A 57,397-nucleotide genomic window follows, 5' to 3' on the forward strand; every position below is an offset into this window, starting at 1 on the left:
GCGGCATTACCACGCAGAGCGTGGGAACGATCATCTAAGCCGAACTCGGTCAAACTGTGGGAGGGGGCTTGCTCCCGATGGCGGTGGGTCAGTCAATTGATGTATCAACTGTAAAACTGCTATCGGGAGCAAGCCCCCTCCCACAAAAAGCAAAAAAAGCAAATCTGCTGTGTATGCAAAGCCGCCCTTGATCTGCTTCAACCAATCAGGCCGCAGAGCGTCCGGAGCGGCATTACCACGCAGAGCGTGGGAACGATCATCTAAGCCGAATGAGGTCAAACTGTGGGAGGGGGCTTGCTCCCGATGGCGGTGGGTCAGTCAATTCATGTATCAACTGTAAAACTGCTATCGGGAGCAAGCCCCCTCCCACAAAAAGCAAAAAAAGCAGATCTGCTGTGTATGCAAAACCCGCCCTTGATCCGCTTCTGATCTGCTTCAACCACTCAGGTCGGCTTTCAGGCCGCCGTGCTCTTGCTCTTGATCTGAGAAGCGCCCCGTTAAACCACGATGGCCGCACGCAGGCTTGAATCCGTGGGTAACCCGGCAGGACGCCGGGTTAGCCGCGCTGGGCCAAGGATGGCCCATCGCGGCGGCCCACGGATTCAAGCCTGCGGGCGGGCACACCGAGCCTAAGCGAGGTGCCGAGTGGTGGGGCGAGAGCGTTTTGGTTACTTTTGCGCTCTATCAAAAGTGACTCGCTGTAAGAGCGAAACCGATATAAGCCATAACCCCAATACCGGATATGTACGCAACCTGAAGAACACCCCGAACCAGCCCGATGCGCGACAGCGCTACATCAAAGATCCAGTGGGGCCTCCCACAAAAGACCCACCACCCACGCCTTATTCGGCGTAAATCGGGTAATCGGTATAGCCACGTTCCGAGCCGCCGTACAAACCTTCCGCGTTCAGGGGATTCAACGGCCAGCCGTTAAAAATCCGCTGCGGCAAATCCGGGTTGGCAATAAACGGGCGGCCGAACGCTATCAAATCCGCCAGCCCCGCCGCGACCAGTATCGCGCCGCGCTCAGCGGTGTAACGGCCAGCGTAGATAATCCGCCCGCTGAAGGTGCTGCGCACGGCTTCACGGAAGGTATCGGGCAGCACCGGCGCGTTGTCCCAGTCGGCTTCGGCGATAGACACGTAGGCGATGCCCGACGCTTCCAGCACTTTGATCGCTTCGATATACGTGTGGTGCGGGTCTTCTTCCACCAGGCCGATATACACCCGGTCTTCGTCAGTGCCGCTGAACAGCGGTGAAAAACGCACGCCGAGGCGTTCAGGGCCGACCACGGCGGTGACCGCTTCGACGATCTCGCGCAGAAAACGCAGGCGGTTGTGCAACGACCCACCGTATTCATCGTCACGCTGGTTGGCATGGGCCGAGATAAACTGGTTAACCAGGTAGCCGTTGGCCGCGTGAATTTCGACGCCATCAAAGCCTGCGTCCAACGCATTGCGTGCCGCTTGGGCGTAAAGCCCCACCAGTTCTTCGATCTCCAGCGCACTCAATGCGCGGGGTACGGGCGGCTGCTTGAGTTCACCCACGCCAGGCCCGGTTTCGATAAACGCTTTGGCTTGCTCAGCGGCAATCGCAGACGGCGCGACGGGTGCGGCGCCGTCAGGCTGCAACGCGTTATGCGACACACGCCCGACATGCCACAGTTGGGCAAAAATCACCCCGCCCTCGGCATGCACTGCGTCGGTGACTTTGCGCCAGCCGTCAATTTGCGCCGGAGTGTAAATACCTGGCGTCCATGCGTAACCCTGGCCACGCGGCTCGATCTGCGTGCCTTCGCTGACCATGAAACCCGCGGTGGCACGCTGGCGGTAATACTCGGCCATCACGTCGGTGGCAATATCACCCGGTTGCGCGCTGCGTTGACGCGTAAGCGGCGGCAGCACCACGCGGTTATTCAAGGTGTGATGGCCCAGTTTGACCGGGGTATTTAAACTGCTGTTATTCATGTGAAACATTCCATCTTCAGGGCGCACTAAAGCATTGGCGGCTCTTGCGAGCCGCCAATCAATACAGCGATTAATTAACGTTAAGCGGTGAGTTTCAGCAGCGCCTTGGCGACATCGCTGGAACTGGCAGGGTTTTGCCCGGTGATCAGCAAACCATCTTCAAGTACAAAGGACTGCCAATCAGCGCCCTTTTCATAATGGCCGCCGAGTGCCTTGAAATCATCTTCAATCAAAAACGGCACCACATCAGTCAGGCCCACGGCCGCTTCTTCGCTGTTCGAAAAACCGGTGACGCGACGGCCCTTGACCAGCGGCTCGCCATTCACAGCCTTGACGTGACGCAGTGCGCCGGGGGCATGGCAGACAAAACCGATGGGCTTGCCGGCGCGCTCGAAAGACTCGATCAGCGAGATCGACGTGCTCGACTCCGCCAGGTCCCACAGCGGCCCATGACCGCCTGGGTAAAATACAGTGTCAAAATCGTCGGCGTTGACCGTGTCCAGCTTGACGGTGCTGGCCAGGGCTTGCTGCGCCGCCGGGTCAGCGGCGAAACGCCGGGTTTGCTCGGTTTGCGCGTCTGGCGCATCACTCACCGGGTCCAGCGGAGGCTGGCCGCCTGCCGGGGATGCCAGCACCAGTTCAGCGCCGGCGTCCTTGAACACATAATAGGGTGCAGCAAATTCTTCAAGCCAGAAGCCGGTTTTTTTGCCGGTATCGCCAAGCTGGTCGTGAGAGGTCAGTACCATTAATACTTTCATTTTCCAGTGCCTCGATCGATGTGAATGTCAGTGTTTTCAGGGCAACCCAACAAGTGTCGGGTCAGCTGTAACGCCTCTTCAAAAGGCGCGGGTGTTCGGGTGATCTTGCTCATGACGCTGGTCCCCAACCATAACGCATACAGGCGTTCGGCCAGGTGTTGCGGGTCTTGCTCAATCGTCAGCGAGCCGTCTTCGAGCCCGTGCTGCAGGGCCTCGGCGAGTAACGCAATGGTGCGTGCGGTGCCGCGCTGCAGGGCCAAACGCATGGGCTCTGAGAGGTCTGACACCTCGGCACCCAATTTGACGGCAAGGCATTTGCCCGCGTCGGTGCAGCCGGTCTGGTTATCGATCCAGGAGCGCCAATAGCGCAGTAACTTGGCGGACCCGGACAGTTCGGGCTGCTTGAACAGTTGCTCCATGCCCTGCACATAGTTGTCGAAATAGGTATCGAGCAATACAACACCGAATGCATCTTTGGAGTTGAAGTAGTGATAAAACGAACCTTTTGGCACGTCGGCGGCTTGAAGTATTTCGTTCAACCCCACCGCCGAAAACCCCTTACGGCTAACAATTAATTGCGCCGTGTCCAGGATCGTCTGGCGTGCACTTTTGGATTCGTTGTTCATGCTTCCTCCCCACCGATTAGACCAGTCGTCTAGCTCGTTGAGGGAATCTTAGGCGTCGAGAAAAACTTCAACAATGTCATATCCGCAAGGATTTCGGACATCACGCAAAGTCAGTTGCCGTTTACGCGGCAGCCGCCGACAATCTGCGCTCCCGTGCCCCTGGAGAATAACGATGCACAGCGTTGCGCTGATGGTTTACCCGAACTTCCAATCGTTGAGCCTCAGCCTTGGCTCGGTGTTCGAGTGCGCAAACCTGCTGCGCGGCGAGCCGGCCTATGAATTTCACCTGGTGTCGGAGAGCGGCGGCGCCGTCATGACCTCGCAGGGCTTTTCCGTGAATACCTCGCCGATCCGCGCGCAGGGTTATGACACGCTGATCGTCAGCGGCTACCTGGAATTTCGCTTGCCGGAAGCCAACCTGCTCGAACTGGTCAAGGCCGCCTCCGCGCAATCGCGACGTGTGGCCTCGCTGTGCATGGGCATCTTCGTGTTGGCCGAAGCCGGTTTGCTTGAGGGCAAACGCACCACCACTCACTGGATTCACGCCCCGGCGTTCCGCAAGCGCTACCCGCGTATCCAGTTGGAAGAAGACAAGCTGTTCGTGGTCGACGGGCAAGTGTGGACGGGGGCCGGCATGAGCGCCGGGGTCGACCTGGCATTGGCGATGGTCGAGGCCGACTTGGGCAGCGACCTGGCGCGGCGTATCGCGCGCAAGCTGGTGATCGCGCAACGCCGAGGCAGTGAACAGTCGCAATTATCGGCGTTGTTGGAGCTGGACCCCAAATCCGACCGCGTGCAACTGGCGCTGGCCTATGCCCGCGAGAACCTGACCCACGACTTGTCTGTAGAAGCCCTGGCGGAAGTGGCCCGGCTCAGCCCGCGCCAATTCAGCCGGGTGTTTCGTGAAGAAACCGGGCAGACCCCGGCCAAGGCCATCGAAGCGCTGCGCGTCGAAGCGGCGCGGGCGCTGATGGAAACCAGCCGGCACCCGGTTGAAGTGGTGGCCCGCGAAAGCGGGTTTGGTGATCGCGAGCGCATGCGCCAGGCGTTTTTGCGCGCATTCGGGCAGCCACCCCAAGCGATGCAGCAGGCGTTTAATGCAGCGCCGCCCGCGTAATCAAGTAATTCACCAATTGCGGGTCATCCTCCAGCTCGATGGACTGCACCGAGCATGGCAAGTCGTCCAGCACTGCGCTCCAGAACGCCTGCGACACTTCATCCTGGTCAAAAAAACGCACCAGCCAATGGCTCTGGCCACTGCTCAACACCTGCGTGGCGATGGCACGGCCAATGCCCTTGCGGCGATAGCGCTTGAGGATGAACAGGTCGGCCAGCTCCAGCGCATCGATGCCGGGTAATTCACTGCCTTCAATCAGCAGGAAGCCGGCGATAGAGCCATCTACCAGCAGCAGGTTGGCGCTCCATTGCGGGTCCTGCCAGTAGCGCGTCAGGTGCTCGTCATGGATATAAAAGCGGCCATCGGCCTCTACGTCTTCCTGTTCCCAGTCCGACGATTCATAGGCGTAGTACTGGTAAAGATTACGGATCAGCTCAGACGCTTCGGGGCCGGTCTGGATCAATTCGACGGTGGTTTCAGGCATTGGGCTCTCGGTCAAAACAGGCAAGGCGCCATTGTTCACAAAATGCCCGCGCAGGCCAATACATTGCATAACCTTTCTGTTTGCTGAACCGATTGCGGATTTGTCCGGCCATGTCCAAAATATTGAAACATTTAGAATAAACTTCGCCCATTGCGTTTTTCAAAGACTCTTTATTTCAAGGACATGCACTGTGACAAACGTCTGTTCCGCCGGCCTGGATGTGGGCTTTGCTTCCCTGGACTACCTGCAGATCTTCATCCTGGGCGTGATCCAGGGCATTACCGAACTATTACCGGTGTCGTCCACCGCGCACATGCGTGTGGTGCCTGCCCTGCTCGGCTGGCAAGACCCGGGTTCGGCGTTTTCGGCTGCCATGCAGTTGGCGGCACTCGCGGCGGTGGTCAGTTACTTCTGGCGTGATGTGCGCCAAGTGGTCAGCGGCAGCATCGGCGCCGTGCGCCAAGGTGATTACGACAACCAATGGTTCAAGCTGGCGGTGGCGATTGTGCTGGCGACTATCCCGATTTGTATCGCGGGCCTGGCGCTGTCGTCGACCTTGAACAGCTGTAATTCGCCGTTGCGCGGCCTGATGGTGATCGGCATTTCATGCGTGGTCATGGCGGTGCTGCTGGCCGCCGCCGAGCTGCGCGCGCGGCACACCCGTGACGTGAGCCAAATGCGCCTGCGCGATGCGCTGATAGTGGGTATTGCACAGATCGGCGCGCTGATTCCCGGTGTCTCGCGGTCCGGCTCCACACTGACCGCAGCACTGTTTTTGAACTTCAAGCGTGAAGAAGCGGCGCGCTTCTCGTTCCTGCTCGGCCTGCCGGCGATTGCCCTCGCCGGCTTGAAAGAGCTGTGGGTGCTGCTGCACGCCGACCTGCCCGCCCATGCCTGGCCGCACTTGCTCTTCGGCCTGGTGGTCGCCAGCGTGTCGGCGTTCTTCGCGATTTGGGGGCTGATGCGGTTTTTGGAGCGGTTCTCTACCTGGCCGTTTGTGATCTATCGCGCGTTGCTCGGGGTGTTTTTGATTGTGGCGGTCAGCACCGGCTTTTTATAGGCAGCTAGCGTGCTGCACAACAATCGTCCCAGACCTTGCGAATCAAGCTTTTCATCTTCAACGCCTGCGCCCAGCGATCACTGATCTCATGCCCCTGCGCATCAGTGATCGCATACGGCGGCGGGCCTAATTCGCAGGTGAAGGACAGGCTGTGCGAGGCGTCAGGGCGGCGCAGCCAGTCTTCGATAGCGTAGCGCCACCAGTCGGTGAAACGCTGCACCCAAGCCTGGTGCTGAGGGAAGTCCAGCGAGACCTGCACCTGCTCGCTGCTGGCCACGCGACCGTGCAAACCCCAGCTATGCCGCAGGATCGTGCGGATCTGCTCGTCGTCTTCCGAGGCGCCGGGCTCGGGCAACTCGCGGCCGACCACGTAGTGGGACAAGTCGGCCAGCAGTTTGAGGTCGGGCATCTGCGCCAGCAGGTCGAGGGTGAACAGCAAGTCGCTGGTGAGGCGATAGCGGTGGGTTTCCAGCAGAATCGGGAAATCCACCTGCTCGGCCAGGCGCTGCCAGCCTTCGATCAGCCGCACCGCCTCGGCCTGCGTGCGCGGGCGCACATCAGCTTGCAGGGTAAGGTGATGGCAGCCATAGCGGCTGATCACCTCCAGCGCGGCGGCGAGGTCGTCCACCGACTGCGGGAACACCTGGCCTTCGATCTGCAAACCCCTGGCGCTGGCGGCGGCGTGCAGGCGCTGCACGTCGGCGGTTTTCCAGTAATGATCGGTGACGCCGTCAAAGCCTGCGGCGACAATTCGGTCAAGCTGCGCCTCAAGCGGGCCGGGCTCGGTTTGCATGGCCCAGAGGGATTGGAATACCACAAATTGGCGCATATCAGCCTCGCAGCAACTGTTTAAGGGACAGGTCGGGGTCGGCCAGGTTGGCCTCGTTGAGCACGGTGCCTGCGCTGATCAGGCGTTCGCAGAGTTTGATCTCCTTGGCCACGCTGTTGCCCGGCGCCCAGCCGCAGGCGCCTTGCAAGCGGCTGTCGGGGGCGAGGTAGAACAGCAGCAGGCCAGCGCCAGGCAATGGCCGGCTGACGCTCAGCGCGGTGATCGCGCCCACCGTCTGCAAGCCCCAGTCGTACTGATCGGACCAGAACCCCGGAACCGCCTCGAACGCCAGTTCACGCCCGAGCAAATTCAGCGCGGCATGCCGACCCTGAGCTTCAGCGTTGCGCCAGGTTTCCTGACGCTGATAAACCCCGCCCACGCTGAACTCGCAGACGTCGCCCGCCGCGTACACATCCGGCGCGCTGGTGCGCAACTGCGCGTCGACACGAATGCCCTGCCCAGTTTCGAGCCCAGCCGCCACGGCCAATTCGATATTCGGTTGCATGCCGATGCCGACCACCACCCAGTCGCACGGCACGTGCTCGCCGCCGGTTAACTGCACGGCGTCGGTGTGAATGGCCTCTACCACCACGTTCAAACGCACGTCCACGGCGTGCTGGCGATGCAGGTCGAGCAGCGCCTGCGAAATCACCGGCGGCAGCACTCTGCCCGCCAACCTCGGCCCGGCTTCTAGCACCGTCACTGCGCAGCCCAAGGCTCGGGCGCTGGCTGCGACTTCCAGGCCGATAAACCCGCCACCGATAATCACCAGCCGTGCGCCGGGGCGTAATGCGCTGCGCAAGGCCACCGCGTCATCATGGGTGCGCAGGTACAGCACGTGCGCCAGGTTGGCGGGCAAACGCCGCGCCCTGCCACCGGTGGCCAGCAACAAGCCGGCATACGGCAGCCACTGGCCATCAGCCAATTGCAGGCGATGCTCGTGCGGCTGCAACCGGGTCATCGGGTTACCCGCTATATGCTCGATGCCCAACTCGGCAAGCCGAACGCTGTCGAGCAGGCTGCAGCCTGCCAGGTCCATGTTGCCCTGCAACACGCCCTTGGACAGCGGCGGTCGCTCGTAGGGCAAGTGCGGCTCATCGCCGATCAGGATCACGCGCCCGGTGTAGCCCTCTTCGCGCAGGGTCAGTGCTGCGCGGCCACCGGCATGGCCGGCGCCGACGATAATCAGCGGGTTGTTCATCATCACGCCGTGACAGCGAGCAGCACCCGCCCCGCTTCGACCCGAACCGGGTAAGTCTTGAGGTTGATGCACACCGGCGCGCCCATCGCCTGGCCGGTGCGGTAGTCGAAGCGCCCGTTGTGCTTGGGGCACTCGATGATGTGGTCCATCACCAGGCCGTCGGCGAGGTGAATTTTCTCGTGGCTGCACAGGCCATCGGTGGCAAAAAACTGATTATCGGCGGAACGGTAAACCGCGTAGGTGTGCGGCCCGTGGTCGAAGCGCAACACATCTTCTTCGTCTATTTCGCCCACGGCGCAGACATCGATCCATTGATCGTTCATGGCGTTTTCTCTTGTAATTGGGAGGTATCAGCGCGCGCAGGCGTCTGCCTGCACAACGGCGTCTGCGGCCGGTTCAGGGCGCGGGCGTAACGGGCGCTGCACGAAATACGCAGGGTCGCTGCGCTGCTTCCAGAGCGTCGGGATGATTTCCTTAAAGGCCTCAACGATATTCGCGTAAGGCGGCGGGCAGTCGTCGCGGATCTCCTGGTGCAGTTGCGCGAGGGCGTGGTACGGCACCATCGGGTACATGTGGTGCTCAAGGTGGTAGTTCATGTTCATGTAGATAAAGCGCAGCACGCGATTCATGTAGATCGTGCGGCAATTGCTGCGGTGGTCGAGCACATCCTCGGCCAAACCGACGTGCTGGGTGAGGCCGAACAGGTAGCCGAGCCAGGCACCGTAAAGACTCGGCAGGCCCACCAGCATCAGCGGCAACCCACTGTGCAGGTACAACGCCGTGCCGATGACAACGGCGTAAATCGCGACCCAGATACGCGCTGCGCGAAACACCTTGGGCCACTCCGACTCAGGGATAAAGTCCTGCTCCTGAGCACTCATCTTGCCGATCGAATGGCGCGCCACGCCACTGAAGGTCTTCCACGCCAGCGGCAAATTGAACAGGCTCAGGCCCATCATCAGCAGGCTCGGCGGGCGCGGCTCGACGATCTCCGGGTCACGCCCGACCACGATGGTGTCGGTATGGTGTCGGGCGTGGCTCCAGCGCCACACATGCGGCTCGAAGAGGCACATAAAACTCGCCACTTGATACAGCGCGTCATTCATCCAGCGGGTCTTGAACGCGGTGCCATGGCCGGTTTCATGCCAGCGCGGGTTAGAGGCGGTGCCATACAGCACGCCATAGGCGACAAAAAACGGCACACAGGCCCATGTGCCCCAGAACAAGTAGCCGCCGAAGCCGCTCGCCAGCAACGCCAGCACCCAGAGCGCGGTGTCGAGCAGCGCCGGGGCGTCACGGCGCTGCATCAGTTCTTTCATGCGTTTACGCGAGATCGGCGACTGGTACCAACTGGCCGAGACCAGGCCTTTTTGAGCCGCGCGAGCGGCTTCCGGGCCGGTGAGGCTGTAGTCGCGACGGGTGGGATGAGCGGTGTGTTCAGGCATTCTTATTGTTCTCCGCAAGCGTGTGGTTTCAGAGGCTGTGCGAAGCAAAAGATAGAGCGCGGCTAAATCGGCCTCAAGGCCTTGAATCCATTCCCTATCAAGCTATCATCCAGGCCAAGAGCAGCTTGATGGTTTTCTATCAAGACGCATAAGGGGCCTGTCATGCACAACCATAAACGCCCAACCATCGCCACCGTCGCCGCCCACGCGGGCCTCAGTGTGGCCACCGTCGACCGGGTGCTCAACGCGCGCGCACCGGTCAACCCAGGCACCGCTGAACAGGTGTTCCAGGCCGCCGAAGCCGTGGGCTACTTTGCTGCGCGGCTGATCGGCCAGCGCATTCGCGAACGCCGCCCGACTTACCGCTTCGGCATTCTGCTGCTGGGCACCGCCCAGGCGTTCTACGCCAACCTTGCGCAGTCGATCAGCGAGGCGGCGCACCACCACGCCACGGCCAACCTGACCTGCCAGTTCGAGTACATCGTTGACCGCAGCCCCAGCGCCATCGTCGCTCAGATAGAACAACTGGCGGTGCAGTGCGATGCGCTCGCCGTGGTCAGCTTTGCCCACCCGCTGATCAACGCCACCCTCGCGCAAATCCGCGAAGCCGGTGTGCCGGTGGTCGCCCTGCTCTCGGCTATCCATGAGCAAGCCGCCGAGCCCTACGTGGGCCAGGACAATCATGTGGTCGGGCGCACCATGGGCTGGCTGCTGGCACGCACCTGTGGCGCCCGCAAAGGCAGCGTCGGAATCTTGCTCGGCGGTCATCGGTTTCTTGGCCATCAGGCGCGTGTCGAAGGCCTGCACAGCTACCTCGCGGAACACGCGCCGGGGCTAAAACCGCTGGACCCGCTGATCAACCTGGACAACTGCGACATTACCGAAGAAGCCACCCTCGACCTGCTCACCCGCCACCCCGACCTGCGCGGCGTATGCGTGGTGGGCGGCGGCGGCGACGGCGTGATCAGTGCCCTCGCGCAATTGCCCAAGCGCCCGGCGCTGTGCTGCATTTTGCAGGAGTCCACCGAGCTGTCACGTCAGGCGCTGCGCCAGGGCCTGATCGATGTGGTGATGGACTCACAGCCACGCCCGACGGCGACCGCGCTGGTGGAATTACTGGTGCAATTGCAAAGCGCAGAAGGCTTCGACCCGGTACGGCATCGGGTGCATATCCCGCCGCTGATCGTGACGTCAGAGAACATGCCTGACTGATGGCGGCCAATCAAACTGTGGGAGCGGGCTTGCTCCCGATGGCGGCGGGTCAGTCAACTCATGTATCAATTGTAAAACTGCTATCGGGAGCAAGCCCCCTCCCACAGAGAGCAAAAAAAGCAGATCTGCTGTGTATGCAAATCCGCCTTTGATCTGCTTCAACCACTCAGGACGCAGAGCGTCCGGAGCGGCATTACCACGCAGAGCGTGGGAACGATCATCTAAGCCGAATGAGGTCAAACTGTGGGAGGGGACTTGCTCGCGATGGCGGTGGGTCAGTCAATTCATGTATCAACTGTGAAACTGCTATCGGGAGCAAGCCCCCTCCCACAGAGAGCAAAAAAAGCAGATCTGCTGTGTATGCAAATCCGCCTTTGATCTGCTTCAACCACTCAGGACGCAGAGCGTCCGGAGCGGCCTTACCACGCAGAGCGTGGGAACGATCATCTAAGCCGAATGAGGTCAAACTGTGGGAGGGGGCTTGCTCCCGATGGCGGCGGGTCAGTCAACTCATGTATCAACTGTAAAACTGCTATCGGGAGCAAGCCCCCTCCCACAAAACTGTGGGAGGGGGCTTGCTCCCGATGGCGGCGGGTCAGTCAACTCATGTATCAACTGTAAAACTGCTATCGGGAGCAAGCTGAACTGGTCAAGTAATCCCGGACACCGATTACGGTGTTTATGCCGCTTTTTGCTCCATGGCTATTGGCGACAGATAGTTGTTGTAGCTGTGGAGCCTGATTCGGTTGTATCGCATGATGCCGCTTTTTGCTCCATGGCTATTGGCGACAGATAGTTGTTGTAGCTGTGGAGCCTGATTCGGTTGTATCGCATGAAGAAGTTGGTCATATCCTGCCTCGCATCTTCAACTGTCGTGTAGCCCTTGGTGGGCACCCACTCTGATTTGAGCGTCCCGAAGAAACGTTCTGTTGGCGCGTTGTCCCAGCACTGCCCTCTGCGGCTCATGCTTTGCGTTATCCCATGCTCCAGCAGTTCGGACTGAAAGAGCTGGCTGGTGTATTGGCAGCCTTGATCCGAATGAAACATCAAGCCTGCATGTTTGCCTCGAACCTCCACCGCCATTCTCAGCGCCCTGCTAACCAGGGTGGCGTCATTGATCAGAGAAAACGCCCAGCCAACGATTCGGCGGGCGAACAGATCAATGACCGCTGCCAAGTGATACCAGCGTTTACCAACCATCAGGCTGGAATCAGAGAAAACGCCCAGCCAACGATTCGGCGGGCGAACAGATCAATGACCGCTGCCAAGTGATACCAGCGTTTACCAACCATCAGGCTGGTAACGTCGCCGCACCAGACCTGATTGATTGCGGTTGGCTCGAAATTACGCTCGAGCAGGTTCTTGGCCACAAATGCTTCGACGCCTCTAGAGCGATATTGATGGCGGCGGCGCTGCCTGCTGGCCAGATTTGCCTCCGCCATGAGTTTTCCGGCCAGATGCCGTCCCACTTTGATCTGCTGGGCCTTCAAGTGCTGAGAGATCATCCGCGCGCCTGCACTTCCCCGGCTTTCGTCATGCAGTTGCACGACTTTTACTCTGAGCGCGTCACGCTTGGTATTCGGCGCTGAGCGACGCTTAAGCCACTCATAAAACGCGCTGCGGGAAACACCAAGCGCACTACAAAGCAGGCGGGTCGGATATGAGCTCGACTCTCTCAGCTCCTCGATCAGGAAAAACGATCGGGATCCGACATCAAGAGAGCCGTAGCCTTTTTTAAGATTTCAGCCTCGGTCTCCAGGCGCTTGACCTTGGCTCGCAGCTGTTGAATCTCTCGCTGTTCATCGCTGATGGCCTTGGTACCTGCCATTGGCTGCCCTTTCTGACGCTCTTTGCGAACCTGATCAATCCAGCGGCGCAGAGCCGTAGGGCCAACGTCCATCGATGCACAGACGTCAGTAACTGAGCAGTTATCATCAAGAACCATGCTTGCAGCACGTTGCTTGAACTCGCGGGTGTAGGTCTTTCGTTCTTGCATGGAACCTCCTGATTGGGCGAATCATATCGCCCTTAAGAGGTGTCCGGGATCATTAGGCCAGTTCAAGTAGGTCTTTCGTTCTTGCATGGAACCTCCTGATTGGGCGAATCATATCGCCCTTAAGAGGTGTCCGGGATCATTAGGCCAGTTCAAGCCCCCTCCCACATTTGCCCTGCAGTGTTAAAAGCCAGCACTCAATCTACCTGCACACCGCACAACCCCTGTGGGAGCGGGACAAGCCCCCTCCCACATTTGCCCTGCAGTGTTAAAAGCCAGCACTCAATCTACCTGCACACCGCACAACCCCTGTGGGAGCGGGCTTGCTCGCGATAGCGGTGGTTCAGTCAATACAAGTGTCAACTGGCGCACCGCCATCGGGAGCAAGCCCCCTCCCACATTTGACCTGCAGCGTTCAAGGCCAGCACTCAATCTACCTGCACACCGCACAACCCCTGTGGGAGCGGGCTTGCTCGCGATAGCGGTGGTTCAGTCAATACAAGTGTCAACTGGCGCACCGCCATCGGGAGCAAGCCCCCTCTAACAGGTTTACAGGTAAACTCCCCTTCTTTTCATCTTCTCCACGGAGTTCGCCTTGCGTCTGTTTCACACCTCCGACTGGCACCTTGGCCAAAACCTGCATGGCCAGGAACGCGACTTCGAACACGCCTGTTTCCTCGAATGGCTGCTCGGCCAGCTGAAAGCCCAGCGCCCGGATGTATTGCTGATCGCCGGCGATATTTTCGACACGGTCAACCCGCCGCTCAAGGCCCAGGAGCGCCTGTACGATTTCATCATCAGCGCCCACGAACAAAACCCGAAACTCACGATTGTGATGATCGCCGGCAACCACGATTCCGGCTCGCGCATCGAATTGCCCGCGCCGTTGATGCGCCGCCTGCGCACCCATGCGCTGGGCCGGGTACTGTGGCTGGATGACGGCCAACTGGATGCCGAACGCTTGCTGATCCCGCTGCCCGACGCCAAAGGCAAGGTCGCCGCGTGGTGCCTGGCGCTGCCGTTTTTGCGCCCGGCAGAAGTCACCGGCGCGCACTTGGGCGATGATTACCTGCGCGGCATTGGCCAGGTGCATGAATGGCTGATCGCCGCTGCGAATGCCAAACGCAAAAAAGGCCAGCCGTTGATTGCCATCAGCCACGCGCACATGGCGGGCGGTTCGGTGTCGGAAGATTCCGAGCGCAGCCTGATCATCGGCAATGCCGAGGCGCTGCCAGCCAAGCTGTTCGATGCGAGTATCGGCTATGTCGCCCTCGGCCATTTGCACAAGCCGCAACGGGTGAATGGCGAGGAACGCATTCGCTACAGCGGCTCCCCCCCTCCCCCCTCNGCTGTCGTTTTCCGAAATCGGCTACAAACACCAGATTCTCGATGTGACGTTCGAGGGCGAAAAACTGCTCAGCGTCGAGCCGCGCCTGATCCCGCGCTCGGTCAACCTGCAACGCCTTGAGGCCGCACCGCTGGCGGATATTCTTAAACAACTGGGCGACTTGCCCGACATCGACTTGCTCGCCGACACCCAGCGCCAGCCGTGGCTGGAAGTGCGCGTGCGCCTTGACGAGCCGCAGCCAGACCTGCGCCAGCAAGTCGAAACCGCCCTGCAAGGCAAAGCCGTGCGCCTGGTGCGCATCGCCGCCGAATATGCCGGCAAACGCGGCAGCGACGCCACGGATGAGGAGCGCCTGATCGAACTCGACCAGCTCACGCCGCAGGAGCTGTTCAGCCGCGCCTGGCAAGACAGCTACGGCAGTGAAGTTGATGAACAGACCTTGAAGGATTTCGCCGTGCTGCTCCAGGAAGTGCAACAGGGAGCTGAACAGCCATGAAAATTCTCGCCATCCGCCTGAAAAACCTCGCCTCGCTGGCGGGGCCGTTTGACATCGACTTTACCGCCGAACCCTTGGCCAGCGCCGGGTTGTTCGCGATTACCGGGCCGACCGGCGCGGGTAAAAGTACCCTGCTAGATGCGCTGTGCTTGGCGCTGTTTGGCGCGGTGCCGCGCTTGGGTGATACCGGCCAGGCGAAAATGCCGGATGCCGACAGCGATATTTCCATCGGCGACCCACGCACCTTGATACGGCGCGGCACGGGCGGCGGTTACGCCGAGGTCGATTTTGTCGGTGTCAGCGGCCGCCGCTACCGTGCGCGCTGGGAAGCCAACCGCGCGCGCGACAAGGCCAGCGGCAAATTACAGAACAGCCGGCAAAGCCTGATCGACCTCGACAGCGACCAACTGCTGGCCAGCCAGAAAACCGAATACAAAACCCAGTTGGAACTGGCGCTGGGCCTGAATTTCGAGCAGTTCACGCGTGCGGTGTTGTTGGCGCAAAGCGAGTTCAGCGCGTTCCTCAAGGCCAACGACAACGAGCGCAGCGAGCTGCTCGAAAAGCTCACTGACACCGCGCTTTACACCCAGCTGGGGCGCCGCGCCTTCGACAAGGCCAAAGACGCCAAAGACGCGCACAAACACCTGCAAGACCAGGCCACCGGCGTGGTGCCGTTGGCGCCCGAAGCGCGCGCCGAACTTGATCAACAGCTGGCCGAAGCCCAGCAACAGCTCAAGACCCAGCAGGCGCAGCTCAAGCAGTTGGAGCTTCAGCACACCTGGCTCAAGGAACTGCGCGAATGGCAGGAACGCCAGCAGAACGCGATGGAGCAACTGCAACAGGCCCAACAGCATTGGGACGGCCAGGGCGCGCAACGTCAGGACTTGAGCCTTCTGGAGCAACTGGCGCCGCAACGCCATCAGTTTGCACGGCAGGCTGAACTCGGCACGTTACTGACGCCGCTCGCCGCACACATTCAGCAACACATCGAGCAGCAAACCGCCCTGCATGCCCGTCAGGAGCAGGCGCAACAACAGCAAGCCGAAGCCCAGGCGGCACTCGCCGACGCGCTGAAAAACCAGGCCGACGCCCTGCCATTGCTGCGTCAAGCGTTTGAAGAACAAAGCACCCTCGCCCACCTGACCAAAGACCTGGCCAAACGCAGCGACGACCAACAGCAGCAACACACCGCTTGCAGCGAAGGCCAGGTGTTGCTGCAAGCCTTGCAGGAAAAACACCGCCAGGTCGCCGAGCGCTTGCAACGCCTGGCCGCCGAACTGGAACGCAGCGCCGCCCTCGCGCCGCTGAGTGATGCCTGGAGCGCCTACCGCGACCGCCTGCAACAGCTGATGCTGATCGGCAACCGCTTGAACAAGGGCCAGGCTGAACTGCCGCAGCTTGAACAGCGCGCGACCACCGCCGCCGAAAAATTTGCTGAGCAACGCGATGCGTTGGACCTGTTGTATCAGGAAGCCGGTGCCGAACCGCACGCTGTCGCCGAGCAGATCCAGTTACTTGCGAGCCTGTTGCAAGACAATCGCAAACAACAGCGCGCTTTCGAAGACTTGACGCGTTTGTGGGACAGCCAGCAGCAGCTTGATCAGCAGGCCGCCAGCCTCACGCAAAAACTTGCGGAGGCGCAACAGCAACGCGAGCAACTGAACCAAACCGGCCTGCAAACCAAGGCCGAACTCAGCGTGGCCGAACACACCCTGACGGTGACCCGGCAATTGCTCGAACGCCAGCGCCTGGCCCGCAGCGCCAGCGTCGAGGAATTGCGCGAACAGTTGCAGGATGAACAGCCATGCCCGGTGTGCGGCAGCCATGAGCATCCGTATCACCAGCCCGAAGCCTTGCTGCAAAGCCTCGGTCGCCATGACGAAAATGAAGCGGCCAGCGCACAGAAAGCCGTGGACACGCTCAAGGAAAAACTCACCGAGCTGCGCGGCGAAGTGGGTGGGCTGATTGCCCAGCAAAAGGAATTTTTGCAGCAGCAAGAGCAACTGGCGACGCAACAACAAGGCCTGACGCCGAGCCTGGAGGCACACCCGCTGTCGGCCTCGCTGTTCAATCAGGACGCCGCCAAGCGCAGCGCCTGGCTGGCCCAGCAACTGGCCCAACTGACACAAAGCATCACTGCGGACGAACAACGCCAGGGCGCCCTGCTCAACCTGCAACAAAATGCCGGGCGTTTGCAGCAACAACTGCAAGCCGCGCAGGACGCCAGCCAAAAAGCCCGGCAATTGCTGGTGGACCAACAGCGCGAGCTGTCCAACGACCGCGAGCGGCTTGACGAAGAACTCACTGCGTTTGCCAGCCTGTTACCCGCTGAAACCCTGGAAGGCTTACGCCGCGAACCGGCGGCAACCTTCATGCAGTTGGACCAGCAGGTGAGCCAGCGCCTGGAACAACTGGGCCATCAGCGCGACGAAGTGGCCGAACAGCAAGAGCGCCAGCAGGCCATCGAGAAACAACAGACCCATCAGCAACATCGCCAGCAGCAGTTGGACGCGCTGCAGCAACAGGTCAGCGAATTGGCCAGCCAACAACACGCCGCCGAGGAAAAACTCGGCGCCTTGTTGGGTGATCACGCGAGTGCCGAGCAGTGGCAACAGCAACTCGAAAACGCGGTGCTGCAGTCACGCCAAAGCGAGGCCGACGCCAACCAACAGTTGCAAGACCTGCGCAACACCCTGACCCAATTGGCTGCCGACCTCAAAGCACAGCAAGAGCGCCAGCACGCACTGGCCGCCGAGCAGCAAAGCCTCGACGCGCGCCTGGCCGAGTGGCGCGCGCAGCACGGCGAACTCGATGACAACGGGCTGACGCGCTTGTTGGCCGTTAGCGACAGCGGCGTCAGCGAATTGCGTCAACAGCTGCAACACAGCGAAAAAGCCGTTGAACAAGCCAAGGTGTTGCTGCAAGAACGCGAGCAACGCCTCGCCGAGCATCAGGCATTGCACAACGGCAACCTGGAAGCCGAAGCGCTCGACAGCACACTGGCCGCACTCAACCAGCAACTCACCGACGGCGAGAAACACTGCGCCGAATTGCGCGCGCGCCAGGCCGAAGACCAACGCCGGCAGGACGCCAACCACGCGTTGGCCGAACAGATCAGCAAGGCGTATGAAGAGTGGCAGCGCTGGGCACGCCTGAATGCGCTGATCGGCTCGGCCACCGGCGACACCTTCCGCAAGATCGCCCAGGCCTACAACCTCGACCTGCTGGTGCACCACGCCAACGTGCAGTTGCGCCAACTGGTGCGTCGCTACCGCCTCAAACGCGGCGGCAGCATGCTCGGGTTGTTGGTGATGGACACGGAAATGGGCGATGAATTGCGCTCGGTGCACTCGTTGTCGGGTGGCGAAACGTTCCTGGTGTCGCTGGCACTCGCCTTGGGCCTCGCGTCGATGGCGTCGAGCACGTTGAAGATCGAGTCGCTGTTTATCGATGAGGGCTTTGGCAGCCTCGACCCCGAATCGCTGCAACTGGCGATGGACGCGCTGGATGGTTTGCAGGCGCAGGGCCGCAAAGTCGCGGTGATCTCTCACGTGCAGGAAATGCACGAGCGCATCCCGGTGCAGATCCAGGTTAAACGCCAGGGCAACGGGCTGAGTACTGTGGAGGTCAAGTGAGCGAAACGCTGCTGTATTCGTTTCGCCGCTGCCCTTACGCGATGCGAGCGCGGCTAGCGTTGCGCTACAGCGGCGTGCCGGTGCGCATCATTGAGGTGAGCCTCAAGGCCAAGCCGGCCGACATGCTTGCGCTGTCGCCCAAAGGCACGGTGCCGGTGTTGAGCGTGGGCGGCTTGGTGATTGATGAGAGTTTGCAGATCATGCAATGGGCGCTGGCGCAGCACGACCCTGAGGATTGGTGGCTGCAAGGCGACCCGGCAGTGCTGGCGCTGATTGCCGAGAACGACCAGGCGTTCAAACATCATTTGGATCGATACAAGTACGCCGAGCGCTACCCCGAGCAGCCGATGGAAAATTATCGGGCCGGGGGCGAGGTGTTTTTGCACAAGCTGGAGGGGTTATTGGCCGGACGGGAATACTTGCTGGCCGAGCATTTGAGTTTGGCCGATGTGGCCCTGGCGCCGTTTGTGCGGCAGTTCGCGCATGTTGATCGGGCGTGGTTTGCAGCCACGCCGTATCACCGTCTGCACGCGTGGCTACAGCGCTTTCTGGAGTCGCCGCTGTTCATCGCCATCATGGCAAAACCCTGAATCAATCGTCCCCACGCTCTGCGTGGTAACGCCGCCCTGGACGCTCTGGGTCACGCAATGCTCAATGCCTTAGCAAGGTGACGCGGAGCGTCACGGGATGCATTACCACCCAGAGCGTGGGAACGATCAAGCCACACACAGTTGAACTGTCGACCGGCTTACGCTCAGTGCTGGGTTTTGTGGTCGAGGGCGGCGTAGAAATTCGCGCTTTGTTGCAGGTATTTCTGGGTGTAGGCGCTGGTGCTGGATTTTTTACCGATAACGTCAACGCTGGCGGCGGCCGGCAAGGCCACGGTGGCGGACACTGCGGAAGCGGCGATGATCGAGAAGAGATTGAAGTTCATGGCGGTGACCCTTGTGTTCGTTTGGTTGGGTGGCCGGGGAAGGCCTTGGAACCCAACTTACGCCCGAGGGCTGCACCTTAGAAATGCATTGAAACATTAGCCGCTATTAATAGAATTAATACAACGAGTCAGGCCCCGCAATGCGGGGCCTGTGGCTTATTGACGGAGCAGAAACTTGAGGTCGCTGGGCGCATCGATCGGCAATTTCTGCACGGTTTTACCCAGCAGGCCGGTGTTCGGGTCACGTTCGACCACCACAATTTCGTTGCTTTTCTGGTTGGCGATCAGCAAAAACTTGCCGCTCGGGTCCAGGCTGAACTCGCGTGGGTGGTCGCCTTCTACGGTGCGGCGCTGCAGTTCCGTGAGGTGCGCGGTGGCCGGGTCGATGCTGAACACCAGCATCTGATTGGCGGTGCCACGGTTGCTCACGTAAAGGAACTTACCGTCGCTTGAAGCGTGCAACGCGGCGCCAGCCTTGTCGGACACGGGTTGCCCGGCAGCAAAGTCGACCAGTTGGGTTTGCGTCAGCTTGCCGTCGTTGTAATCAAACACCGCGACCTGCGCGCTCATCTCGGTGGTCAGCCAGGCGTGCTTGCCGTCAGCGCTGAACAGCAAGTGACGCGGGCCGCTGCCACCCGGCAACTGCACCGAAGCCGGGTCGGCCGGGGTGAGTGGCTGCTCGTGATGGGCGTTGGGGTTGTAACGGTAGGCGAACAGCTTGTCTGCGCCCAGGTCCTGCACAAATACATACTTGCCGTCCGGCGACGACACCACCGAATGCACATGGTTGGAGGCTTGGCGTTCCGGGTTCACGCGGCTGGCCGGGTGCGCGCTCATTTGCACCGGCGCCGACAATTTGCCCGTGGCGGCGACCGGCAGAATCGCCAGGCTGCCGCCCGGATCTTCGAGTACCGAATAGTTGGCGACGAACAGGTAACGCCCGTCAGCGGCGAGGCTGGAGTGCGTCGGCTCGTTGCCCAGGCTTTGCACCTGGTTGATCAGGGTCAGTTGATGATTGTTCGGGCTGATGCTGTAACTGCTGATACGCCCAACCGGGTCGTGCTGGCCGGGGCCGTTTTCGTTGACCACAAACAGGTGTTTCTGGTCTTTGGAGAGCGTCAGCCAAGACGGGTTTTCAGCTTTGGCGGCGAGCACCGGTTTACCGTTGAACTGGCCGGTGCGGCTGTCGAATTGCAGGCGGTAGATGCCTTCGCTGGTGCCGGCGGTGTAGCTGCCCACTAACAGCTCAAAGGTCTGTGCCGGTGCGGCGTGCACCGACATCGCACCCACACTGCCCGCCATCAGCAGGGGCCAGAATTTACGCATCATCATCTGCTTCTTCCTCATCGTTATTATTGCCGGTGACGCCGTTCATGCACACCAGGCGATGCTCGCCCGAGTCACCCGTCAGGGTCCAGCTTTGCAAAGTTTGATCAAAGATCGCCGCGCGAACCTGCTCCAGGCTGAAACTCCAGCGTTTCTCGGCGCGACCGTCCATGCAAATGATCAGCAGTGTGTGTTCATCCAGGCTGAAATCGAAGGTGTGCAGCCCGTCGATTTCGACCATCTGGCAGTCTTTAAAAGCGTCGAGCAAGGTAGCAGTGTCGGCAGTCATAACCATCAATCATCAAGAGGAAAGACCGCATGATAGGGCAAATTGTTGCATCGACCCAAGGCCGCGCCATGCAAAACGCCGTGGCACAGGCCACGGCGTTTCGGCAACCCCTTTGGATCAGTGGGCGAACAGCGAATTGCCCTTCTGCCCCGCCAGCTTCTCGGGCTTGATCAGGAACCGCGCCAGCGCCGGCAGCAGCCACAGCGCGCCGAACATGTTCCACAGCAGCATAAAGGTCAGCATCAGGCCCATGTCGGCCTGAAACTTGATGGCCGAGAATATCCACGTGCACACGCCAATGGCCAGGCACAGGCCGGTGAACAGCACCGCTTTACCGGTGGACTTGAGCGTCTGGTAGTACGCCTCTTGCAGCGGCAAACCGGCGCGCAGGAAGCTTTCCAGGCGGCTGTAGATATAGATGCCGTAGTCCACGCCAATGCCCACGCCCAGCGCCACCACCGGCAAGGTCGCCACCTTGACGCCAATGCCCATGAACGCCATCAGCGCGTTGCCCAGCACCGAGGTCAGCACCAGCGGCAGCACGATGCACAGGGTCGCCGCCCAGGAACGGAAGGTGATCATGCACATGGTCGCCACACACAGGTACACCAGAATCAGGATGATCAGCTCCGACTCTTTGATCACCTCGTTGGTGGCCGCTTCGATCCCGGCATTACCGGCGGCGAGGATAAATTCCAGGCCGTCCTTGTTGTTGTCCTTGGCGAATTCCTGCACCGCATGCACCGCACGGTCGAGGGTTTCGGCCTTGTGGTCGTTGAGGAACACCAGCACCGGCGCCAGTGAGCAATTGTTGTTGTACAGGCCATCGGCTCGCGCGATGGAGTTGTTCAAAACGTCGGGGTTGCGCGACAGGGTTTCCCATTTCAGGTTGCCTTCGTTCATGCCCTTGATCATCTGCTTGGACACCGTCACCAACGAGATTGCCGATTGCACGCCCTCGGTGTTCTGCATCTTCCACATCAACTGGTCGATGGGCGCCATGGCTTCATAACGCGAGCAGCCTTCGGCCTTGGTTTTGACCATCACCACCAGCACGTCAGAGCTGGTGGAGTAGTTGCTGATGATGAAGTTGTTGTCTTTGTTGTAGCGCGAGTCCGGGCGCAGCTCCGGTGCGCCTTGGTCGAGGTCGCCGATTTTGAGGTTTTGGCTGTACCAGAGGCCACCGCCGAAGGCGACCAGCGCCAGCGCGATGGAGACAGGCGCGACTTTGCGGCTGGCAAAATTCGACAGCAGGCGCCAGAACGCGTGTTCACGGTTTGCGTCTTTTTTGCTCCTGGCGATGGCGCGCTTGCTGATGCCGACATAGGAAATCGCCACCGGCAGCAAGATCAGGTTGGTAAACACGATGACCGCCACGCCGATGGACGCGCCGATGGCCAGCTCGCGGATCACGCCGATGTCGATGATCAGCAGCGTGATAAACCCAACGGCGTCAGCCAGAATCGCGATCATGCCGGGCAGGAACAGTTGCCGGAAGGTACGCCGCGCAGCGGTCAGTGCGTTGTCTGCCTCGCTGGATTGCAGGGCGATACCGTTGATCTTCTGCACGCCGTGGGAAATACCAATGGCGAAAATCAGGAACGGCACCAGCATCGAATAGGGGTCGAGCCCGAAACCGAAGAAGTGCATCAAGCCGAGTTGCCAGACCACCGCCACCAGCGTCGTGCTCAACACCGCGATGGTGCTGCGCAGGCAGTTGGTGAACCACAGCAACAGCACCAGCGTGATGACGAAGGCTACGCCGAAGAACAGCACCACCATCACCAGGCCGTCGATCAGGTCGCCGACCTTCTTGGCAAAACCGACGATGTGAATCTTGACGTTGGGGTTCTGCGCTTCGAACTTGTCGCGGATCTTGTCTTCGAGTTCATGCGAGAACTTGCGATAGTCCAGGGCCAGCAATTTGCCCTGATCCTGCGGGTCCGGGTAAGACTCCAGCAGCGGAATGTCGACGATGCTCGACTTGAAGTCGTTGGCCACCAGGCGCCCGACCTGGCCGGACTTGAGCACGTTGTTGCGCAGTTGGTCGAGGCTTTGCGGCGAGCCGTTGTAGCTTTGCGGGATCACCTCACCGCCGGCAAACCCTTCTTCGGTGACTTCGGTCCAGCGCACGCTGGGACTCCACAGCGACTTGAGGCCCGAACGGTCGACGCCGGAAATGTAGAACACCTCGTCGTTGATCTGGCGCAGGGTCTCCATGTACGCCTGGCTGAAAATGTCACCGTCCTTGGCCTCCACCGAGATACGCACCGTGTTGCCCAAATTCGCCAGGTCGTTACGGTGCTCCATCATCTTTTCGATGAAGGGGTGCTTGAGCGGGATCATTTTTTCAAAGCTGGTGGACGGGCGAATCAAGGTCGCCTGCCAGAACAGAAAAACGCTCACCAGCAGGCAGATGACGATCACGGCCGGGCGATTGTTGAAAATCAGGCGCTCAAGAAAGGTCGCTTTATCGTTGTGATGACTGCTCATGCTTGCTCCGCCTTCTTATTGTTTTGTCGGTTCGGCGCCGGTCGGCATGGCGACACGAACACCGCCCTGCCCGACCAGAATCAAGTTGCCATTGCCTGCCGCCGTCACAGCCGAAAGCGAAATACGGTCAGGGCGATTGAACACGCTGAAGGTTTGGCCATCGTCGTGGCTGACCACCACGCTGCCGCCGTTACCCACCACCACAATCGAACCGTCATCGAGCAAGGTCGCCCCCGACAAACCGAATTCCAGGGCGCCACGCGTCGCGGCCAATTCAACTCGCTCCCAGGTGTTGCCGAAATCCGTGGAGCGGTAAAGGTTGCCGCGCAAGCCATAGGCCAACAGGGTCTGCGGTTGCGCGGTGCTGATCACGCCGAACAGCGAGCCCTCGTACGGCCCTTCGAGTTTTTCCCAGGTCTGGCCGTCGTCGCTGGAGCGAAACATGCTGCCCTGCTCACCGACGATAAACAGGCCGGCGTCTTTGATCTGGGCGATGGCGTTGAGATGGAACTGGTCTTCGTTGTCGAGGCGGTCGCTGACGTCCGTCCAGGTTCTGCCGCCATCGGTGGTTTCGATCAGCGCACCGTAGGCGCCTACCGCCAAGCCGTGGCTGGCGTTGTTGAACCAGATGTCGAGCAACGGCGCTTCGCGCTTGAGGTCTTGGTATTGCTGGGCCCAGGTGGCGCCGCCATCGGTGCTGGCAAGGATTTGCGCATCGTGACCGACCGCCCAGCCCTGCTTGTCGTCGACGAAAAATACCGCCGTGAGCAGTTGGCGGGTGGGGACTTTGGCTTGCGACCAGCGACTGCCCTGGTCATCGGAATAGAGGATGTGCCCGCGATCACCAACGGCCACCAGGCGCTTGCCGGCGTGGGTCACGTCGATCATCAGGCCTTTGGCGGCCTTGGTGGATTCAATCGCAAACGCCGGCTGTGCGGCAGTATCGCTGGCCGCGTGGGCCACGCTCGGCAACGCAATTGCCGCAAACAGCGAGAGCGCTGCGGCCAGCAACGCAACCTTGCGTGCGGCGCGTGGGGGGCGAATAACCCAACCCATGGCGGGCTCACTCATAGACCTTTCTCCCGATTTATTATTGTTAGGTGGTCTTGCCTTCCCGCGCCCTGAAACCTGCAATCTAGAGCGCCTGACGGAAGCAAGGGCCATCCTATCGGGCTTTCGAATCGTCTGACAATCGGCGCTACGTTATCTTTTGTTAACTGGCGGCTTTTGGCCACGTGCTGAATATAGCGCCATCAACCGCATTGATCTTTGCAGCGCTGCACGTGAGGAGGCATCCGGTGACGCTACGGGTCACCATGGGGCAAGACTTCAGCTTTGCCTAGACAGCGGAACGCGGAGCGTTCTTGGCGGCGTTACCACGCAGAGCGTGGGAACGATCACCGATCGGCAAAAATGAATTTTTATTCCATCTATTGAATTATGAGAATTTTTATTCCATTAATAGCCTTCCTGAAAACAATAATTCAAAGGACGACGGCTATGCGTGAACTCGGAATCGGCCTGATCGGCACAGGCTTCATGGGGCGCGCCCACGCGTTGGCGTTCAACAATGCGCGGGCGGTATTCGACCTGCCGGTGCAGCTGAAACTGGCGGCATTGGCCGATGCCGACACCGAGCGCGCGCAACGCTGTGCCAAGGCGTGGGGCTTTGCGCACGCGCATGGCGACTGGCAGGCGTTGATCAACGACAGCACGGTGGATGTCGTCGCCATCACCACGCCCAACCATCTGCACTACCCCATGGCCATGGCGGCGATTGCGGCGGGCAAGGCGGTGTATTGCGAGAAACCGCTGGCCGTGAGCCTGCAACAGGCCGACGCCATGCGCCGCGCCGCCAGTGCGGTCGGGGTGGTCACGCGGGTCGGCTACAACTATCAGCACAACCCGATGATCAGCTTGGCGCGGCAGATAATTGCGAATGGCGAGCTGGGCGACCTCATCAGCTTTCAGGGTGAGTTCAGCGAAGACTTTATGGCCGACCCGGCGTCGCCGTGGTCGTGGCGCTGCGAAGTGGAACATGCCGGTGGCGCGTTGGCGGATTTGGGCAGCCACTTGCTGTCGATGGCGCGCTATTTGGTCGGCGATGTGCACAGCGTGTGCGCCGACACCCAGACCGTGCACGCCCAACGCCCTGCCACGGCGGGCAGCCAAACAACCCGCGCGATTGCCGTGGATGATCAGGTGCATGCTCTACTGCGATTTGCCAATGGCGCGCGCGGTACGGTGAGCAGCAGTTGGCTCAAGCATGGCTACAAGAACCACCTGAGTTTTGAGATCAGCGGCACTAAAGGCACGCTGGCGTTCGATCAGGAACGCTTGAATGAGCTGCGTGTTTGCCGCTCTGGCCAGGACGGTTTCCAGCGTGTGTTGGCAGGCCCCGCCCTGCCCGGCTATGCAGCATTCAGCCCGGCGGCCGGGCACCAACTGGGTTACAACGAGCTGAAGACCCTGGAAGTCCACGAGTTGATCATGGCGCTGGCCGGGCAAGGTGCGCAGGGCACCGACTTTGAGGGTGCGTGGGCGGTCGAGCAACTGGCAACCGCGATTCGCCTGGCCGCGCGTGAAGCGCGTTGGGTCACGGTTGGCGAGGTGTAACGGGGCGCAGCGCCGCCGTGAGCGTTGAGCACCCCTGTCGACGGCCGGCAGTTTCTGGCATCCTGCGCGCCCCTTTCCCTACCGGGCCTGTATTTTGTCTGACGCTCAAACCCCTCGCCCCCGTTATACATCCGACCTGATCTACGGCCTGGAAGACCGCCCGCACTTCACTGCGGCGATTTTTGCGGCCCTGCAACACGTACTCGCCAGCTTCGTCGGCATCATCACGCCCACCTTGATCGTGGGCGGTGTGCTCGGCCTGGAAAGCGAAGTGCCGTACCTGGTGAGCATGGCGCTGTTTGTGTCGGGCCTCGGCACGTTTGTGCAGGCACGCACCTTCGGCCCGGTCGGTTCGGGGCTGCTGTGCCTGCAGGGCACCAGCTTTTCGTTTATCAGCGTGATCCTCAGTGCCGGTTTTATGGTCAAGGCGCGTGGCGGTGGCACGGATGAAATCCTTTCGACGATCTTCGGCGTGTGCTTTTTTGCAGCGTTTGTCGAGGTGCTGCTCAGCCAGTTCATCGGCAAGCTGCGCAAGCTGATCACCCCGGTGGTCACCGGCACGATTATCACCTTGATGGGCTTGTCGCTGATCAAAGTGGCGGTCACTGACATGGCCGGTGGCTTTGGTGCCAGCGACTTGGGTGCGGCGAGCAATATGGGGCTGGCGGCACTGGTGCTGCTGACCATCGTGGTACTCAACCGCTTCAGCAATCCGTTCCTGCGCCTGGGTTCGATCGTGATCGGCCTGAGCGTGGGTTTTGCCGTGGCCTGGTGGATGGGCCGCGTCGACATGGCGGCGCTGCCTCACGTGCCGTTGATCAGCGTGCCGGTGCCGTTCAAATATGGTTTTTCGTTCGACTGGGTGGCGTTTATCCCGGTGGCGGTGATCTTTCTGGTTTCGCCGCTGGAGGCTGCGGGTGACTTGACCGCCAACTCGATGATTTCGCAACAGCCGGTCAAAGGCCCGCTGTATATCAAGCGCATCAAGTCGGGCTTGCTCGCCGACGGCCTCAATTCGGTGATGGCGGCGACCTTCAACAGCCTGCCGATGGTGACCTTCGCCCAGAACAATGGCGTGATCCAGTTGACCGGCGTGGCCAGCCGTTACGTGGCGTACTTTATCGCCGGCCTGCTGGTGCTGCTGGGGCTGTTCCCGATGATCGGCGCGGTGCTGCAATTGATGCCCAAGCCGGTGCTCGGCGGCGCCACCCTGATCATGTTCGGCACCGTGGCGGTGGCGGGCATCAAGATCCTCGCCGAAGCCGGGCTGCACCGGCGCAACGTGCTGATCGTGGCGATCTCGCTGGGCATGGGCCTCGGCGTTGCCGCCGTGCCGGAAGTGCTGCGCGATCTGCCCAAGGCGCTGCATAACATCTTTGAGTCGCCGATCACCGTGGGTGCGTTCTGTGCAATCCTGTTGAACATTTTCCTGCCGGAGGAGTTCATAGCGCTGCAGGAAGATGAATTTGATCCGGAGTCTTCGACCCTTAAGGTCATGCAGGACCCGGACGTCACACACTAGGAGCGCCTTTTTATGCGCAAGCTCATGGTTCTATCGTTACTGCTGCTGACCTTGAGCGCCTGCGCGCTGTTCCCCAGCCGCGACCCGGTGAACATTACGGTAGTGGGCATCGAGCCGCTGCAAAGCCAGGACATGGAAGTGCGTTTCGCCGTGAAGTTGCGGGTGCAAAACCCCAATGAAACGGCGATCGACTACAGCGGCGTGGCGCTGGACCTGGACGTCAATGGCCGGCCGCTGGCGTCGGGGGTAAGTGATCAAACGGGTTCTATCCCACGCTTTTCCGAGACCGTGCTGACGGTGCCGGTGAGTGTTTCGGCGTTTTCGGTGTTGCGTCAGACGCTGGGCATTAGCCAGACGCAAAGCTTGAACAACCTGCCGTATGTGCTGCGCGGCAAGCTCGCCGGTGGGCTGTTCGGCACGATGCGTTTTGTCGAGCGTGGCACGCTTGATCTGCCAAACACCGCCACTTGGTGACCAAGGAAAGTACAACATGGGTGTGCTGCCTACCCTTTACACACCTCGTCTGATTTTGCGCCCGCTGGTGTTGGATGATGCCGACGCCATCCAGCAGCAGTTTGCGCATTGGGCGGTGGTACGTTACCTCAACGTTCAGGTGCCTTGGCCCTACCCGGCTGACGGCGCGCGTACCTATCTTGAGCACAGCGCCTTGCCGGCGATGGATCGAGGCGAAGAATGGCACTGGTCGATCCGCCTCAACAGCGCGCCTGAGCAATTGATCGGCAGTGTTAGCCTGATAGACCAGCCGGACAACAATCGTGGCTTCTGGCTAGGCCCGCAGTGGCAAGGCCACGGGTTGATGACCGAAGCCAGCGCAGCGGTGACTGAATACTGGTTTGAGGTGCTTAAGCGCCCGTTGATGCGCGTGCCCAAGGCCGCGCCTAACTTGGGGTCGCGGCGAATTTCCGAGCGCGCGGGGATGCGGCTGATCAGGACCGATGAAGACCGGTTTGTCGAAGGCATCTTGCCGCGGGAGATTTGGGAGATGACTCGTGAGGAGTGGTTGCGCTTTAGATCCTTCGAGCGCTGAAGAGGGCTTGCTGGCGATGCAGGCGTACCGGTACATCAGGCATGCCCTCACTCCCTAATATCTGCGTTCGGCCATCGTGGCTTAACGGGGCGCTTCCAGATCAAAATCACGATCAAAAGCCAGATCAACATCACAAGCCGAACTCGGTCAACTGTGGGAGCGGGCTTGCTCGCGATTGCGGTGTATCAGTTGAAAAATATTTATATGACACACCGTAATCGCGAGCAAGCCCGCTCCCACAGAAGGCAAATCTGCTGTGTATGTAAAACCCGCTGACGCGCAGCGGCGTGCTTTATTTAGCCGCGGCCATCAGCTTGTTGACTTCGCTGCGCACCATGTTAGAGAACTCCGGCGGTGACATTCCGTCAAGCTCGGCACGCACCCATTCAGCCCACTTGCCCTTGCGCTTGGCACGCTCGCCGAACAAGCGCGCGGCTTCGCCCTTGGCCTTGCCCAGGTTGCTTTGCCACAGGTCATAGAGGCGCGACTTTTCATCTTCCAGCTCGGCACGTTCGGCGAGGGTCTTGTTGGCCAGATTGAAGCTCATGTTGAATTACCTGCTGCACAAATAGGTGCCATCTTACACTGTAGGTCGAAATTTCCTGATTCGGATTTTACCCGGTAGCGCGCCTGAGCAAAAAAACTGCAACTTTTGACGCAGCCCGATACTCCATTGTTCACTGTCACTTTCACTCGCAAGGAGTCACACAATGGCCCGCAAAACTGCCGCCCAAGCTGTCGAAGAGCAAATCAAGGATCAAGCGTTCAGTGAGCTGACGGCATTGATCGAAGAATCGGACAAGCTGCTCAAAAGCAGCGCTTCGCTGGTAGGCGAAGAAGGCGAAACCTTGCGCGAGCAGGTCGCCATCAAGCTCAAGCAAGCCCTGGACTCGGTGTCCAGCGTGCGTGAGCGCAGCAAGCCAGTGGTTGATGCCACTGAAACCTATATCGGTGGCCACCCGTGGCAGACCGTGGCCATCTCCGCAGGCTTTGGCCTGGTGGTTGGGCTGTTGCTGGGTCGCCGCAACTGAGCCATTGGGCCGCGCCCCGCGCGCGGCCCAATTTAGCTGATGGCCAGTGCCTGCAATTGCTGAAGATCGTTCGCGTCCACCTCAATGCCTGTTTGCAGCGACTTCGCCCGCGTGCGATGCCGCCGATCCCCCGGTAACCTTCTCAACCCCACCGCATGCATCTGCCGCACCAGCTCCTGGCTGCGCTCGGCAAAGTGTTGCCCGGCGGTTTTGCTCGGGTCGATCACGATGATTAACTGCCCGGTCCACGGCGTGCGCGCGCCCGGATGGTCGGCCCAATTGAACTCAAACGAGAAGTTGCCACCGGTCAATGCTGCGGCCAGCAACTCGACCATCATCGACAGCGCCGAGCCCTTGTGCCCGCCAAATGGCAACAGCGCACCGCCTTCAAGAATCGCTTTGGGGTCTTGGGTCGGCTGGCCCAGGCTATCGACGCCCATGCCGGGCGGCAGGCGCTCACCCTTGCGCGCGGCGATCTGCACGTCGCCATGCGCGATGGCGCTGGTGGCCAAGTCAAACACAATCGGCGGCCCGTCTGCGCGGGGTGCGGCAAACGCGATGGGGTTGGTGCCAAACAGCGGGCGATCGGCGCCATGCGGCACCACGCAGGTCATGCTGTTGACCACACTCAGCGCCACCAACCCTTGTTCGGCGAAGGGTTCGACATCCGGCCACAGCGCGGCAAAATGATGTGAATTGTGAATCGCCAACAGCGCGATGCCGGCACTGCGCGCCTTTTCCACCAGCAGTGAGCGCGCGGCTGCCAGCGCCGGTTGAGCGAAACCATTGCAAGCGTCCACGCGTACGAAACCGCTCGCCACGTCAGTCACCACCGGCGTGGCTTTGCCGTCGACCCAGCCGCTGGCCAGGGTGCTGAGGTAGCCAGGGATTCGGAAGATACCGTGGCTATGCGCACCATCGCGTTCGGCGCTGGCACAGTTATGCGCCAGGATGGCCGCCACGTCTGGCGAGGTGCCGTGCGCGACGAAAACCTGTTGAAGCAATTGCACAAGCTGGTTGAAGCCGATTGACGTGCAAACTGCGTTAGCTGTCGGAGACTGCGCAGACATTTGAAGCTCCGTTTTTATGATTGGCAGGGGCAACGAATGAACATTCAGGCAGTTGATTAAACACCACGCAACGCACCTGCTGTCAACGTGTGCCGGGGCTGATTATCTACCGCCGCCTGCGCCTGACGCGTACTTAACCTGTGGTTTCCTACGCACGATGGAAACACACCATGCTACGCGCCACCCCGCCGTATTTTTTTGACGAATTCCTGCTGCCCATCAGCCGCAAAACCCCGAGCGCGCGCGAACGTGCGCTGGGGCTCACCGTCAAGGATCTTGATTGGCTGCATAACTTGTATTACGCCAGTGACGCTGCGCGCCAGGACACCCAACTGCTGGGCTATCCGATGCGTGTCGAAAAGCTGCTGATCAACGTCGCGGGGCACGCACCCATCCCCATCGCCGGCGCCTTTTTGATCAGCCCGACCCCGGACGCCGGCAAGGCGCTTTTCTACACGCCCTACGGCGGCATTCAGGTCAGCGATAATCATGCCGCGCTGCTGGTGGCGGTCCGCGAGCAACTGGCGGATGCGGTGCAGCGCCAGGACTTGCTGAAATTCGTGTCGATTGCCCAGCGCAACGCCTTGCCGCTGGGCACCTCGATAGCGTTGACCACCGCCACCGTCGAAGGCGCCGTCATGGAAGACCAGGAGCAGACACTTCGGGTGTGCCAGCAAGCCAACGTACAGGCGACGCTTGAGCAATTGCAACACACCCCCACGCTGCCCGGCATGCTCGACACGCTGCTCGGCATCATGGCGCGCGTTAACTTCCCGGGCCTGGACCAACGCCACACGAAGGTGAACTGTTTTATCCGAAATACGGAGGATGGCAGTCGACGCTGGGTCGATTCACTGCCATTAAGCGAGGCGCTCTTACAGTTCTATGTGAACCATGCCTGGCCGAAAGAACAAACCCGCGAGTTTGCCAACCCAAAGCATGTCACCACCGCCTTCACCCCGGCGCAGCGCGAACACGACCATCAGCAGTGGCAAACGCTGGTCGAAAAGAGTGCCAACATTCTCTCAAAACTGCTGGAGAGTCTGCTGCAGACTTACTGGAACGAGGACATCGACAACGGCACCTCACGCCTGGAACTGTTCGCGCAGGTGATGGCTGAAAAGTTTCGCGTTGATGTGCTGCTCAAGCGCCAGGGGCAAATCATCAGTGCCGACGAAAGCCATATGCTGCAGGCACTGTTCCTGCCTGACCAGACCGCACGCAGCGCCTACGCGAAAAAACTGAGCGTGGAAAAAGTGCGCATCCACGCCCCGTATCAACATTACGTGGAACTGGCCAGCACGCTGATGATCAGCGAGCGCCGCGCGTACCTTTACACGCAATCTCGGGGGTTGCAGGTGCTCAAAGACCTGGATGATCTGAAAGATTGTCTGCTGAGCCTGCTCAAGGCCGCAGGGCACGAGGATGAGCTGCTCAACTTTCTGTCACTGGATGAGCGCAATGTGTTTATTGGCCTGGACCAGATAAACATCGCTGCGCGACCGATCACCCACAGCGTTTTTACCGGCGTAGTGGAAGACATAGCGCGCAAGCAGATCGACAACATGCACCATGCGCTGGCGCTATACCGGCGCAGCGATGGTCAGGTAGACCTGGCGCCTCTGCTCGATTACGCGCTGGACATACGCACAATGCTCGATGACCGCCTGGCGCCGTTGGAGACTGCCGGGCGCTGGACGGTGCACCCTGTCACCCGTGGCAATGGCCGCCCTTCAACGGTCAAGGCCGAACGCGCCAAGCTGCAGCTTCAGCGCCTGGAGGCAGCGCAGGCGGCACTGGCGGTTGACCGTGAAAACCACCCGACATTGCGCAGCATGGTCACCCTTGTGCTGAACACGCAATTGCAACTGCAGCAACAGGACCTCAACGCCGATGAGGTGTACATCAACACCTATGCCACGACTGCCGAAGAGCGTGAAGAGCGCCCGCCGGTGGCGTCCCTGAGCATGGTTGAGCACTTTATCGAGCGCCTGAGCCTTGAAACCCCTGCGCTGAACGACTCATCCCGAACCTGGCTTTATCGCCCGCGCAGCCAGGGCGTCGCTCAGAAACTGCACAGCATGACGCTGAAAACCTTCAACACGGTGATCAATCAAGTATTGCTGGTGTTCGCCAAGCACTCGATGCGCGACCTTACGCGCTTGTTCCTTGGCAACACTCGCGAAAAACATACCCACGCGATGCTCCTTGGGTTACGCAGCGAGGCACAACTGAGGTTGCTGAATAAAACCATGACGCCGCGCAGCGAGGAAACCGTCGACACCGTGCTCAGGCCCGACAGCCTGCTGCGCTTGACCCGGCACGGCCTCAACGGGTTTCTTCCGGACGCCTACGCATTGACCCTGAACACCGGCACGCCGCCTGTGGCTCAGAGCCTTGCCAACCTGTTTGTGCTGACTGAACGCGGCGGTATCGACCCTCAGCGTTCCGGCCTGGCCATACTCTGGACACCCCGGCGCGGGCATGAGGTGTTCAGCTCGATTCAAACCTTGCACGAGGAAGTCACACAGCGCCTTGAACATCCGGTCAAACGCTTGAGCCTGCTGGAAAACCTGCCCAACGCGATGCCTGCGCCGCATCAGGTCTATCAATTGGGCCAACTGCAACGCATTGACGACAACGTGCTGGATAATCGTCTGCAGACCTACAACGACTATGTGATGAGCGGTGTTGACCACTTGCTGGCCATGGGTTTAGGCGCTCGCGCGCTGCAAGACCGCCTCGACCGCGTGATCGAGCAACCGGCGCCGACCAACCTTGCCAGGGCTATTCCGCTGGCCAGCACCCTGATCAACCAGCAGGCCCTGCCAGTGTGGTTGGGCATGGCGCCTGCCGCAGACCAACTGCATCAGGCAGAACTTCTGGAGCAATACCATAACAACGCGCCTGAGCAAGAAGATTACCTGAAGGGCATCACGCCCCTGCGCACGCACACGTTCAGCGCACTGCAGGCGCTGTTGGAGGCACGCTTTCCCGGCCTGGCACTGGACCCGGATAACATTCTGATCCCCGTTCACCAAGCCCTCGACATCCATGACTACAGCCTGACCGATTTTGCCTTGCGGCACTGGCCTAACCTGGACGCCGAAAATATCCGGCCTCGCTCACGCAGCGCCACGCCCCTGCCGAACACATTGAACGCAAGTGCGGTGATTCAAATAGTCCGGCAGTTGGACCTGAAAGCCGCCTACCAGAAACGCTTGAACAGCCTGCTGGATGTGAGTACGCCGGCAGGGCGTGAACGGCGCCGGCTGTTTTGCCGACAATTGCCCTGGCAAACCTTGCAGTACGCCCACGAGTTGGCGCTGCAGGAACAGTTGTCCGCGCAGGCGCTGAGCTGGGTCCAACAGGTTTTCGATATGCCCGACGCCTTGGCGCGCGCGACGCTGGCCGGAGCAACGGCACTGATTCGCCCGCTGGAGTTGGTGGCGACCGAAGGCGCCACACCCGTCAAGGTGGCGGGCATGTTTTTGATCGGGGCTGAAACTGCAGCCTCGGCACCTTTGGTGCTGTACGCGCCCTACAGCGATAACCATGTACTTAAGGAATACGCGGACGCGCACGCACTGCTGGATGAAATAGATCGCCCGGGGCACCTTCAGGACTGGGTCATCATGCACCTGGCAAACCCTCAACAGGCGGTGTATCGGGACTTGCTGAAAAGCGACCATTATCGCCCCTCCGAGATCAGCCTGGCCTCGACGCCGGTCAACGGCCACCTGCTTCACTACCTGTTCGAGGACACCCGGCAAATCCTGCTCAAGATGCTTGCCTGCCAATTCGAAAAAGGCGCCAAGCTGCTGTGGGACCGGGCCGTCAGCCTGTTGGGTGACGGCATTCCCACGGCGGTGCATTTTATGGCCGGAAAACTCGCGTACCCACTGGTGGTATGGCGCAGCTACACGCTGTTCAAGCGCTCGGCCGAAGCGCTGCAAGTGCACCACTGGAAGGCTGCATTACGCGATTTTATTTTGGGCATGGCTGAAATGGCCTCGCTGCGCAGTGAACTTGAGGGTACGGCGCAGTCGCCACCCACGGAAAAAGAGATTCCGCTGGGCGAACTGTCAGACGACACGCTGCCGACGGCGACAACGCTGGCGACCCTGAACATCACCGCCTCTTCACGTACTCGGCTACAGCCATTCGAGGCGCACGGTATCGCGCTCGAAGACCTTGAGCAGCGTACCGCAGTCTCTGTGTATAAAGACCAGGCGACCTTGAAATACTACGTGCCGTTGGCAGGCAAGGTGTATTCGGTTGAGAAAACCGCAGACACCTGGCGCCTGGCCAACGACGAATATGCGGGGCCTTGTGTGGGCTGTAATGCACACGGCAAATGGGTGTTGGACCTTAACCTGCACAACCCGCGCTTCGGCAAAGTGCTGTCACGCATCAGGACGCGAACCGGCGAACGCGAGGCGATTAACATCCAGGCCACGGGCATCCGGGCAATCGCCGCCCTGTCCAGCTGGAAAGCTCAGGTCATCACGGAAGCCTTGAACGTGGCTACTTATTACACCGTCAACTGCAAACGCAACATCGCTCACTTTTCAACGCTGCGCGATCCCAACAGCCGCTTGGGCATTTTTTTAGGCGAAATGTTTGGGGTGACCAGCCTGACCCCTGATCAGCTCAGCAGAATCGAACGGATCGTCGATGGCATACTTGACGCGTTAAGCGACCCCACCTTGACCGGCCCGAATTCCAAACGTTTTGTCAGTGGCACCAGCCGGCTGAATACACAATTGAGCTACGCCTTCACGCTGCCGGATGACAGAGGGAAAACTCTGTACTTGCTGGATCGATTCTTTGATCCATGCCTGGATGAGTACCAGAATCGCTTGAACTCACCCTTCGACGTCTCCGCGCATGCGAGAGCTGCGGTGCTTATACATGAATTGACGCATCTAAAGTTCAACACCGAAGACATCGCCTACCTGGACAGCATGCGACCTTTCTCTGACCTGGTTAACACCACCCGGCCCGGCGCGTTGGCGCTCAAAACAGACATGGACGACCTGAGCACGACGGCGCTGTCCACGCTCACACCGGCGACGATGCTGTTCAAGACGTGGAACACTGTTTCTGCGGCATGGGAAGACTACGGGCTCGCCACTTCAACCCAAGAGATTGGCCGCTCGGTGCTGCACGCCACCGGCGCCCTGGACCTTAACGATGCTCGAAAGATTTTCATGAGCAACGCCGACAAACGCATTGACACCATCTTGACCAATGCCGACTCGGTGACGTTTCTGATTACTCACTTGGGCCGTCAGTTGGATTCGGGGGCCTGAACAGCCCCCGGAGCCGCGGTCAGTCTTTCTGATCACGCAGGACGTTGCCGGAGGCGCCGTCGATACGTGCTTCATAGACGGTGCCATCGGACTTGCGGCCTTTGACTTCCCAATAGCCATCGTTGTCTGCTTCGGCCGCGTAGACCTCGATGTACCCAGCCTTGGTCTTGGCGACTTCAATGGCCTTCTCGATGGTGATCCAGCCAGCGCCAGGCTTATCGGCCAGGGCTGCGCCGGCACTCAGCAGAGCAGTGGTTGCACACAGGGCAGCTAAGGTTTTCTTCAACATGTTCGTTCTCCATTGTGGGAATGACGGACGCGTGTCCTCGATTTTCTGAGGTTTTCAAACGAGAATAAGTTCCAATTGATGTGCAATCGCCATGATGGTTGTTCTCGCCGTCCGCCTTGGGAGGTTAGAATGAGCGAAATCAGGATGAGCCAATGAGCGATAAGCCCCTTTCAGAAGCCGAATATGACGCCATCACCGACGCCGCCGCGCATTGGTGCATGCGCCTGCATGCCAGCGATTGCACGGCAGGCGAGCGTCAGGCGTTTGCGCAATGGCACGATGCGCATCCGCTGCACGCTTTTGAATACGCGGCCATGCTCGAAGTCTGGGACGTGGCCGACCACCTGCCGCGCAGGGCGCCTGTAACGCCGGTGGTGCAGTTGACGCCGCGCAGGCGCGTGCATCGCTACGCGGTGGCCGCCGCTATTTGCCTCGCCGCGTTGCCACTCGCTGCCTTTACCGGTTGGCAAGCCGGCTGGCTGCCCAGTTCGTATGAGCACTTTGAAGCCAATGATGGCCTGCGCAAGGTCACCCTTGGCGATGGCAGCCAGGTCGAATTGAACCTGGGCACTGAACTTGTTTACCGCCATTACAAGGACCAGCGCCGGGTCACGCTGAACAAGGGCGAAGCTTTTTTCAAGGTCACCCATGACAGCAATCACCCGTTTATCGTACGGGCGGGCGAAGGGCAGGTTCGGGTCACGGGTACACAATTCAACGTCTGGAAGTACGAAGACCAGGTGCGGGTGATGTTGCTTGAAGGCTCGGTGCAGGTCTCAAGTGACACGCTGCACGCCAGTGTGCCGCTCAGCCCTGGCATGCAAGCCAGTTATCACCCCGGTGATGTGGCCCCACACGTTGCTGCGATCAACCCCAATGACGCAGCCCTTGCGTGGCGTCAGGGAAAGCTGGTGCTCGACAACCTGGCGCTGGCCGATGCGTTGCCGCTGATCAACCGCTACCTGAGCAAACCGGTGCTGCTGGCAGACGCGAGTACCGGGACGATTCGCATCGGCGGCATCTACAACATCAACGAGGTCAACAACCTCATCCCCTCCCTGCCCAAGGTTTTGCCGGTCTACCTGACCCAGAACCAGGACGGCAACCCCGTACTCAATTCAATCCCGCGTAAAGCACCCAAAGGCTGACCGAGCTGTTTGCCGCCTCCGTTTCAGGAGGCCGGGGACAGTTCGGCCGCTATTTTGCAGCGCAGTGTCCACTTCTGTTACACCGCGCTGCCCTGCATCGCCCGTGCCGCACAGGGTCAAGGGTTTCTGAGGTTGAGTGTTACAGCGTTGATACAGCTGAACCAAATCCGCGCAGCATGGTCGGGGTTGACGGCCAGCAGATTGGCCAGGCGGGTGAGTGTCTCGCTGACGTTACAACAGTGCCACTACTTTGCCTTCTATTAAATTCAACCAATTGAATAATAAAGATAAATAAAAAGCGGCACGGCTTCTGCTCTAGTCCTTACAGCGCTGCTCAGGTCAGCGCGCCCCATAAGGAACGTTGCCGTGGACACACACAATCCAAGCTTGCCAAGCCTCTTGCTGATCAGCGCTTTACTGAGTGCAAGCGCGAGCCTTCCCGTGCTCGCCGGCGACGGGGTGATTGTGATTGAACGCCAGGTCCAGCCTTACGCGATGGGCCGTTCACGCGGCATTGACCCCTACCCCACTACCGTCAATGCCAACCCGTCGGCACAGATCATGCGCGCCGCCAACGGCGAACTCAGCGACAACGACATCGCGGGCATCAGCAGCGGCGCAAGTATCACCCGCAGTATTTTGCCGGGCGGCAACCTGCCAGGCCTGGGCAATACCGGCAGCGGCGCAGGCCTTGGCGTCGGCAGTGCGGCCGGGCACGGCAGCGGCAGCGGCAGTGGCAGCGGTATTTCCGGCACGATTAACGGCGCGCTCTCCAGCGGCCTTGCACCCCTCAATAACCTTGGCGGCATGGCCGGGGGGCGATGAGATGAAGCATTCCTGGATGCTGATTGCTGCGCTCGCTTGCACAACCGCAATGGCCGACAGCAATAACAACGCGACGATTGATAACAGCGGCACGCAGTACAACGGCGTTGCCTTGATCAACCAGGCCGCCGGGGACCAGCAACAACTGAGTAACAACCTCGCCATTACGGTGGGCCACAACGCCGCGTCGAGCCTCACCGTCACGCAAACAATCAGCGGCGCAGCGGCCGACCGCTCGCTCAACGCCAAGGCCGCGATCCAGGGCAACGCGTTCAGTCATGGCAACGGTGCACTGAGCGTCAACCAGTCCGCCGGCGCCCAAAACCAGATGATCAATGCCGTGCGAATCAGCGTCAGCGCTGGCCCGCAAAGCATCGACGACAGCGTCATGTCGCAGCAGAACGTTGCGCTTGCAACCGACTCAGGGTTGACCTCTACCACTGGCAGCCGCCAGGTCGCGACCAGCGACCAGGCCTTCACCGGCAGCCGTGGAGTGGTGCAGGTCAACCAGAGCGCAGGGGTGGGGAACCAGGTGGCTAACACCCTGAACTTAAGACTCAACTGATCGAGCTGAGTCTTCGCTACACCGTATCAACACACTTAACCTACTCATTAGAAGCAAGGGGATACACCATGAAAACTACAATGGCTCTGAAACCACTGGCTTTCGCTCTGGCTGCACTGATGGCTGTTGCTGCTCAAGCGAGCGGCCCTACCACCACGTCTAACGCGACCGCGAATGACGGCCAAAACAACCACGGCAACGTGGTGCTCAATGACAAAACCGAAAACAGCGCGTCGGTTAACAACTCGCTCAACAACTACAGCGGTGTGGTCGGCAACAACACCCTGAGCGGCGATAACAACCAAGGCAAAAACGACGTTGCAATCACCTCTGGCGATGCCGATTTCGTGTTTGCCACGGTTAACTCCAAGCAATCGTCCGGCGGCAACCTGGTGATCAACAGCGCCAGCAAAAACAGCGCCTCGGTCAACGACAGTGGCAACAACGGCTCGGGCATCATTCAGTCGACCGTCGCCTCGGGTACGTCCAACCAAGGCAGCAACAGCACTGTCATCAACTCGGGCAACGGCAAAGCCGGCAGCGCCACCGTCAATGCCGTGCAAGACGTGTCGGGTAACCTCAGCGTCAACCTCAGCAGCGGCAACGGCTATTACGGCCAAAGCAAAGCCGTGGCAAACAGCGCCAGCGTGAACAACTCGTTCAACCACGCTTCGGGTGTAGTGGGTACCAACACCCTGTCGGGTGGCAACAACCAAGCGCAAAACAACGTAGCAATCACGCGCTTCTGATGCAGATCGGGCCTTGGCAACAAGGCCCTTTTTATTTCCAGTGTCCAACAGGCGATTCGATCATGCGGCGCGTTACCTGCCTCCTTCTGCTAGCACTCACCGGCCCGACCTGGGCGGCGCAAATGGCCGTGGTCATGCCCAACGGTGCGGTGATCTACAAGAAAGTCGAGAGCCTGCGCGAGCGCAAGTTTGCCAACCTGGTGGAACAGAAAACCGATTTCAGCTGCGGCGCCGCCGCGCTGGCGACCATCCTGCGCCAAGCCTACTGGATGGATGTGGATGAAGACCACGTCATCAAGGGCATGCTGGTCAACGCTGACCAAGACCTGGTGCGCACGCAGGGTTTTTCGATGCTCGACATGAAGCGCTACCTGGAAAGCATCCAGATGCGCGCCAAGGGCTACCGCGTTGAGCCGCACGTGCTGGTGACCCTGAAAGTGCCGGTTGTGGTGCTGCTGGACATTCGCGGCTACAAGCATTTTGTGGTGTTGCAGCGTGCCGACAACGACTGGGTGTATATCGGCGACCCCGTGCTGGGCAACAAGCGTTATACCAGGGACGATTTCGTCAAGGGTTGGAACGGCATCGTGTTTGCCGTCATCGGCGAGGGCTATGACAAGGCCAACGCCCTGCTCACACCGGCTGCACCGCTGACCGCCAAGGGCCAGTTGAACGCCTTCAGCCCGGTGCGTGACAGCGAATTGATGGACTTCGGGTTTATCCAGAGCGACTTCTTCTAGCAGCGCAACAAGGGGCAGGACGCTCCAGGAGCAGACGATGAACACCCTACGCTGGCTGACGCTGATGTGCCTGGCCACCTGCGCACCGGCTTATGCCGCCTCGGCATTCAAGCCGATCGAACTCAGGGACGCCGAAATGGCCGAGCTGCGCGGACGTTATGTGATGCCCGGGCGCATTATCAGCTTTGGCATTGTGATGAGCAGCACCTGGACCAACGCCGCCGGCGCCAGCGTGACCGGCACCGCCAACATGCAGATCAACGCAACTACCGTGGCGCCGCAGTTTTATGTGCAAGTCAGCGGGCACGATGGCGCAGGCTCAGCCAAGCAAGCCGATGGCACCGGCACGGTGGTGGGTGGCGCAGGCCTCGGCACGGGCCAAGGCGTGGTGCAAAGCGTGCGCGCGGCCGGTGACGGCAACAGCGCCACCAATGGCGTCGACATCAACGTGACGCGCAATGGCCTGGCACCCGCCAACTATGTGCAGTCCGGGCAAGCGCTGGTGGCTGGCCAGCCGATTACCGGCAGCACGGCTGCCGGCCAAGTGACGGTAACCGCGCAAAATGGCGGGCTGCAACTCGCGCTCCAAGCCAATAACAATCAGGGCAGCGTATTGCAGCAGATCGGCGGTGGCGCCGTCAGCCAAGGCACGATTATCAAAGGCGATTTCAACGCCATTGCGAACTCGACCCAACTCAATGTGGTGCTGGGCAGCAACGGTTTGAACAGCCTCACGCAGAACCTCAACCTTGAGCAACTCAAGGGCCTACGCCCTTCCGGTTACTGAACTACGCTGAGCCACGACACTTACGCATTAAAAAATGGGACGGCTTATTTCATGCATCGATCTTTATCGTTACATGCCGCTATATGTTTAAGCACGCTCCTGCCCGCATCCGCTCTCTACGCCGCACCGGATGCCGATATAGAAACCTTGAAACGCGAGCTGCTTGAGCTCAGACAACGCTATGACATGCAGCAAAAAGCACTGGCGGTACTGGAGCAACGTGTACGCCAGGTAGAAGACCAACCCGCCGCACCCTCCCCTAAACGCTTGGTCAAGTCACCCGCAGACTTTCAGAAAGGCGGCAGCGCCGTGGCCGGCCAAACGCCGGGGGTGGGCGCCGCAGCGGCGTCGGGCGGTGCAGGCAGCAGCAGCTCCTACGGGCAAAGCCTGAAAGACGATTCGGCACCGGCACAAAGCGTGAGCAACCTGTATAACGAGGCCAGTGGCTTTTTCGGCAATGGCCGGTTCAGCCTGGAAACCGGCGTCACCTATTCCCGCTACGATGCGCGCCAGTTGTCGCTCAACGGCTTTTTGGCGCTGGACTCGATCTTCCTCGGCAATATCAACCTGGACCGGATCAAGTCCGATAGCTGGACGCTGGACCTGACCGGGCGTTACAACCTCGACAACCGCTGGCAATTCGACGTGAACGTGCCGGTGATCTACCGCGAATCGACTTACCAGTCCGGTGGCGCCAACGGTGACTCCACCGCAACATCCGAAGCCTCGGTCACGCGAGACCCGACCATTGGCGACGTGAACTTCGGTGTCGCTTACAAATTTCTCGATGAAAGCGCCAACCTGCCGGACGCCGTGCTGTCGGTGCGGGTCAAGGCGCCGACCGGCAAAGAGCCGTATGGCATCAAGCTGATCGAACAAGCGCAGAACAACAACCTCGCGGTGCCGGCCAGTTTGCCGACCGGTAACGGTGTGTGGTCGGTAACGCCAGGTATCTCGCTGGTGAAAACCGTCGACCCGGCGGTGCTGTTCGGTTCGCTGTCGTATACGCATAACTTCGAGGAGTCATTCGGCGATATCAGCCCCAACGTCAACCAGAAAGTCCCCGGCAAAATCAGCCTGGGTGACAGCTTCCAGTTGGGCCTTGGGGTCGCTTTTGCACTCAACGAGAAGATGAGTATGTCGTTTTCCGTGTCGGACCTGGTGCAGCGCAAAAGCAAGATCAAACAGGGCGGGCAAGACTGGCAATCGGTGGTTTCCAGCGACGCCAACGCCGGTTATTTCAACGTCGGCATGACGATTGCGGCCACGGACAACCTGACGATAGTGCCGAACTTGTCGATAGGCATGACCGATGACGCGCCGGACTTTACCTTCAGCTTGAAATTCCCGTACTACTTCTAACCAGCCACACGCAAAAGCCGCGCAACGACCCGTGTCGTTGCGCGGCTTTTGGTTTACCGCTGCTAGCGAATCTGGTGCTTGTGCAGCAACCGGTAGAACGTCGGCCGCGAAACCCCCAGCACACGGGCCGCGACACTCATGTTGTCGCTGTGCCGGTTGAGCACATCGCACAGCGCCTGACGCTCGGCGCGGTGCTTGTAATGCTCCAGCGTCGCCATGGGCAAGGCGATTGCGCGCGCGCCTTGCAAGCCCAGATCCGCCGCCTCGATCTGCCGCCCTTCCGCCAGCACCAGGCCACGGCGCACACGGTTGGCCAGTTCGCGCACATTGCCCGGCCAGGGGTGCTGCCCCATGGCGACCAGCGCATCCTCGCTGAAACTGCGCGGGCGCCGGCCGGTTTCCTGACTGTAGAAACGCGAAAAGTGGTTGGCCAACATCGCCACGTCGCCATGCCGCTCACGCAGCGGCGCGGTCATCACTTGCAGCACATTCAGCCGGTAGTACAAGTCTTCGCGGAAGGTGCCCTTTTCGACCGCGGCTTCGAGGTCGACGTGAGTGGCCGCCAGCACCCGCACATCCACCGGGATCGGCTGGCTGCCGCCAACCCGCTCAATGTGTTTTTCCTGCAGAAAACGCAGCAGATTGGCTTGTAATTCCATCGGCAAATCGCCAATTTCATCCAGGAACAGCGTGCCGCCGTTCGCCGCCTCGATGCGCCCGACCTTGCGCTGATGGGCGCCGGTAAACGCGCCTTTCTCGTGGCCAAACAGCTCGGACTGAATCAGGTGTTCGGGAATTGCGCCACAGTTGATCGCAACGAACGGCTTGGCGTGCCGCTGGGATTTGCGATGCAAGGTCTTGGCGACCAGCTCTTTGCCGGTGCCGCTGTCGCCGCGAATCAGTACCGGGGATTGCGTGGGCGCCAGTTTGGCGAGCAATTTGCGCAAGTCGCGGATAGAGCGGCTGTCGCCGAGCAATTCATGTTCGGGCTCGTCCACCAGCGTGTGGCCTTTGCCGCGCAGGCGCGCCATGCCGAAGGCACGCCCCAGCGTGACCTGCACACGAGACACATCAAACGGCAGCGTGTGGAAGTCAAAGAACCATTCGCAAACGAAATCGCCGACGTTTTGCAGGCGTAAAACATCCTGGCTGAGCACGGCGATCCATTCGGTGCCACTGCGGCTGATGAGCTCTTTGACCGCCTCCGGGCGTTCAAAATGAAACGGCTGCAAACGCAACAGGCCCACATCACATGAGCGGTCACCGACCGCACTGAGCGCACAACTGTCCACTTGCCACCCGGCGGTGCGCAGGCCGGGCAACAGCGCGTGACAATCATCACAGGGGTCAACCACAAGCAGGCGGCGCTGGACAGGTGTAGTAACCATGACTATTCCTTGGCGCCAATATCGTTAAAATTATTTATAAACAAGGATTTGTAGTGACTGGGGCTCACACTATCAAGATATTGACGCGGCCTTTGTACCGTTTCGCTATAAGTGCGGGCAAAAAGCCACCTCTGTCGATTTCAGGGAAAAAAGTCGAGGTTGATCGACACCTGAATTGCGCCTCTAAAACAGCCGCTTAGATGACTTCAATCACGCGAGCTTAAAATTTCTTGCTCTAACATGTGACCCGTACCCCGCCATCGTGCATCAGTACAAGTAACTCGCCGTGCGGCCCGCCCAACCGACGGCACTCACTTGATTGGGCAATTAGAGAGAAGAACCACATGAACGCCCCGCTCCGCATCAACGAAGCTCTTTTGATCGCAGACCGTGCTTTCCAACCCTTTCAGTGCGTGGCCTGGCACGATGGCAATGGCGCACTCAGCCTGAGCGTCATCGACCGCACCAATACCCGTATCGGCAGCAAACAGCTGTCTTCGAGCACCTATACCGATGCAACCCAGCTAGAAGATTTGTTGCTGCAGGCGCGTGCCGAACTCGACAAAGATGGCTATCAGTTGCAGTCGTGGGCAATGCCCAAGTAAATCGATGCAGCCACTTCCGATCATTGCCGTTGTGCAACAACAATGATCGGAAGAATGACCGGAAGTTAGCGCTTAGTGCGCGGCCAGCATAAACCGCTCGATGGCTTGCGCAGCGCCATCCTCGACATTACTGCCGGTAACGACGCTGGCTTGACGCTTCACGGCTTCTTCAGCCTGGCCCATGGCAATCGAGAACCCGGCGACATTAAACATCGCCGGGTCATTGCCACCGTCACCTATCGCCGCCGTGTGTTCCAGCGCGACACCGAGGTGCGCAGCCAGGGTTTTCAAGGCGTCGCCCTTGTTCGCTTGCATCGCGGTCACGTCCAGGTAAATCGGTTGCGAACGCGATACATGCGCCAGCCCCTGCACCTTGGGTTGCAACTGCGCCTCCAACTCGACCAGCAACGGCGCGTTACGACTGGCCGCAACGATCTTGTCGACCCGATCCAGGTACGGCTCGAAACTTTCCACTACCTTCGGCCCGTAGCCGAGGCCAGCCGCCTCGACGGCAACCATCGGCCCCGGCGGGTCACGGCGCAGCCAATCACCGTCGGCAAACAACCAGACTTCAACGTCCGGTTGCCCTGAAAACAGCGCCAGCGTCACCAGCGCCGCCTCGGCCGGCAGATGGTGCGCCAACAGCACGCTGCCATCCGGGTTGATCAACGTACCGCCGTTAAACCCCGCCACGGGCACATCGATGCCGAACGCCTCGACCATCTGCAACATGGCCTTGGGCGGGCGCCCGCTGGCCAGGCTGAAAAACACCCCGGCGGCGCGCAAGGCACGCACCGCGTCGAGGGTGCGCTGGCTTGGCAGGTGATCGGGACCTAACAGCGTGCCGTCCATGTCACTTAATACAAACTGGATGGGATGCACCGGAACGTCACTCATCCGAGGCTATGCCACGTGCGACCATCGCGGGCGAGCAAGGCATCGGCAGCGGCCGGGCCATCTTCACCGGCTTTGTAGGCTTGAATGCCGTCATCCTGCTGCCAGGCATCAAGGAACGGCTGCACCGCACGCCAGCCATTTTCGATGTTGTCGGCACGTTGAAACAGGGTCTGATCGCCGGTCATGCAATCGTAGATCAGGGTTTCGTAACCCGTCGACGGCTGCATCTCGAAGAAATCCTTGTAGTCGAAACCCAGCTCGATATTCGCCATTTCCAGGGTTGGCCCAGGCTTTTTCGCCAACAGGTCGAACCACATGCCTTCATTCGGCTGGATCTGGATTTTCAGATAGGTCGGCTTGAGTTCATCCACGTCGGTATCGCGGAACTGCGCGTACGGTGCGTGCTTGAAGCAGATCACGATTTCAGTGTCGCGAATGCTCATGCGTTTGCCGGTGCGCAAATAGAACGGCACGCCGACCCAGCGCCAGTTGTCGATCATCACCTTGAGGGCGACGAAGGTTTCGGTGCTGCTGTCAGGCGCTACATTCGCCTCTTCACGGTAACCGGGAAGCTGCTTGCCGCCAATTTCGCCAGAGGTGTATTGGCCACGTACCGAGTTGGCGCGCGCATCTTCCAGCGACCAGGGGCGGATTGCGCCGACCACCTTGGCCTTTTCACCACGCACCGCATCGGCGCCAAACGCCGCCGGCGGCTCCATGGCCACCATCGCGAGCAACTGGAACAAGTGATTGGGCACCATGTCGCGCAGCGTGCCGGTTTTTTCGAAGAAATTACCGCGGGTCTCGACGCCGACGGTTTCTGCCGCCGTGATTTGCACGTGATCGATGTAATGGTTGTTCCAGAATGCTTCGAACAGCACGTTGGAGAAACGGCTGATCAGGATGTTCTGTACCGTTTCCTTGCCCAGGTAATGGTCGATGCGATAGATCTGTTTCTCGCTCATGACGTTGAGCAAACTGGCGTTCAACGCCTCGGCGGTGGCGAGGTCCGAACCAAACGGCTTTTCGATCACCACGCGGCGGAACGCTTCATCGGTTTCATTCAGCAAACCTGCGCTGCCGAGGCGCTGCACCACTTCACTGAAGAAGCGCGGTGCAGTGGCCAGGTAGAACACCGCGTTGCCGGTGCCGCTGTCGGCGATCTTCTTGCCGATGTCGGCGTAGGTGCTGTCGTCGAGAAAGTCGCCCTCGACGTAACTGATACCTTTGGCCAACTGCGCCCACAGCGCCGGGTCGAGTGCGTCTTCGCCATTGCCCTTGACCTTGCTAGCGGCTTCGGTGCGAATAAAGTCTTCGAGCTTCTTGGCGAAATCGGCGTCACTGATGGCGTTGTGATCCACGCCGACAATGCGTAGGCCGTCGCCCAGCAGCCCGTCGCGACGCAGGTTGTAAAGCGCCGGCATCAGCAGGCGCTTGACCAGGTCGCCATGCGCGCCAAACAGGAACAACGTGGTCGGCGGTGCGGTTTCGGCCTTGGGTTTCTTGCCGTTAGCGGTCATTTTTTGGAAGTCTCCACGTGGCCGCCAAAGCCGAAGCGCATGGCAGACAGCATTTTGTCACCGTAGGTGCTTTGCTGACGGGAACGGAAGCGTGCAAACAACGACGTCGACAGCACCGGAACCGGCACTGCCTGCTCCATGGCGGCTTCGATGGTCCAGCGGCCTTCGCCACTGTCAGCCACGGAGCCGGAGTAACCGTCGAGTTTCGGGTCGGTGGCCAGGGCGTCGGCGGTCAGGTCGAGCAACCACGACGAGACCACGCTGCCACGGCGCCAGACTTCGGCGATGTCGGCGACGTTCAGGTCGAAGCGCTCGTGCTCCGGCAGGTTTTCCGAGTTTTTGGTCTTGAGAATGTCGAAGCCTTCAGCGAAGGCCTGCATCATGCCGTACTCGATGCCGTTGTGGATCATCTTCACGAAGTGCCCGGAACCCGCTGGGCCGGCGTGAATATAGCCGTGCTCGGCGCGGGTATCAGCGCTGGCAGAACGGTCCTTGGTGCGCGGGATGTTGCCCAGGCCAGGGGCCAGGCTGGCGAAGATCGGGTCGAGGCGCTGCACGGTTTCGACGTCACCACCGATCATCATGCAATAGCCACGTTCCAGGCCCCAGACGCCGCCGGACGTGCCGACGTCGACGTAGTGCAGGCCTTTTTCCGACAGGGCTTTGGCGCGGCGTATGTCATCTTTATACATGCTGTTGCCGCCGTCGATGATCACGTCACCGTCTTCAAGCAGCTCACTCAAGGTATTGATGGTGTCTTCGGTGGGTGCGCCGGCCGGCAGCATCACCCATACCGCGCGCGGCTTTTGCAGCCCGGCTACCAGAGCCTCAAGGTCGGCGACGCCGGTGGCGCCCTCTTCGCTCAAGCCTTTGACGAATGCTTCGTTACGGTCATATACAACGGTGGTATGCCCATTGAGCATCAGGCGCCGTGCGATGTTACCGCCCATGCGGCCTAGTCCGATAATCCCCAGTTGCATGTGCTGATGCTCCTAACTACGTAATAAATGTGTGACATAGTTTATAGCGCAATGAGGCTAATGAGGGTTAGTCCAGAGCGGATCCGTGGAGTTTCATGACAAAAAAGTCGAACGTTTCAGCAACACCCTGCAAAAAGTCACAGCGACAATCAAAAATAAAAAAGTTCCATTGGCTCAAAAAAGAATTCAGAATTGCCTCGACTGTTGCCGAAAACCTCGACTAAAGCGTTTCGGCACCGCGATTTACCGGCTATTTGCGAGGTAAGCAATGAGCACAGCACCCATGACACGCCCGCCACAGACGCTTTACGTTACCGTCCGTCGCGATGAATTGCGCCAGTTGAAAGACCAGCGCGATCAGCTTCAGCAAGAGGTCCTGCGCCTGCGCTCACACCTCCAGGCCCAGCTGGATCAGCCTTCAGGCGCACACCCTGCGCTGTGCTGAAACCGGCGTTTGAGCACTGTGTAAGATAACCCACACGAAAATCTCACAAAGTTTTCACATCTACCTCCCGATACTCCCGCCCTCAAAGGCTACCCCATGCATGGGTGGCCTCTGTTGCGTGCGCTGTTGCGCGTCAACTGCAAAATGATCGGGTTGGAGCACTGGATGGCGATGTTCAAACGCAGCACCAAGTCTGCGAAAGGTTTTGACTGGGCAGGCCTTGGCTGGCTGTTCATGTTTTTCTGGTATTTCTCGGGTATTACCCAATTACTCATCCAACTGACCGGCACGTCCGGCTTCAGTGGCTTTCGCCAAGCCTTCTTCCTGAGTGCGCTGTGGTTGGCGCCGATGCTGCTGTTCCCGCGCCGTACACGCTTGCTCGCCGCCTTGATCGGCGTGGTACTGTGGGCCTGCTCGATGGCCAGCCTGGGCTATTTTTTCATCTACCAGCAGGAGTTTTCGCAGAGCGTCATCTTCATCATGTTCGAGTCGAACATCTCTGAAGCCGGCGAATACGCGACCCAATACTTCGCGTGGTGGATTGTGCTGGCGTTCATCGCCCATACCGCTTTGGCTGTTTGGCTGTGGAGCCGCCTGCGCCCGGTGTACCTGCCGCGCGGCCAGTCGATTTTGGCCGCCACCGCGATCGTTTTGGCGGTGGTCGGTTACCCGTTGGTGAAACAGATTGCGACCAACCCGACCATGGCACTCGCGATCGACGGTTTTGAATCACGTGTAGAGCCCGCAGTGCCCTGGCAGATGATCGTCGCCTATCGCCGCTACACCGAGCAGCTCAACAGCATGCAAGGCATGCTCACCAGCGCCAGCCAGATTGCGCCCTTGAAGAACCTCAAGGACAGCATGGCCGGCCAGCCGTCGACCCTGGTGCTGGTGATCGGCGAATCCACCAACCGCCAGCGCATGAGCCTTTACGGTTACCCGCGCGACACCACGCCGGAACTGGACAAGCTGCGCGACCAACTGGCGGTGTTCAATAATGTCATTACCCCGCGCCCCTACACCATTGAAGCGCTGCAACAGGTACTGACCTTCGCCGACGAAGAAAACCCGGACCTTTACCTGAAAACGCCGTCGATTGTCAGCGTGATGAAGCAGGCCGGCTATAAAACCTACTGGATCACCAACCAGCAGACCATGACCAAGCGCAACACCATGCTCACGACCTTTTCCGAACAGGCCGACGAGCAGGTGTACCTCAATAACAACCGCAACCAGAACGCTCGCCAATACGACGGTGACGTGCTGGCGCCTTTCGCCAAGGCACTGGCCGACCCCACCGAGCGCAAGTTCATCGTGGTGCACCTGCTCGGCACCCACATGAGCTACCAGTACCGCTACCCGCCGACCTTTGACACGTTCACCGATCGCCAGGGCGTACCGGCTGGCGTGAGTGACGAGCAACTGGCCACCTACAACAGCTACGACAACGCGGTGCGGTACAACGACTTCGTGGTCTCCAGCCTGATCAAGGACTACGCCAAAACCGACCCGAATGGCTTTTTGCTCTACCTCTCGGACCACGGCGAAGACGTGTTCGACTCGCCAGGCCACAACACCCTTGGGCGCAACGAGGGCAAGCCAACGGCGCCGATGTACACCATCCCGTTCATGGCCTATGCCTCACCGAAATGGCGTGAAACACACGACTGGAGCTTCGCCAGCGACCTGCAGCGGCCTTTTAGCAGCGCGCAACTGATTCACACCTGGGCGGATCTTGCCGGGCTGAGTTTCGATGAATGGGACCGCAGCAAAAGCCTGGTCAACGACAGCTTCAAGCCGCGCCCGCTGATCATTGGCGATCCGTATATAGCCCAGAAAAAGGGCTTGATTGACTTCAGCCTGATCAAGCCGAAGAAGCCAGACAGCGCCGAGGTAGTCGCCAAGTAGTCGCCAAGTAGTCACGGCTCTGAAACATACAGATAACAACAATTCTCGTTTAGACCTAAAGTCGCCCCACTCCTTTCGTCTTTGATCCATGGCCTTCCCTTTCCGGGGTGGCCTCAAAGACGACAAGGAGCTTGCCCCGATGTTTGCGCCTTTTACCCGTTCCATGACCTTCACCCTTGGCCTGTTCAGCGTAACACTGAGCCCTGAGTTGCTGGCTGAAACCGACCCCGAACACACCCCGACCAACGCCCTGCAATTGGGCAGCACGCGCATCACTGCCGAAGGCCTGGGCGCGAATACCGAGCACACCGGGGCCTACACCACCGGTTCGATGAATACCGCGACCAAGCTGAACCTGTCGATCAAGGAAACCCCGCAATCGATCTCGGTCATCACCCGTCAGCACATGGACGACTTCAACCTCAATACGCTGACCGAAGTGCTGCGCCAGACCACCGGGGTCAACGTGCAACACTATGACTCCGACCGCGCCGCCTATTCCTCGCGGGGTTACGGCATCAGCAATTACCAGATTGACGGCATGCTCAATACCTTCGGCTACATGAAGTCGGACGCCGACACCATCATCTACGACCACATTGAGGTTGTACGCGGCGCCACGGGCCTGACCACCGGCGCAGGCGACCCCTCGGCCACGGTAAACATGGTGCGCAAGCGCCCCACTGCGCAGTGGCAGGCAAGCACCTCGGTGAGTGCCGGCAGCCATGACAATTACTACAGCTACGTAGACGTGGGCGGCCCGCTGGCATTTGACGGCAGGTTGCGCGCACGCACGGTGCTGGCCTACCGCGACAGCAAGTCATACCGTGATAACTACGCGCTGCAGCGGTCGGTCGGCTACGGGATTCTGGAAGGCGACATTTCCGACGATACCGTGCTGGCGGCAGGCTTTGACTACCAGAACAAGCAAGTACAAGGCACCACGTGGGGCACCGTGCCTTACTGGAACAGCGAGGGTGGCAAGGCCGGCCTGTCGCGCGCAACCAACATGGCGGCAGATTGGAGTTCCTGGCCGCTGACCGACAAGACCGCGTTCGCCACGCTGGACCATCGAATCGCTGGCGACTGGCACCTCAAGGCGGCCTATACCCATCGGCGAAGTGACACCGACGGCAAGGTGTATTACGGCGGCGCGGGCTTCCCCAACGCGGATCGCAGCGGCATGCAAGGATGGTCCAGCCATATGCTCGGCACCTCGAGAATGGAGGCCATAGACCTCAACCTCGCTGGCAGCTATTCGCTGCTCGGCCGCGAACACGCAATGATGATGGGGTATGGCGAAGCCGCGCAACGCGATGCTTCACCCTTCCTGCGCAGAGACCCATCACCTGACGGATACAGCAACATTGAAGACTGGAAATACATGGGCGGGATCGGCAAATTCCCCGACACCGTCACGGGCCTGAAGGGCGAACACAGCAGCAAAAAACAGAAAGCCGGCTACCTGGCCACACGCCTGAGCCTGACGGACCGTTTGCACGCCGTGCTCGGCAGCCGCTACGGCAGTTGGGAACTGCAAAGTGCAACCCCCGAATATGATGCCAACGACCAATTGACCGCGTCCGACAAAACCCGCCAGGTGCACAACGATATGTGGACGCCTTACGCCGGGCTGCTCTACGACATCACGCCGGAGTACACGGTTTACGCGAGCTACACCGATATTTTCAAGCCGCAAAGCGCGCGCGATGTCGACAAGAAATACCTTGAGCCGGTGGTGGGCAGTAACTACGAGGTCGGCCTCAAGGGCAGCGTGCTGAACGAGCGCCTGAACCTTGCGGCGGCGTACTTCTGGAGCACCCAGGACAACGTCGCCGAACTGGACGATTCGGTGCCGCCGAACCCTGTCACGCGTGAGGAGTACTACACATCCGGAGGTAAAGGTAACAAGGTCAAGGGGTTCGAACTGGAGGTCGCCGGTGAAGTGATGCCCGATTGGAACCTGACCGCCGGCTACACCTACACCCACTCGGTGTACGGCTCGGGCAAACGCAACAATACCCAACAGCCGCTCAACCTGCTGAAGGTCTCCAGCGCTTACCGGCTGCCAGGCGTTTGGCGCAAGCTGACCGTGGGCGGCGCGGTGAACTGGCAGAGCGATGTCTATGATTTCAGCAATCGGCCGACCGGCGCGCGGGACGACAAGGGAAACCTGATCACCACCCGCGCCAAAATCGCCCAGCAGGCCTACGCCGTGGTCAACCTGATGTCACGCTACCAGTTCGACGAGCATGTTTCGGCTTCGGTTAACGTCAATAATCTATTTGATAAAAAATATTACGAGCGCGTTGGCTTTTATAACGGCGTGTATTGGGGTGACCCGCGCTCCGTGACACTTGCGCTGGACTGGAGGCTTTAATTAGCCGCCTTGAGGTTAACAATATTGTTAACCTCAAGGCCCCTTTGCGTTAACTCCCACTTAACAAGGTGCCGCCAGACTCGCCCCATGAATCTGATCAAGGACGAGGCGGATACCGATCACACTTAATGGGAATACCTCAATGAAACTCTCGACGTTGATGCTTGCTACCTTGATGACGCTGACCTCTGCCGCCGCCTTTGCAGAGGGCGGTTCAGAGCGCTCCAAGGAGTTTTACAACAACTTCGCCTTCATGCAGCAAAAGACTCACGGCACGACTGATCCAACGGCGCTTGCCGATGGCAAGACTGTTAAGCCGAACACTGTCGAACAACCCAGTGCAGAACAACAGCCTGCCAGCTGATTTAATCGTTAGTTAACCCGCATCACCCTTTGCCATTCCGCTCCATTGGTAAACAGTTAACTTGGCGCCTTAAGTGGCGCCTTTTTTTGCGCTTTATTTATTAAAGCGGTTTACTCCAGGACAGCATACGCCCATGGGCCGGATCAAAGGTCGACTGATCAAAACCGAACTTGCGATACGCTGACTGTGCCACATCATTGCCCTCAAGCACCTCCAGCGTGATCTTGCAGCAACCTCGCTGACGGGCGATTTCCTCAACCTTCTGCAACATCTTTTGACTCAACCCCAGGCCACGAAACTGATTCACCACCGCCACGTCGTGAACGTTGATCAACGGGCGGCAAGCGAACGTCGAGAACCCTTCAAAGCAATTGATCAGCCCTGCCGGCTCGCCGCCGACAAACGCAAGCACGCTGAACGCATGCGCGCGCTTGGCCAGCTCCGCCGGCAGTTGCTGCAAAAGGTCGGCGGTCAAAGGATGACCGCCGCCCATTGGGTGTTTAGCGTATTGGTTGAGCACCAGGCCGATGGCCTCGGCGTGCACGGGGTTGGTGTAGCTGGCTTGCAGCACCAGAATATCCGGGGTATCCATTGCCTTCCTCAATAACCACAACAAGGGAATCGGTTCCCTTTGAGGCACACGATTGTAAGCCTGCAGCCGGCGCCGGATGAAGGAGATTAAACACAAATGCCCGACTGAAAGGACTAAGAGTGTGCGTATCCAGCGCCGACATTCGGCGTGTACGACGGTTTTTCCTACGTCCCGAAGCGTTGCAGTTGCATCTCTTGCAAGCGGCTCAGCGTGCGCCGGAATGCAAACTCCAGGTAGCCTTCGGTGTAGAGACCTTCCAGCGGCACTCGGGCCTCAATGAACAACGGCACCTTGCGGTCATAGCACTCGTCCACCAGCGCAATGAAACGCCGCACACTGTCATCGTGTACCGACAACTGCGGCAACTCGCGATCCCCGGCCACCACGCGCTGTGCGGCGTCTTCGGTGCCCCGTGCGATCCGGCCCGGGCGCTGTTGCGCACTCAGGCTGGGCACCTCGCCAAGCAGAATCGCCTTGAAGCGATCGCACAGCAGCATGAAGTCCATGGCCGCCAGCGGCTGCTCGCACAGGTCGGCATAACGACACCAAAGCAGCGTATCGCTGGACTGCACCGCCACAACCGAGCGAAAGCCGACACTGACCGGGCCGCGACTGGCCGGCTGCCCTGCGCTTAGTGCGTTGAAAACCGCACCAAGCGCATCCGGCTGCCGCACCCAATAGCGCTGCACGGCCGCGCCAGGGTGCAAACGATGATCTTCATCGCCGTCGACCGCCACCACCTGCATATGCTGCCTGATCGCCTGAATGCCCGGCAGAAAACGCTCGCGATTGAAACCGCCGGCATACAACTGATCGGGAGGCTGATTCGAGGTGCAGACCACCACCACGCCCTCCTCGAACATCACTTGAAACAAGCGCCCCAGAATAATCGCATCGCCAATATCACTGACAAACAGCTCATCGAAACACAGCACACGCACTGCCTGGCTGAGTTCACGCGCCAAGACCTGCAACGGGTCCTGGATGCCGCTGAGCTGAAACGAACGCTGATGCACCCAGCCCATAAAATGATGAAAATGCTGACGCCGCGCAGGCACGCGCAGGCTTTGATAAAACTGGTCCATCAACCAGGTTTTACCGCGCCCCACCGGCCCCCACAGGTAAACGCCGGCTGGCGAAAGGCCTTGGTGCAAGGCCTCGTGACAGCTTTGCAGGGCTTGCACCGCCCGGTGCTGGGCCGCGTCGGTGACGAAGCCTTGCTGGGCGATGGCGTGTTGGTAGGCGGCTAGAGGCGAGTCAAAAGTCATGCGTGCGATTATGGCTTACCGAGAGATAACCTGGCCGTAAAATCTTGCCTTGCGCGCGCAACAGGTAAAGCTGGGGCGGCTTGGCAGAGGCAAAAAAGGTTTTAGGAGCAGAATTTGGCCGTGGTTGATGAGGGAAACCCTGACGATTAAGTGCTCCCGCCCTGAATCAGAGAAAATTCCACTTAGATATAGGAAGTTTCCTGCATATTTTCGTTTTGTATCTTGTTTAACCTGAGTTTTAGCCTCCGCACGCTCATAGGCGCGTGAGTTCGGCTACTCCAGGGTCGACAAGGAACAGGCGAATGTTAATGAGCAAATGTACCGCATTGCCTACGGCGATAGGTCCGTGCAACTTAAGGCCTCGCTATGACGCCTATGTTTAAAACGCTTGTGTTGGGGGCCAGCGTAGTTCTGACAACAGGCTGTGCTATCGGGAAGTCGGAAAGTTTCACCTTCATGGCTGACTTTCCTCCTGACTTCACTTACGAGGCAGTCGCCAGGTACGCACCTGCCAAGGGAGAAACATGCACGGTTAAAAAGCCTCACATAGGTTACAACCAAAGATGGCACCTGGATTATAAAGAACGCTACAAGCGTGACTTGGAAATCCCTATCTATCGCACCGTTGAAGGTTGCCCATTAGTCATCTATCGCGTTGAACTTAAAGTTTATGGCGCTTATGGAAAAGCGCGTGGCGACTTCGGCGCAGATTCAGCGATGATTATTATCAGGGAGCAACTGGAGGAGCAGTATAAAGGGGCTTTTGACTCTACCGGACAGGGCGCGATAAATGGCCAGTGTCAATGGCTGTTCCGCACGCAAGGGCCAAAGCGCCGCCTTTCGAAGGGGCTCGACTGTAAAAAAATTGATGATCAGGGCGTGGTGACTAAAGGGCGTCCTGTAGGGGCTTACACCTTGGATCAACTACCGGGTAAAACCGTAACGCTGAAGATCAAGTTGGCTGAAGAGGAAAGGCCAGGCTGGGGTGATACATGGTTCAAAGTCCCCAACGGTTGGAAACGTTGCAGGGGCGAAGGCCCCGAAGATCAACGCGGTTACTGCCGTGGCAATTATAAGGACTTCAGCAGCTTTAAAATGCCGGATGGGCGTAGTTGCACTATTTATCCAAGCTGCACAGAATAAGGAAGCTTCAATGAGCAAGTTGGATGATGAGCTAAAGCACCCGTTAAATAGCCGTATGCTAACATGCCCTATTCGAGGCAAATGGACCAGCTTTCAGTTAGTTGATGAAAACGGTGAGGGACAGCCATATGCAGGACTTGCCTACACAGTTATTGATACAGAAGGTTATGTATACGAAGCCAGGCTCGACAGCAGTGGCGCGGGCAAAGTAAACGACCATTTTGCGGGCCCCATCACCTTAATTCTTGCACATAAATATACTGGCACAGCCCGCCCCTACGAGGATCTACAGCGGCGCAAACACTACCCACTCCCAATCACCGAACTGCAAGTTCGCGCCGAGCAAACCCACCACCTTCATAAAGACGGCTCGCGCACTTCAACAAACCCCGCACAAGCGTGTGCAGACTTTTTCTTCCAGGTCGAAGTTCGTCATTTCGTCGATCATGTTGCGCATTTGCCGCCTGAAGTCGAGTGCCAATACCCGGCCATGCGGCGCTGGGCTTCACTGATGGGCGAGCATGGAAAACGCGGGGTCTGCCTGCTCGCGAATAAACACAGCGTGTTGGAGGTTCGCCCTTTACGGGCCCTGTGTCCGATGCTGTCTACAGACCCGCAGTTCTGTGCGCTGAACCTGTATCAGCTCGCCATTATGGCCACCTTGAGCTACCACCCGTTTGGGCAGGAGCCCGACAAGCCACCCATCAGAGACAAGAATGTTAGTTTCCCGAGCAAACCAGGCATGGGTAACTGGTTCGGTGATGCGTTGGCCAAATTCGATGAAATCTGGACAGTGGACCCCTCCCAAACCACCGCGTACTACCCGCTATACGAAGACGTGCCGTATTCCAAACGTCTGGAAATCGTACCGTTTGACCCTGATCTGTACCCAGCGAACAGCCCGGATTTAGAAGAAAAACAGGAGCACCCGGCCAGCATTCACTTTCTGGATGATCGAGACCAAATTGATAACACCGACACTCAAGCATTCATCACGCACAACGATGAGTTGGTTCTAATTTCCGTACGCGGCACCAATGAAATAATCGCGGACGCCCTGCGTGATGCCGATGCACTCCAAGTACCCTTTGTGGAAGGTGTGGGCAACGTCCACCGAGGATTCTACGAGGCTGCACTCAAAGTCTACGAACTCACGACCCAGTATCTCGAGAAGTTCTACACCGGCCAAAAGCTGATCATCTGCGGTCACAGCCTGGGCGGTGCCATTACCTTGCTGCTCTCGGAAATGCTACGCCGCAGAGAGGATTTTGACTACGACATCACGCTCTACACCTACGGCGCCCCAAGAGCGGCTGATGCCACCTTCGTAAAAGCGGCCGCCAACCTGGTGCATTACCGCATGGTCAACCACAACGACCCGGTGCCCAGCGTGCCCGGCACATGGATGAACACAAAAACCCCGGTCTACGCGACTGGCGCCGCCTTAACCTTCGTAAACGTGCCTGTCGGCCTCTCGGTGTTCGTAGCGGGCATCACCAACCTCAGCGGCGAGCCGTATGAACACCACGGCACATTACGCCACTTCCTCCCGGTGGAGTTGGGCGGCAAAGAAACCTCTTCCATCCTCTGGCAGCCCGGTTGCGACACCATTACCCAGCACGCCGCC

Annotated in this window: 50 protein-coding genes and 1 pseudogene; 26 read left to right on the forward strand and 25 right to left on the reverse strand. The window is 59.6% G+C overall.

Going from position 1 to position 57,397, the window contains the following annotated elements; all coding sequences use genetic code 11:
* Nucleotides 1-842: 842 nt before the first annotated feature.
* The 3 genes from AO240_RS18970 to AO240_RS18980 form a co-directional block, all read right to left on the reverse strand.
* The gene (locus tag AO240_RS18970; RefSeq protein WP_099238292.1) at nucleotides 843-1,967 is read right to left on the reverse strand and encodes an alkene reductase; all 1,125 of its coding nucleotides are present in this window, start codon (nucleotides 1,965-1,967) and stop codon (nucleotides 843-845) included.
* 80 nt (nucleotides 1,968-2,047) lie between these two features.
* Nucleotides 2,048-2,725, reverse strand: coding sequence for a type 1 glutamine amidotransferase domain-containing protein (locus tag AO240_RS18975; protein WP_099238294.1), 678 nt, complete (start codon nucleotides 2,723-2,725; stop codon nucleotides 2,048-2,050).
* On the reverse strand, nucleotides 2,722-3,351 hold the full coding sequence (locus tag AO240_RS18980) for a TetR/AcrR family transcriptional regulator (protein ID WP_099238296.1): 630 nt from the start codon (nucleotides 3,349-3,351) through the stop codon (nucleotides 2,722-2,724). Before AO240_RS18980 ends, AO240_RS18975 begins: the two co-directional genes overlap by 4 nt.
* Before the next feature lie 172 nt (nucleotides 3,352-3,523).
* On the opposite strand from AO240_RS18980, the gene AO240_RS18985 reads away from it, so the two are divergent.
* On the forward strand, nucleotides 3,524-4,468 hold the full coding sequence (locus AO240_RS18985) for a GlxA family transcriptional regulator (protein ID WP_099238298.1): 945 nt from the start codon (nucleotides 3,524-3,526) through the stop codon (nucleotides 4,466-4,468).
* Here the strand turns inward: AO240_RS18985 and AO240_RS18990 are convergent.
* On the reverse strand, nucleotides 4,446-4,952 hold the full coding sequence (locus AO240_RS18990; protein WP_099238368.1) for a GNAT family N-acetyltransferase: 507 nt from the start codon (nucleotides 4,950-4,952) through the stop codon (nucleotides 4,446-4,448). The genes AO240_RS18985 and AO240_RS18990 overlap by 23 nt on opposite strands.
* A gap of 190 nt (nucleotides 4,953-5,142) precedes the next feature.
* On the opposite strand from AO240_RS18990, the gene AO240_RS18995 reads away from it, so the two are divergent.
* Nucleotides 5,143-6,012 (forward strand): undecaprenyl-diphosphate phosphatase, encoded by an 870-nt coding sequence (locus AO240_RS18995; RefSeq protein ID WP_099238300.1) that lies wholly within the window; start codon nucleotides 5,143-5,145, stop codon nucleotides 6,010-6,012.
* Nucleotides 6,013-6,016: 4 nt separating this feature from the next.
* Here AO240_RS18995 and AO240_RS19000 read toward each other — a convergent pair whose 3' ends face one another.
* Genes AO240_RS19000 through AO240_RS19015 form a run of 4 tightly spaced genes read right to left on the reverse strand, consistent with a single transcriptional unit; the run spans nucleotide 6,017 to nucleotide 9,487 of the window.
* Nucleotides 6,017-6,841, reverse strand: a complete 825-nt coding sequence (locus AO240_RS19000) for a sugar phosphate isomerase/epimerase (protein WP_099238302.1) — start codon at nucleotides 6,839-6,841, stop codon at nucleotides 6,017-6,019.
* Between the two features lies 1 nt (nucleotide 6,842).
* Complete coding sequence (locus AO240_RS19005) at nucleotides 6,843-8,042, reverse strand: NAD(P)/FAD-dependent oxidoreductase (protein WP_099238304.1); 1,200 nt, start codon at nucleotides 8,040-8,042, stop codon at nucleotides 6,843-6,845.
* A gap of 2 nt (nucleotides 8,043-8,044) precedes the next feature.
* Entirely contained in the window at nucleotides 8,045-8,365 is a 321-nt protein-coding gene (locus AO240_RS19010) for a MocE family 2Fe-2S type ferredoxin (protein ID WP_099238306.1), read from the reverse strand.
* Between the two features lie 27 nt (nucleotides 8,366-8,392).
* Nucleotides 8,393-9,487, reverse strand: coding sequence for a fatty acid desaturase family protein (locus AO240_RS19015; RefSeq protein WP_099238308.1), 1,095 nt, complete (start codon nucleotides 9,485-9,487; stop codon nucleotides 8,393-8,395).
* Nucleotides 9,488-9,649: 162 nt separating this feature from the next.
* Between AO240_RS19015 and AO240_RS19020 the strand changes: the two genes are divergently transcribed.
* Nucleotides 9,650-10,699 carry a LacI family DNA-binding transcriptional regulator gene (locus tag AO240_RS19020; protein ID WP_099238310.1) on the forward strand — a complete coding sequence of 350 codons (1,050 nt, stop codon included), beginning with the start codon at nucleotides 9,650-9,652 and terminating at the stop codon, nucleotides 10,697-10,699.
* A 702-nt stretch (nucleotides 10,700-11,401) separates the two neighbouring features.
* On the opposite strand, the gene AO240_RS29030 is transcribed toward AO240_RS19020, so the two are convergent.
* From AO240_RS29030 to AO240_RS29040, 3 genes are all read right to left on the reverse strand, one after another.
* A complete protein-coding gene (locus tag AO240_RS29030) occupies nucleotides 11,402-11,899 on the reverse strand; it encodes an IS3 family transposase (protein WP_256585998.1) in 498 nt (165 codons plus the stop codon).
* A complete protein-coding gene (locus AO240_RS29035) occupies nucleotides 11,899-12,246 on the reverse strand; it encodes an IS3 family transposase (RefSeq protein WP_256585999.1) in 348 nt (115 codons plus the stop codon). The genes AO240_RS29030 and AO240_RS29035 overlap by 1 nt, the downstream gene beginning before the upstream one ends.
* A 140-nt stretch (nucleotides 12,247-12,386) precedes the next feature.
* Complete coding sequence (locus AO240_RS29040) at nucleotides 12,387-12,695, reverse strand: transposase (RefSeq protein WP_256586000.1); 309 nt, start codon at nucleotides 12,693-12,695, stop codon at nucleotides 12,387-12,389.
* A 592-nt stretch (nucleotides 12,696-13,287) separates the two neighbouring features.
* Here AO240_RS29040 and AO240_RS19030 point away from each other — a divergent pair.
* The 3 genes and pseudogenes from AO240_RS19030 (at nucleotide 13,288) to AO240_RS19040 (ending at nucleotide 18,761) form a co-directional block, all read left to right on the forward strand.
* Nucleotides 13,288-14,536: pseudogene (locus tag AO240_RS19030) on the forward strand (exonuclease SbcCD subunit D C-terminal domain-containing protein).
* Nucleotides 14,533-18,171, forward strand: a complete 3,639-nt coding sequence (locus AO240_RS19035) for an AAA family ATPase (protein ID WP_099238312.1) — start codon at nucleotides 14,533-14,535, stop codon at nucleotides 18,169-18,171. The pseudogene AO240_RS19030 and the gene AO240_RS19035 overlap by 4 nt, the downstream one beginning before the upstream one ends.
* On the forward strand, nucleotides 18,168-18,761 hold the full coding sequence (locus AO240_RS19040) for a glutathione S-transferase (RefSeq protein ID WP_099238314.1): 594 nt from the start codon (nucleotides 18,168-18,170) through the stop codon (nucleotides 18,759-18,761). The genes AO240_RS19035 and AO240_RS19040 overlap by 4 nt, the downstream gene beginning before the upstream one ends.
* Before the next feature lie 164 nt (nucleotides 18,762-18,925).
* Here AO240_RS19040 and AO240_RS19045 read toward each other — a convergent pair whose 3' ends face one another.
* The 5 genes from AO240_RS19045 to AO240_RS19065 form a co-directional block, all read right to left on the reverse strand.
* Nucleotides 18,926-19,105, reverse strand: coding sequence for a hypothetical protein (locus tag AO240_RS19045; RefSeq protein ID WP_099238316.1), 180 nt, complete (start codon nucleotides 19,103-19,105; stop codon nucleotides 18,926-18,928).
* A 156-nt stretch (nucleotides 19,106-19,261) separates the two neighbouring features.
* On the reverse strand, nucleotides 19,262-20,437 hold the full coding sequence (locus tag AO240_RS19050; protein ID WP_099238318.1) for a lactonase family protein: 1,176 nt from the start codon (nucleotides 20,435-20,437) through the stop codon (nucleotides 19,262-19,264).
* Nucleotides 20,424-20,720, reverse strand: a complete 297-nt coding sequence (locus AO240_RS19055) for a DUF5629 family protein (protein ID WP_099238320.1) — start codon at nucleotides 20,718-20,720, stop codon at nucleotides 20,424-20,426. Before AO240_RS19055 ends, AO240_RS19050 begins: the two co-directional genes overlap by 14 nt.
* 117 nt (nucleotides 20,721-20,837) lie before the next feature.
* Complete coding sequence (locus AO240_RS19060; protein WP_099238322.1) at nucleotides 20,838-23,213, reverse strand: RND family transporter; 2,376 nt, start codon at nucleotides 23,211-23,213, stop codon at nucleotides 20,838-20,840.
* 15 nt (nucleotides 23,214-23,228) lie between these two features.
* The gene (locus tag AO240_RS19065; protein ID WP_099238370.1) at nucleotides 23,229-24,269 is read right to left on the reverse strand and encodes a YCF48-related protein; all 1,041 of its coding nucleotides are present in this window, start codon (nucleotides 24,267-24,269) and stop codon (nucleotides 23,229-23,231) included.
* Nucleotides 24,270-24,713: 444 nt separating this feature from the next.
* On the opposite strand from AO240_RS19065, the gene AO240_RS19070 reads away from it, so the two are divergent.
* The 4 genes from AO240_RS19070 (at nucleotide 24,714) to AO240_RS19085 (ending at nucleotide 28,399) form a co-directional block, all read left to right on the forward strand.
* Entirely contained in the window at nucleotides 24,714-25,829 is a 1,116-nt protein-coding gene (locus tag AO240_RS19070) for a Gfo/Idh/MocA family protein (RefSeq protein WP_099238324.1), read from the forward strand.
* Nucleotides 25,830-25,923: 94 nt separating this feature from the next.
* Nucleotides 25,924-27,351: a nucleobase:cation symporter-2 family protein gene (locus tag AO240_RS19075; protein ID WP_099238326.1), complete on the forward strand. Its 1,428-nt coding sequence runs from the start codon at nucleotides 25,924-25,926 to the stop codon at nucleotides 27,349-27,351.
* Nucleotides 27,352-27,363: 12 nt separating this feature from the next.
* A complete protein-coding gene (locus AO240_RS19080) occupies nucleotides 27,364-27,825 on the forward strand; it encodes an LEA type 2 family protein (RefSeq protein ID WP_099238328.1) in 462 nt (153 codons plus the stop codon).
* A 16-nt stretch (nucleotides 27,826-27,841) separates the two neighbouring features.
* Nucleotides 27,842-28,399, forward strand: a complete 558-nt coding sequence (locus AO240_RS19085; protein WP_099238330.1) for a GNAT family N-acetyltransferase — start codon at nucleotides 27,842-27,844, stop codon at nucleotides 28,397-28,399.
* A gap of 292 nt (nucleotides 28,400-28,691) precedes the next feature.
* Here the strand turns inward: AO240_RS19085 and AO240_RS19090 are convergent, their stop codons facing one another.
* Nucleotides 28,692-28,946 carry a hypothetical protein gene (locus AO240_RS19090; RefSeq protein ID WP_017848398.1) on the reverse strand — a complete coding sequence of 85 codons (255 nt, stop codon included), beginning with the start codon at nucleotides 28,944-28,946 and terminating at the stop codon, nucleotides 28,692-28,694.
* Nucleotides 28,947-29,109: 163 nt separating this feature from the next.
* Here AO240_RS19090 and AO240_RS19095 point away from each other — a divergent pair, with 163 nt between their 5' ends.
* The gene (locus AO240_RS19095) at nucleotides 29,110-29,430 is read left to right on the forward strand and encodes a YqjD family protein (RefSeq protein ID WP_032875861.1); all 321 of its coding nucleotides are present in this window, start codon (nucleotides 29,110-29,112) and stop codon (nucleotides 29,428-29,430) included.
* Between the two features lie 32 nt (nucleotides 29,431-29,462).
* Here the strand turns inward: AO240_RS19095 and AO240_RS19100 are convergent, their stop codons facing one another.
* Nucleotides 29,463-30,500, reverse strand: coding sequence for an Ldh family oxidoreductase (locus AO240_RS19100; RefSeq protein ID WP_099238332.1), 1,038 nt, complete (start codon nucleotides 30,498-30,500; stop codon nucleotides 29,463-29,465).
* 170 nt (nucleotides 30,501-30,670) lie between these two features.
* Between AO240_RS19100 and AO240_RS19105 the strand changes: the two genes are divergently transcribed.
* Complete coding sequence (locus tag AO240_RS19105) at nucleotides 30,671-35,815, forward strand: dermonecrotic toxin domain-containing protein (RefSeq protein WP_099238334.1); 5,145 nt, start codon at nucleotides 30,671-30,673, stop codon at nucleotides 35,813-35,815.
* 19 nt (nucleotides 35,816-35,834) lie between these two features.
* On the opposite strand, the gene AO240_RS19110 is transcribed toward AO240_RS19105, so the two are convergent.
* Nucleotides 35,835-36,104 carry a PepSY domain-containing protein gene (locus AO240_RS19110; RefSeq protein WP_058411255.1) on the reverse strand — a complete coding sequence of 90 codons (270 nt, stop codon included), beginning with the start codon at nucleotides 36,102-36,104 and terminating at the stop codon, nucleotides 35,835-35,837.
* 152 nt (nucleotides 36,105-36,256) lie between these two features.
* On the opposite strand from AO240_RS19110, the gene AO240_RS19115 reads away from it, so the two are divergent.
* From AO240_RS19115 to AO240_RS19145, 7 genes are all read left to right on the forward strand, one after another.
* Complete coding sequence (locus AO240_RS19115) at nucleotides 36,257-37,252, forward strand: FecR family protein (protein ID WP_099238336.1); 996 nt, start codon at nucleotides 36,257-36,259, stop codon at nucleotides 37,250-37,252.
* Between the two features lie 366 nt (nucleotides 37,253-37,618).
* Nucleotides 37,619-38,077 (forward strand): hypothetical protein, encoded by a 459-nt coding sequence (locus AO240_RS19120; protein WP_099238338.1) that lies wholly within the window; start codon nucleotides 37,619-37,621, stop codon nucleotides 38,075-38,077.
* Nucleotide 38,078: 1 nt separating this feature from the next.
* Complete coding sequence (locus AO240_RS19125) at nucleotides 38,079-38,642, forward strand: adhesin (RefSeq protein ID WP_099238340.1); 564 nt, start codon at nucleotides 38,079-38,081, stop codon at nucleotides 38,640-38,642.
* A 68-nt stretch (nucleotides 38,643-38,710) separates the two neighbouring features.
* Nucleotides 38,711-39,391, forward strand: a complete 681-nt coding sequence (locus AO240_RS19130; RefSeq protein WP_099238342.1) for a heme utilization protein — start codon at nucleotides 38,711-38,713, stop codon at nucleotides 39,389-39,391.
* A gap of 62 nt (nucleotides 39,392-39,453) precedes the next feature.
* Nucleotides 39,454-40,131 carry a C39 family peptidase gene (locus AO240_RS19135; RefSeq protein ID WP_099238344.1) on the forward strand — a complete coding sequence of 226 codons (678 nt, stop codon included), beginning with the start codon at nucleotides 39,454-39,456 and terminating at the stop codon, nucleotides 40,129-40,131.
* A 37-nt stretch (nucleotides 40,132-40,168) separates the two neighbouring features.
* Nucleotides 40,169-40,918: a hypothetical protein gene (locus AO240_RS19140; RefSeq protein ID WP_099238346.1), complete on the forward strand. Its 750-nt coding sequence runs from the start codon at nucleotides 40,169-40,171 to the stop codon at nucleotides 40,916-40,918.
* 51 nt (nucleotides 40,919-40,969) lie between these two features.
* Nucleotides 40,970-42,280 (forward strand): transporter, encoded by a 1,311-nt coding sequence (locus AO240_RS19145; RefSeq protein WP_099238348.1) that lies wholly within the window; start codon nucleotides 40,970-40,972, stop codon nucleotides 42,278-42,280.
* A gap of 62 nt (nucleotides 42,281-42,342) precedes the next feature.
* Here AO240_RS19145 and AO240_RS19150 read toward each other — a convergent pair whose 3' ends face one another.
* The gene (locus AO240_RS19150) at nucleotides 42,343-43,668 is read right to left on the reverse strand and encodes a sigma-54 dependent transcriptional regulator (protein WP_099238350.1); all 1,326 of its coding nucleotides are present in this window, start codon (nucleotides 43,666-43,668) and stop codon (nucleotides 42,343-42,345) included.
* Nucleotides 43,669-44,012: 344 nt separating this feature from the next.
* On the opposite strand from AO240_RS19150, the gene AO240_RS19155 reads away from it, so the two are divergent.
* On the forward strand, nucleotides 44,013-44,273 hold the full coding sequence (locus AO240_RS19155) for a hypothetical protein (RefSeq protein WP_058411264.1): 261 nt from the start codon (nucleotides 44,013-44,015) through the stop codon (nucleotides 44,271-44,273).
* 72 nt (nucleotides 44,274-44,345) lie between these two features.
* Here the strand turns inward: AO240_RS19155 and AO240_RS19160 are convergent, their stop codons facing one another.
* Genes AO240_RS19160 through gnd form a run of 3 tightly spaced genes read right to left on the reverse strand, consistent with a single transcriptional unit; the run spans nucleotide 44,346 to nucleotide 47,670 of the window.
* Entirely contained in the window at nucleotides 44,346-45,170 is an 825-nt protein-coding gene (locus tag AO240_RS19160) for an HAD family hydrolase (RefSeq protein WP_099238352.1), read from the reverse strand.
* Nucleotides 45,167-46,690: a glucose-6-phosphate dehydrogenase gene (gene zwf / locus AO240_RS19165; RefSeq protein ID WP_099238354.1), complete on the reverse strand. Its 1,524-nt coding sequence runs from the start codon at nucleotides 46,688-46,690 to the stop codon at nucleotides 45,167-45,169. The genes AO240_RS19160 and zwf overlap by 4 nt, the downstream gene beginning before the upstream one ends.
* Nucleotides 46,687-47,670 (reverse strand): phosphogluconate dehydrogenase (NAD(+)-dependent, decarboxylating), encoded by a 984-nt coding sequence (gene gnd / locus AO240_RS19170; RefSeq protein ID WP_099238356.1) that lies wholly within the window; start codon nucleotides 47,668-47,670, stop codon nucleotides 46,687-46,689. The genes zwf and gnd overlap by 4 nt, the downstream gene beginning before the upstream one ends.
* A gap of 283 nt (nucleotides 47,671-47,953) precedes the next feature.
* Between gnd and AO240_RS28665 the strand changes: the two genes are divergently transcribed.
* The 4 genes from AO240_RS28665 (at nucleotide 47,954) to AO240_RS19185 (ending at nucleotide 52,767) form a co-directional block, all read left to right on the forward strand.
* Entirely contained in the window at nucleotides 47,954-48,115 is a 162-nt protein-coding gene (locus AO240_RS28665) for a DUF6026 family protein (RefSeq protein ID WP_162839866.1), read from the forward strand.
* A gap of 165 nt (nucleotides 48,116-48,280) precedes the next feature.
* Nucleotides 48,281-50,023: a phosphoethanolamine transferase CptA gene (locus tag AO240_RS19175; RefSeq protein WP_099238372.1), complete on the forward strand. Its 1,743-nt coding sequence runs from the start codon at nucleotides 48,281-48,283 to the stop codon at nucleotides 50,021-50,023.
* A gap of 139 nt (nucleotides 50,024-50,162) precedes the next feature.
* Nucleotides 50,163-52,403 (forward strand): TonB-dependent siderophore receptor, encoded by a 2,241-nt coding sequence (locus AO240_RS19180; protein WP_099238358.1) that lies wholly within the window; start codon nucleotides 50,163-50,165, stop codon nucleotides 52,401-52,403.
* Between the two features lie 142 nt (nucleotides 52,404-52,545).
* Nucleotides 52,546-52,767, forward strand: a complete 222-nt coding sequence (locus tag AO240_RS19185) for a hypothetical protein (protein WP_099238360.1) — start codon at nucleotides 52,546-52,548, stop codon at nucleotides 52,765-52,767.
* A gap of 100 nt (nucleotides 52,768-52,867) precedes the next feature.
* On the opposite strand, the gene AO240_RS19190 is transcribed toward AO240_RS19185, so the two are convergent.
* Nucleotides 52,868-53,359: a GNAT family N-acetyltransferase gene (locus tag AO240_RS19190; RefSeq protein WP_099238362.1), complete on the reverse strand. Its 492-nt coding sequence runs from the start codon at nucleotides 53,357-53,359 to the stop codon at nucleotides 52,868-52,870.
* 164 nt (nucleotides 53,360-53,523) lie between these two features.
* Nucleotides 53,524-54,627, reverse strand: coding sequence for a cell division protein ZapE (gene zapE / locus AO240_RS19195; RefSeq protein ID WP_099238364.1), 1,104 nt, complete (start codon nucleotides 54,625-54,627; stop codon nucleotides 53,524-53,526).
* 366 nt (nucleotides 54,628-54,993) lie between these two features.
* Here zapE and AO240_RS19200 point away from each other — a divergent pair, with 366 nt between their 5' ends.
* The gene (locus tag AO240_RS19200) at nucleotides 54,994-55,770 is read left to right on the forward strand and encodes a hypothetical protein (RefSeq protein WP_099238366.1); all 777 of its coding nucleotides are present in this window, start codon (nucleotides 54,994-54,996) and stop codon (nucleotides 55,768-55,770) included.
* 10 nt (nucleotides 55,771-55,780) lie between these two features.
* Nucleotides 55,781-57,397: lipase family protein (locus AO240_RS19205; protein ID WP_099238374.1), on the forward strand; the 1,617-nt coding region annotated here is incomplete at its 3' end.

The organism is Pseudomonas sp. ICMP 460 (assembly GCF_002723595.1).
Taxonomy (GTDB): domain Bacteria; phylum Pseudomonadota; class Gammaproteobacteria; order Pseudomonadales; family Pseudomonadaceae; genus Aquipseudomonas; species Aquipseudomonas kitaguniensis.

Bases quoted from the DNA above. Each gene is read 5' to 3' on its own strand.
- AO240_RS18970 (WP_099238292.1), bottom strand. From the start codon at position 1,967: ATGAATAACAGCAGTTTAAATACCCCGGTCAAACTGGGCCATCACACC.
- AO240_RS18975 (WP_099238294.1), bottom strand. From the start codon at position 2,725: ATGAAAGTATTAATGGTACTGACCTCTCACGACCAGCTTGGCGATACC.
- AO240_RS18980 (WP_099238296.1), bottom strand. From the start codon at position 3,351: ATGAACAACGAATCCAAAAGTGCACGCCAGACGATCCTGGACACGGCG.
- AO240_RS18985 (WP_099238298.1), top strand. From the start codon at position 3,524: ATGCACAGCGTTGCGCTGATGGTTTACCCGAACTTCCAATCGTTGAGC.
- AO240_RS18990 (WP_099238368.1), bottom strand. From the start codon at position 4,952: ATGCCTGAAACCACCGTCGAATTGATCCAGACCGGCCCCGAAGCGTCT.
- AO240_RS19000 (WP_099238302.1), bottom strand. From the start codon at position 6,841: ATGCGCCAATTTGTGGTATTCCAATCCCTCTGGGCCATGCAAACCGAG.
- AO240_RS19005 (WP_099238304.1), bottom strand. From the start codon at position 8,042: ATGAACAACCCGCTGATTATCGTCGGCGCCGGCCATGCCGGTGGCCGC.
- AO240_RS19010 (WP_099238306.1), bottom strand. From the start codon at position 8,365: ATGAACGATCAATGGATCGATGTCTGCGCCGTGGGCGAAATAGACGAA.
- AO240_RS19015 (WP_099238308.1), bottom strand. From the start codon at position 9,487: ATGCCTGAACACACCGCTCATCCCACCCGTCGCGACTACAGCCTCACC.
- AO240_RS19020 (WP_099238310.1), top strand. From the start codon at position 9,650: ATGCACAACCATAAACGCCCAACCATCGCCACCGTCGCCGCCCACGCG.
- AO240_RS29030 (WP_256585998.1), bottom strand. From the start codon at position 11,899: ATGGTTGGTAAACGCTGGTATCACTTGGCAGCGGTCATTGATCTGTTC.
- AO240_RS29040 (WP_256586000.1), bottom strand. From the start codon at position 12,695: ATGCAAGAACGAAAGACCTACACCCGCGAGTTCAAGCAACGTGCTGCA.
- AO240_RS19035 (WP_099238312.1), top strand. From the start codon at position 14,533: ATGAAAATTCTCGCCATCCGCCTGAAAAACCTCGCCTCGCTGGCGGGG.
- AO240_RS19045 (WP_099238316.1), bottom strand. From the start codon at position 19,105: ATGAACTTCAATCTCTTCTCGATCATCGCCGCTTCCGCAGTGTCCGCC.
- AO240_RS19050 (WP_099238318.1), bottom strand. From the start codon at position 20,437: ATGATGATGCGTAAATTCTGGCCCCTGCTGATGGCGGGCAGTGTGGGT.
- AO240_RS19055 (WP_099238320.1), bottom strand. From the start codon at position 20,720: ATGACTGCCGACACTGCTACCTTGCTCGACGCTTTTAAAGACTGCCAG.
- AO240_RS19060 (WP_099238322.1), bottom strand. From the start codon at position 23,213: ATGAGCAGTCATCACAACGATAAAGCGACCTTTCTTGAGCGCCTGATT.
- AO240_RS19065 (WP_099238370.1), bottom strand. From the start codon at position 24,269: ATGGGTTGGGTTATTCGCCCCCCACGCGCCGCACGCAAGGTTGCGTTG.
- AO240_RS19070 (WP_099238324.1), top strand. From the start codon at position 24,714: ATGCGTGAACTCGGAATCGGCCTGATCGGCACAGGCTTCATGGGGCGC.
- AO240_RS19080 (WP_099238328.1), top strand. From the start codon at position 27,364: ATGCGCAAGCTCATGGTTCTATCGTTACTGCTGCTGACCTTGAGCGCC.
- AO240_RS19085 (WP_099238330.1), top strand. From the start codon at position 27,842: ATGGGTGTGCTGCCTACCCTTTACACACCTCGTCTGATTTTGCGCCCG.
- AO240_RS19090 (WP_017848398.1), bottom strand. From the start codon at position 28,946: ATGAGCTTCAATCTGGCCAACAAGACCCTCGCCGAACGTGCCGAGCTG.
- AO240_RS19095 (WP_032875861.1), top strand. From the start codon at position 29,110: ATGGCCCGCAAAACTGCCGCCCAAGCTGTCGAAGAGCAAATCAAGGAT.
- AO240_RS19100 (WP_099238332.1), bottom strand. From the start codon at position 30,500: ATGTCTGCGCAGTCTCCGACAGCTAACGCAGTTTGCACGTCAATCGGC.
- AO240_RS19105 (WP_099238334.1), top strand. From the start codon at position 30,671: ATGCTACGCGCCACCCCGCCGTATTTTTTTGACGAATTCCTGCTGCCC.
- AO240_RS19110 (WP_058411255.1), bottom strand. From the start codon at position 36,104: ATGTTGAAGAAAACCTTAGCTGCCCTGTGTGCAACCACTGCTCTGCTG.
- AO240_RS19115 (WP_099238336.1), top strand. From the start codon at position 36,257: ATGAGCGATAAGCCCCTTTCAGAAGCCGAATATGACGCCATCACCGAC.
- AO240_RS19125 (WP_099238340.1), top strand. From the start codon at position 38,079: ATGAAGCATTCCTGGATGCTGATTGCTGCGCTCGCTTGCACAACCGCA.
- AO240_RS19130 (WP_099238342.1), top strand. From the start codon at position 38,711: ATGAAAACTACAATGGCTCTGAAACCACTGGCTTTCGCTCTGGCTGCA.
- AO240_RS19135 (WP_099238344.1), top strand. From the start codon at position 39,454: ATGCGGCGCGTTACCTGCCTCCTTCTGCTAGCACTCACCGGCCCGACC.
- AO240_RS19140 (WP_099238346.1), top strand. From the start codon at position 40,169: ATGAACACCCTACGCTGGCTGACGCTGATGTGCCTGGCCACCTGCGCA.
- AO240_RS19145 (WP_099238348.1), top strand. From the start codon at position 40,970: ATGCATCGATCTTTATCGTTACATGCCGCTATATGTTTAAGCACGCTC.
- AO240_RS19150 (WP_099238350.1), bottom strand. From the start codon at position 43,668: ATGGTTACTACACCTGTCCAGCGCCGCCTGCTTGTGGTTGACCCCTGT.
- AO240_RS19155 (WP_058411264.1), top strand. From the start codon at position 44,013: ATGAACGCCCCGCTCCGCATCAACGAAGCTCTTTTGATCGCAGACCGT.
- AO240_RS19160 (WP_099238352.1), bottom strand. From the start codon at position 45,170: ATGAGTGACGTTCCGGTGCATCCCATCCAGTTTGTATTAAGTGACATG.
- zwf (WP_099238354.1), bottom strand. From the start codon at position 46,690: ATGACCGCTAACGGCAAGAAACCCAAGGCCGAAACCGCACCGCCGACC.
- gnd (WP_099238356.1), bottom strand. From the start codon at position 47,670: ATGCAACTGGGGATTATCGGACTAGGCCGCATGGGCGGTAACATCGCA.
- AO240_RS28665 (WP_162839866.1), top strand. From the start codon at position 47,954: ATGACACGCCCGCCACAGACGCTTTACGTTACCGTCCGTCGCGATGAA.
- AO240_RS19175 (WP_099238372.1), top strand. From the start codon at position 48,281: ATGGCGATGTTCAAACGCAGCACCAAGTCTGCGAAAGGTTTTGACTGG.
- AO240_RS19180 (WP_099238358.1), top strand. From the start codon at position 50,163: ATGTTTGCGCCTTTTACCCGTTCCATGACCTTCACCCTTGGCCTGTTC.
- AO240_RS19185 (WP_099238360.1), top strand. From the start codon at position 52,546: ATGAAACTCTCGACGTTGATGCTTGCTACCTTGATGACGCTGACCTCT.
- AO240_RS19190 (WP_099238362.1), bottom strand. From the start codon at position 53,359: ATGGATACCCCGGATATTCTGGTGCTGCAAGCCAGCTACACCAACCCC.
- zapE (WP_099238364.1), bottom strand. From the start codon at position 54,627: ATGACTTTTGACTCGCCTCTAGCCGCCTACCAACACGCCATCGCCCAG.
- AO240_RS19200 (WP_099238366.1), top strand. From the start codon at position 54,994: ATGACGCCTATGTTTAAAACGCTTGTGTTGGGGGCCAGCGTAGTTCTG.